The organism is Streptomyces endocoffeicus (assembly GCF_016741935.1).
GTDB lineage: Bacteria > Actinomycetota > Actinomycetes > Streptomycetales > Streptomycetaceae > Streptomyces > Streptomyces endocoffeicus.
The window spans coordinates 1-47,953 of record NZ_JAERRG010000050.1 but is presented as its reverse complement, the minus strand read 5'-3'; the positions used below and the strand labels follow the sequence as shown (position 1 = coordinate 47,953).

The following is a 47,953-nucleotide window of genomic DNA, read 5'->3' as shown; positions in this document are numbered from 1 at the left end:
GTTGGACCCGATCAGACCGATCGACTCACCCTTGTACGCCACGAAGGTGACCCCGCGCACCGCGTGCACCTCACGCATACCCGGGGCGCCCTTCCGCCCCAGCAGACGGCTGAGGGCCGCGGTGGCGCTGCCCTTCCCCTTGGGGCCGCCGTTGACCCGGTAGACGATGTGGACGTCGTCGGCGATGACGGTGGGCACCTGCCCCGGACCGGAAACCGCCTGCCCGGTCTGCTCGGCCCGCTCCGCCTGGGTGCTTTTGTCGAGGGTTTGCTCAGCCACGGCCGTACTGCTCCTCTGCCTTCCAGAAGTACACGAATCCCCCGACACCGAAGAGGGCCGCCCAGCCCACGGCCAGCGCCCATACATGCGGCGGCAGATTCGACGAGGGGTAATTGTCGATCAGGGCGTACCGCATCAGGTCCATGTAGACCGCCGCCGGATTCCCCAGCATGGCGTCCGAGATCCACTTGCTCGCCCCCGCGTGTTCGAGGGTGCGGGCCAGCGGAAACATCACGCCCGAGGCATACATCCACGTACGCAGAATGAACGGCAGCAGCTGAGCGAGGTCGGGTGTTTTGGCCCCGAGTCGCGCCACGATCAGCGAAAGCCCGGTGTTGAAGACGAATTGCAGGGCCAGCGTGGGGACAATCAGCAGCCAGGCCAGAGCCGGGAAGTGACCAAAGCTCACCAGCACAACGGCCAGCACGATCATCGAGAACAGCAACTGCTGGAGCTGCTGGAGCGCGAACGAGATGGGGAGTGAAGCGCGCGGGAAGTGCAGGGCCCGCACCAGGCCCAGGTTCCCGGAGATCGCCCGTACGCCCGCCATGGCGGAGTTCTGGCTGAAGGTGAAGACGAACACACCCGTCACCAGGAATGGAATGTATGTGTCGTTCGGCAGGCCCCGGTTGCTCTTCAACAGCAGACCGAAGATGAAGAAGTACACCGCCGCGTTGAGCAGCGGGGTCGCCACCTGCCACACCTGACCCAGCTTGGCCTGGCTGTACTGGGCGGTGAGCTTTGCCTGCGAAAAGGCCAGGATGAAGTGGCGCCGGCCCCACAGCTGCCGGATGTATTCACGCAGCCCCACCCGGGCGCCGCTGACCGTGAGGCCATGGGCGGCCGCCAGGGCCGCGGGATTCTCGGGAGGGCGGATCCGTTCGCTGTCTTGAACGAGGAGCTGGCTCACGGAGACACCTTTCGGCACTGCGACTGGCCTGAGCACTTACGACGGAACGGGTGCGTTCCGTCGTTGCGTAACCTAGAGCAGACGACGACGGAACGCAACCGTTCCGCCGTCGAGTAGGCTCAGGGCATGGAGAAGGAGCCAACCAAGCCTCGGCGTATCCCCGCAGGCGCCGCAGTGCTCCAGGAGAACGTCACGGACGCCATCCGCGCGGCGGTCTTCGAGGAGCTGGCAACCGTCGGCTATGGGCGCATGTCGATTGAACGAGTTGCGCGCCGGGCCGGGGTGGGGAAGGCGGCCATCTACCGTCGCTGGCGTTCGAAACTTCCCATCGTTCTCGAGGTCGTCTCCGCCTTGGCGAAGCAAGGTCTGCCGACGCCGGACACCGGTTCTCTGCAAGGCGATATAAAGGTTCTGCTGGAGGCGACGGCTCGGGTTCTCTGGCATCCGATGGCCGCGCAAATCATCCCTGACCTTTTCGCGGAATCCGCGCGTAACCCGGATATGGCTCAGGCTTTGCAAGCGGCGGTTCGGGACTCTCAGCGCGGGGTCGCCGAAGTGGTCATCCGCAACGCGGTCAACCGGGGAGAGCTATCCGCCGATACAGATGTCGACCTCGCTCTCGACCTGGCCAGCGGGCCTCTTTACTGGCGCCTGACCACCATGCGATCGCCCCTCCCCGAGGGATACCTGGACGGCCTGGCCGCGGCGACCACCGCCGCTTTGGCCGCCGCTCGCATTTCTCGCTGAGCGGCGGCGCGTCTCACAACTCCACGGTGAAGGCCCAGAGGGTGAGGTCCGTCTCCGGCAGGGGCGCCCAGTCGCGCTCCGGGGCGCGGGTGAAGCCCAGGCGTTCGTACAGGCGGTGGGCGGCGGTCATCGAGTGCTGGCTGCTGATCACTATTCGCCGCAGGCCCAGGGTGCGGGCCCGGTCCAGGCAGGCTCGTACGAGCGCTTCGGCGGCGCCGCGTCGGCGCGACTCGGGGCGGACGGCCAGCATCCGGAACTCGCCCTCGCCGGGGCGGGCCAGCTCCGCGTACGCCTCGCCGTGCACGGCGAACGCCACGGCGCCCAGGACCTCGTCGCTCGCCGCGTCCGCCGCGACCAGCAGCTCGGCCTCGGCGGCCCGGCGGCGGGCGTCGCGCAGGGTGGCGAGATAAGGATCACTGTCCCCGAAGTCCAGGAGCCCGTCTCCCAGATACACCTGCGCGGTGAGCTCTCCTATTTCGTCCAGTTCCTCGTCCCGCGCGCGCCTGATCGTGATGTCCATGCCCGCAGTCTGCCGCAGGCCGCTGACAGCCGGGAAGCCGTGGGCCGGGGGTGGGTTCTCGGCGTCACCGGGTGACGGCGGTGATCACTCCGGTGGAACCCGCGCGCTTGTTGGCGGCGTCGGCCTCCTGGTGGGTGACATAGCGCCGGACCGTGCCGTCCGGCAGCGTCAGCTCATAGACGACAACGGGCTGAGGCGGCCATTGGGCCGCCGTTCCGCCGCAGTTGCAGGCCATGGTTGCCCTTCCTTTCCCTTGGGTCGGCTCGGGTCGGTGTGGGGGTCGGTGTGGGGGCGGTGGGTCAGTCCAGCCATCGCGAGGCGACACCGGCCAGGTACGAGAGCGTCAGAGCGGTGGCCGGGAGGTGGAACCACGCGGTGGTGTGCAGCAAGGAGGCGTAGACGGCGATGGCGGCGGCCACCCATGTGCTGGTGCACCAGCCGCAGTTGACCAGGTAGGACGGGCGGGAGTCGTCGCCGAAGCGGTCGGCCACCCAGGTCCTGAACCCCGCCGCCAGGGTGTCCTTGGTGATGAAGCGGGTGATCCGGCAGGTGGTGCCGAGGGCGAGAAGGAACGCGGCGAGGCTCATCGGATCGTTTCCTCCCCGGGTGGTCATACGGGGGCCGGCAACGCCGATGTCACTGCTGGGTCGGCACTGCCGATATCACTCATTAGAGGCATGACGGGCGATGGCAGGCCATACCCCTTGGCACGCATTCGCCCGAATAGCCGAGCGCTTGTCGTACCAGCCCGGCGCCACACGCGCCCTGATGCGCCAAACGAGCCCCATGGCTCGTCGACCACCCCAGGAGCCGGGCGTCCGCAACAGGTCTCCGCCCCGGTCACCTTTCCTCGTCCTCGACCGTCAAGGTCGACATGGATGTCTACGAGGCGGTCATGAGCCGACGGGCGGTGCGCGGGTTCACGGACGAACCGGTCCCGGGGGAGGTGCTGGAGCGGGTGCTCTCCGCCGCCGCCCGCGCACCGTCCGGCGGGAACCTCCAGCCGTGGCGGACGTATGTGGTCACCGGCGACCCGCTCGCCGAGCTCAAGAAGCGCACCGCCGAGCGGGTGGCCGCGGATGATCGCGGGGACGAGCGGGAGTACCCGATGTATCCGCCCGAGCTGGGCAGCCCGTACCGCGAGCGCCGTGCCGAGGCCGCCGAGCGGCGGTACGCCGCGCTCGGCATCCCACGGGACGATCAGCGGGCCCGCCACGGGGCCGTCGCCGCCAACTGGGACTGCTTCGGCGCGCCCGCCGCCCTGTTCTGCTACCTCGACCGCCGCATGGGACCGGCCCAGTGGGCCGACGCCGGAATGTATCTGCAGACGGTCATGGTGCTGCTCCGCGCCGAGGGGCTGCACAGCTGTACCCAGATGGCGTGGTCGGTGTACCGCCGGACCGTCGCGGAGGTCGTGTCGCCCCCGGAGGGGCTGATCCTCTTCTGCGGCATGTCGATCGGCTACGAGGATCCGACCGTGCCGCACGCCCGCACGGAACGGGCCCCGGTCGCCGAGACGGTTACTTTCCTCGGCGACCGGGGCCCTGGGCCTCCTCTATCCGGCTAGCTGTCCTCGGTGGTCCTGCGGCGCCGCATCCACCACACCAGCGTTCCGCCGGCTGCGGTGAGGGCCGCGGCGATGCCCGCGATCAGACCCACGGGGATGTTGGAACCGGTGTCGGCGAGGTCCCCGTCCGGGTCCTTGGTCGCCGGCGGCTGACTGGCGTCCCCGCCGCCCGGAGTGGACGGGTCGGGTGCCGGAGTGGTCGGCTGGTCGGTCGGTTTGTCCGTGGGCTTGTCGGTGGGCTTGTCCGTCGGAGTCGGGGTCGGCGTCGGCGTCGGGTTGGGTTCGCCGCCGCCGGGGAGCTCACCGGAGGTCCCTCCGAGGTACGCCGTTTCGGTGTCCTGGTACGTCGTCTCGGCGCCGGTGGAGGTCTTGGTGGTCTTGTCCAGGCCACGGTGTTCGACGTTGAACTGGGCGCGGTTGATGTTCCGCCTGGGCGCCTTGGAGAAGTCCACGCCACCGACGGTGATCACCCAGACCTCTTGGCCCTTGGTGAGCTCGTATTTGAACTCACCCTCGGTGAAAATCTTCCGGTACTTGTCGAAGACCTGCTGCTTGTCCCAGTCCTGGTTCGGGGCGCGCAGCGGCCACCGCTTGACGTCGTTGCTGTTGATGATGTTGTGGAAGTCGGTCGGCGAGGCCGCGTCCTTGCGGCGGATGTACTCGGCCGCCACGCGGGCGTTGTAGACCCGGCGCAGGTCGGCGTACTGGGGCTCGGTGTTGATCCATTTCTCGACGAGCGGCACCACGGTGTTGTCGAGGACGCGTTCGTTCTGCTCGATCTCGGCCTTGGTGAGGTCCCTGGCGCAGGAGTTGCCGCCGCCGGGGCCGGGGGTGTTGACCTCCGCGTACTCCGACTGGAGCTTCAGCGGGGCGTCGAGGATGTAGACGCCGCCGTCCTGCTCACGGACCTTGGCCGTCTTGGGCTCGATCCAGTTGCGGCCGGAGTTCAGGCAGGGCCAGCCGTTGCGCTTGACCAGGCCGTCCCACGCGGCCTTGCCGGTGGTGGTCTTGGGGTCCATGGCCTTGAAGAAGTCGTGCTTGAGCCGGAGGTCGGCCTCCAGCAGCACCCGGCCCGCGTCGGTGGACGCGAACTTCTTGTCCATGATCGTCTCGGGCTGGTCCGGGTTGAGGTTGACCCAGAACTTGTCCGGTGTGAGCGCGAGCCAGGTGAACATGGCGTCCGAGGACATCGACAGCTTGGCGTCCCCGCCGTACCCCGGGTTGGTGTCGGGGTTCTTGGCGTAGTCGGCCTTCATTAGGTTCCTCCGTGGATACTGCGCGGTTCACGGCGGAGAGGAAGTGGACTCCTGCGGAGCAGGGTGAGGAGCGGGGTTACGCCGCCAGAGCGAAAGACTGGGCCCTGACCCGCAGATTTGGCCTTCACCTGCAATCCCGCTAGCTTGTGAGAGTGGTCACGGCATGTGTGAAGCGGGCCTTCAAGTACCGCTTCTATCCAACCGATGCGCAGGCAGCCGAGCTGTCGCGCACGTTCGGGTGTGTCCGGAAGGTCTACAACCTGGCGCTCGCGGCCCGGACCGAGGCGTGGGCCCGGCAGGAGCGCGTCAACTACAACGCCACGTCGGCGATGCTGACGGCGTGGAAGAGGACCGAAGAACTGGCCTATCTCAACGAGGTCTCTTCGGTCCCGCTCCAGCAGACGCTGCGGCACCTTCAGGCGGCGTTCACCAACTTCTTCTCCAAGCGGGCGAAGTACCCGCGCTTCAAGTCGCGGAAGACGTCCCGGCAGTCCGCCGAGTACACCACCAGCGGCTTTCGCTTCCGTGACGGGAAGCTGACGCTGGCGAAGATGGTCGAACCACTGGACATCGTGTGGTCCCGCCCCCTGCCCTTGGGAGCGAAGCCGTCCACGGTGACCGTGTCCCAGGACGCGGCGGGCCGCTGGTTCGTCTCGATGCTGTGCGAGGACCCTGGCGTCAGGCACCTGGCCGCCACAAGTGCGGCGGTCGGTATCGACGTCGGCCTGGACCACTTGCTGACCCTCTCGACCGGGGAGAAGATCGCCAACCCCCGGCACGAGCGCCGTGACCGTGCCCGGCTTGCCCTGGCCCAGCGGCGCCTTGCGAAGAAGTCCAAGGGGTCCGCGAACCGGGCGAAGGCCCGGCGCAAGGTCGCCAGGGTCCACGCCCGGACCGCCGACCGTCGGCGTGACGGGCTACACAAGCTGACCACTCGTCTCGTGCGTGAAAACCAAACGCTCGTGATCGAGGACCTGACCGTACGGAACATGGTCAAGAACCGGAGCCTGGCCCGCGCCATCAGCGATGCTGCATGGTCGGACTTCCGGAGCATGCTGGAGTACGAAGCTGCCTGGTACGGGCGTGAAGTGATCGCGGTCGACCGCTTCTTCCCCTCCTCCAGACTGTGCTCCGCCTGCGGCGCCCTCGCCGAGGCGATGCCGCTGCACGTCCGCACTTGGACGTGCGGCTGTGGCGCTACCCACGACCGTGACGTGAACGCCGCGAAGAACCTTCTGGCTGCCGGACGGGCAGTATCGGCCTGTGGAGCCGGTGTAAGACCTCAACGGAGAACTCCGGGCGGGCAGTCGGCGGCGAAGCAGGAAATCCACGGGGCGACCCGTGGAATCTCCCGCCTTTAGGCGGGAGAGCGTCAACGAGTAGTTGAAGCCCTGGCCCTCCACCGGGGCGCCCATGTAGCTCAGTTCGAAGCTGGAGAAGTCGCTGCCGCTGCGGCCGCGCATGCCGTTCTTGGGCGGATCGGGGTTGAACCGCAGGCCGTAGCACGTGTAGTTGTTCGGGTTCTGGGTGCGCTCGATCGCGTTCGAGCGGTGCTCATTAGTCCCGGCCACCGTGCGGGTGGTGTTGTGGCCATGCTAGATGTCGTTGTTGAGCTGGGAGATCCGGTCCTTGGTGCCCTGACCGGTGCGCGCACCGGTCAGGTACCGGTTGGTGACCTTCTCGTTCTGCTTGGCGATCTGCCGATCGGTGTCGACCTACCGCCTGTACCTCATCGTGGGCCTCCAGCACGCCACCTGGACCGCGGAACGGCGGGCGTACGACGGTCAGGGTGAACTCGCCGTGCCCCTCCACTGGTTCATCGGAGGGGAAGTCTCACAGGGTCTCGTCAGACATGGAGGACATGGTAGTGGGCCGTCGCCCGCCTTACGCGGTGCTGAGGTGGTCCAGCTGCCCTGCTTTGGCGCTGCGTATGAGGGCGTGGAGGGTGGTGGGGGTGGTGGTGAGGATGGTGTCCGGCTGGTCGCTCTCGCGGAGCCGGATGGTGGCATCGTCGGGTGTGGAGACGTAGAGGCAGGCGTTGGCTTCTGCGCTGTACGAGGACTTTTGCCAGAGGTGAGTGGGCATGTGCTCCGTCCTATCCCTCGCCGAGGTGGTCCAGCTGCCCTGCTTTGGCGCTGCGTATGAGCGCGCTGAGGGCGGCAGGGTTGGTAGTGAGGATCGTGTCGGGTTCGTCGCTCTCGCGCAGCCGGATGGCGGCGTTGTCGAGTGCCGAGACGTAGAGGCAGTTGGCCCCTTGGGCGCTGTACGAGGACTTCCGCCAGGGGTGGGTGCGCATGCGTTCCCTCTCAGGTGTCCTGCGCGATGCCATGGATCAGATCGCGCGACTTCGCGGGCTCAAGGGCGCAGCTTTCCATCCGGTCCAGCACCGAGCGGTACATCACCAACTTGGCCTCCGCGTCGATGAACTCGCAACCGTGGTCCGTGTCGAGTTGGACTGTGTCGAGCTGCGGCACCGGGCCGTGAGCATAGACGATGGGCTGACCCGAGCCCGGGAACGTGCCGCCGCCGAAGGGGATCACCAGGATGGTGATGTGCTCGTGTTCGCTCATCTCGATGAGGTGGCCGAGCTGTTCGCGGGTCGTCTCCGGACCACCGAAGCCCATGCGCAGGGCGGCCTCGTGGAGGATGGCCGTCAGTGGTGTCGGCAGGTCCCCGTAGAGGACCGCCTGCCGCTTGATGCGGAACGAGACCCGGTGCTCCACCTCGTATCCCGCCAGGGGCGGAATGGCCTCGTTGAAGATGGCGCGCGCGTGCTGGGTGGTTTGCAGCAGGCCAGGCATGTGGACCACCGATGCGATGCGCAGGGCCGTGGCGTGGTGCTCCAGTTCGGCGAGGTCGAGCAGGCCGGGGACGAGGATCTCGCGGTACTCCTCCCACCAGCCACGGGTGCGGCCTCCGGTCATGGCGGCCAGCGCCTCGACGAGTCGCGCGTCCGCGCAGGTGTAGTTGCACGCCATGGCGCGGACGCGATCGGCGCCCACGGCGTACCGCCCGGCCTCGATGTTGCTGATACGGGACTGGTTGACGCCGAGGAGCGAGGCGGCCGCAGTGGTCGACAGGCCTGCGCGATCGCGTAGCTTGCGCAGTTCAGCGCCGAGCCGTTGCTGACGCAGCGTCGGGGTGGTGCTCGACGGCATGATTCGTCCTCCCGGTCGGCACACAGTGTGCACGTGTCACCCACACAGGGCAACTTGGCCCTTATTTCGTCGATGGAATGGAATATAGGCCATCGCAGGTTCTACGGTGTGTGCCCGGACACCGCACAACTCCTTGCACAGACCGGAGACTTCATGCCCACCCCTGCGCCGGAAACGCCGGAAACCCCCTGGTCGTACTCACTGCGCCTGCCCCATGACCCCCGTGCCGCAGGCATCGCCCGCACTACCCTCCGTGCGGTCCTCGCCCGGTACGGGCTGGGCGAGCTCACCGACCCCGCGACCCTCGTCGCGAGCGAGATGGTCACCAACGCCTACCGTCACACCACCGGCCCGGCCGAAATGCGCATCCGCGCCGTGGAGGAGGGGCGTCTGCGGATCAGCGTGTGGGACACCAACCCGGACATCCCGCCGCCCTTCGGCAAGCCCCCGGCCCTCTTCGACCGCTCGTCCGCCCTCGCCGAGGCCGCCGCGAACACCGAGGCCACCTACGGCCGTGGGCTCCTCATCGTCCGGATCTGCGCCGACAACTGGGGCGGTTACGCCCTCGCCGACGAGCTCTTCGGGCGGAGCGGCAAGCTGCTCTGGTTCGAGCTCGCGCCACAGCAGCCGTGCGACGCCTTCGAGATCGCCGCCTAACGCGGAGTGAGCGCCGGGGGGAAGTTCAGGGTCGGCCCGTCGTAGGAACCGCTGTATCCCTGCTCCCTCTCCTCTTCCCGCTTCTTCTCCGGCCAGCCGGGGTCCATCGCGCATGGCGCGCTGGCGAACCCGGTGAGCCGCTGGAATTCCGGTTCCCAGGTGACGTGGATTTCGTAGCCGCCGTCGCGCTCCGCCCGGACGCTCCATTCCTCGATCTGCTTGTCCTTGCCGTACTCGGTGACGTGCCATCCCTTGGCGTCGAGGCGCTGGCGCACCCCGCGCAGTCCGGGGAGTGCCTCCGCCTTGCGCACCTTGCTCAGGGTCCACTCGTGGTACAGCCGGTATGCGCCCTCCACGGGCGGGTCGGCGATGCTGAACAAGCCGTCCGGGTAGCAGTCGTTGTGCCCGTAGGAGTTGTTGTCGTTGACATCGACGTAGCCGCCTTCGACGGTGCGGTCGATGCCGAGCGCGGCGTAGGCGTCCCGGGAGTACCCGGAGAGCCGGCGTGCCCGCTTCTCGGGGTCGACGTCGGGGTACGTGGAGTCAACGCTCGCGTACGCGAGCCCCGCGATCCCGGCCACGACCAGCGCCAGCACGCTGGTGCACCCGACGCGCCACCCATCGCCGCCCTTTCCGGCGGGCGCCTCAATTTCGGTCATATACCGGACGGTAGGCCCCGGCCCCGGTGGTCCGGATCCGCGCGGCCGCTCAGGGCGGCTTAGGTACCGGTACTCACGTCAGGACGGTCGCGGAGAGGTCGCGCAGATCGTCGAAGGCTCGGAGGAGGTGCGCGTCCAGGCTCTTCGCGGGGTCGTCGATCCAGGCCCCGGCCGCGTGGTGGAAGGTGGCCCAGCCGGTCTGGGCGGCCAGGTCGGCCAGCCGGTCGGCGACACCGCGCTGCCGTAGCGCCTCCGTCACGGCTTCGGTGAGGGACGCGGCCTTGGCCAGTTCGCGTTCGCGGAGTGTGGGCGTCGCCGCGATGATTTCCAGCCGTGATTCGGAGAACGCGCGGTTCTCCTCCAGGAGCCGTCCGGCCTTCCGGAAGGCGTGGAGGAGCACCTCCAGCGGTCGCAGGCCGTCGGGCGCCTCGGCCACCTCGTCCATCAGGGTGGCGCGCAGGTCGGCTTCGCCGTCGAAGAGCACCTCGCGCTTGTCGGGGAAGTGCCGGAAGAACGTGCGCTCGTTGACGCCCGCCCGCGCGGCGATCTCGGCCGTGGTGGTCCGGTCGAATCCGCGCTCCCGGTACAGCTCCAGGGCCGCCTGTTGAAGGCGGCGACGCGCTTCTGCTCCGCTCCGTGGCACGTCCCGAGATTACCGCACACGTCGGCGGCCGACATTCCGTTGCGCCAGTGACTGGCGCTACCGTAAGGTCAGTGACTGGCGCTACTTAGCGCCAGTCACTGGCGTTAAGTGGGAGTCCCATGCATGTCTTCGTTACCGGTGGTTCCGGGCTGACCGGCCCCACCGTCGTCGCCGAGCTCATCGCGGCCGGTCACACCGTCACCGGGCTGGCGCGCTCGGACACCGCCGCCGCCCGGCTGGAGTCGCTGGGCGCCACACCGCACCGCGGCTCCCTGGAGGACCTCGACAGCCTGCGGAGCGGCGCCGAGGCCGCCGACGGCGTTCTGCACATGGCCTTCGGCGGCGACTTCGCCGACCCCGACGACCTGGAGCGGCGCGACCGGACCGCGATCGAGGCGCTCGGCGGGGCGCTGGCCCACTCGGGCAAGCCGTTCGTCTCCACCTCCGGCACGCTGGTCATGCCCGGCGGGCGGGAGAGCACCGAGAAGGACGAGCCCGACGCGGCCGGGATCGCCGGCTTCCGGATCCCGGGCGAGCGGGCCTGCCTGGGCTTCGCCGCCCAGGGAGTGCGCGCGAGCGTGGTCCGGCTCGCTCCGACGGCCCACGGGCCCGGGGATTACGGGTTCATCGGCATGCTCGTGGCCACCGCGCGGAAGGCGGGGGTCTCTGCCTACGTCGGTGACGGTGGCAACCGGTGGCCCGCGGTGCATCGGCGCGATGCGGCTGTTCTGTTCCGCCTGGCGTTGGAGAAGGCTCCGGGGGGTGGGGTGCTGCACGGGGTGGCTGAGAGCGGGGTCCGCTTCAAGGGCATCGCGGAGACGATCGGCCGGGGCCTGGGCCTGCCAGCGGTCTCCCTGACCCCCGAGGAGGCCGCCACGCACTTCCACAGTCCGGCCATGGCCACCTTCTACGGCTTCGACGGGCCCGTCTCCAGTGCCCATACCCAGGAGCTGCTTGGCTGGACGCCCGCTCATCCGACCCTGCTCGAGGACATGGAGCACGGCGACTACCTCGCCGCACCGGCTGCCTGACGCCTGCGGCGGGCTGTTCCCCTCCCCGCCCCTTCCCGAAACTGGGGCTCCGCCCCAGCCCCCGCTCCTCAAGCGCCGGAGGGGCTGGAAGGCGGAGCCGCGTATCGATGTCGTGGGTGGCGCCGTCACGGGAAGGTTCTGTGGATGGAGATCAGCAAGCGCCAGACCTGACGCGAGAGCGCGTCGGGCTCCGCGTCGATCAGGCCGTGGAGCCAGTCCGCGAACAAGCCTGTGAACGTGGCGGCCACGGCCGAGTCCGCCGCTTGCGAGTGGCGGAGTCCGGCGCGGTCCCGTTCGAGGCGGGAGCGCGTGCGGAGTTCGCGGTGCAGTAGCTCTGCCAAGGGGCCGCTGCCGCCCGCCTGGAGCAGGCCCCGGTACAGCTCGGCGTGGGCCGTCACCGAGGTGAAGAACTGCGCCAGCGCGGACGGGGGTGCTTCGGGGTCGGGGATGCCTTCGTAGGCGTGGACCGCTTCCACGGCGTCCCGGACCACCTCCGCGCACGCGTCGACGGCCAGCGCCTGGAGGTCCTCGTAGTGCAGATAGAACGTGGCACGGCCCACCCCCGCACGGCGGACCACCGCGGAGACGCTCACCTTCTCCAGTGGCTGGGCGGCGCATTCGGCGAGCAGCGCGTCGCGCAGCCGTCCACGGGTCCGTACGGTGCGCGGGTCCTGGCCCGCCGTCAGATCATCGCTCACCCGGCGATGATGACAGCCGCCAGAGCGAGCGCGCCCGGGGCGAGCTGGGAGAACAGGATCTTTCGGTTGGACGTGCTGGCCGCCCCATAGGCACCGGCGACCACGACGCAGATGAGGAAGAAGACCCGCGCCTGGAAGCCCACCGGGTCGGCCGCGACCAGGCCCCATATCAGTCCGGCCGCCAGGAAGCCGTTGTACAGACCCTGGTTGGCGGCGAGCGGCGCGGTGGTGCGGGCCGTCTCCTCGTCCATGCCGAAGACCGCCCGGCCGCGCGGCCGCTGCCAGAGGACCATCTCCAGCACCATGATGTACGCGTGCAGCACCGCGACCGCACCGACCAGAACTTCCGCTACAACCTGCACCGCGAGTCCACCCTTAGCCTCGACACTTCCTGGACAACTGTACAGGAAGTATCGAGGTGAGTGTTGACGCGAACGGCGACGGGCCGTCGGCTTCCCGAAAGGGGAGCCGACGGCCCGTCGTTCAGCCGTCATCATTCGGCGCGGCCCGCCGCCAGGCGTCAGTGGCCGCCCGGGGCGCCCGCCGTGGCGGGCGGGAGGTCGGTCTGGACGCCCGGGTCGCCCGCGTCCGCCTTGTAGTCGGCGGAGGACGTCTCGTCCACGCCGTCCGGGGCCTTGACCGCCCGCAGGATCAGCGTCAGGACGACCGTGACCACCACGTTGAGCACGAAGGCGGTGAGGCCGATGTAGCCGATCTCGCCGATACCGGGCACATCGGCGGTGTTGCCGAAGTGCTTCTGGGTGCCGCTCGGGGTGTCGTACGCCTTCCACGTGCCGTAGACCATGCCGACCGCCCAGCCCGCCAGCAGCGCCCAGCGGTGGAACCAGCGGGTGAACAGGCCGCCCACCAGGGCCGGGAAGGTCTGGAGGATCCAGATACCGCCCAGCAGCTGGAAGTTGATCGCGACGGTCTTGTCCATGCCCAGCACGAAGATCAGCGCGCCGACCTTCACCAGCAGCGAGACCAGCTTGGAGACCTTGGTCTCCTCCTCGGGCGTGGCGTTCGGCCGCAGGAAGTCCTTGTAGATGTTGCGGGTGAAGAGGTTGGCCGCGGCGATCGACATGATGGCCGCCGGGACGAGCGCGCCGATGCCGATCGCGGCGAAGGCGACGCCCGCGAACCAGTCGGGGAACATGTCCTCGAAGAGCTGGGGGATGGCCAGCTGGCCGTTCTCGACCGTCACCCCGGCGGCGATGGCCATGAAGCCCAGCAGCGCCAGCAGTCCCAGCATCAGCGAGTACAGCGGCAGGATCGTGGTGTTGCGGCGGATCACCTCACGGCTGCGGCTGGAGAGCGTCGCCGTGATCGAGTGCGGATACATGAACAGCGCGAGCGCCGAGCCCAGGGCCAGGGTGCCGTACGCCCATTGCCCCTCCGCCGCGGGTGCGAGTCCGCCCGCGCCGGCCTTGGTGAACTTGTCGTTCGCCGCGCTGAAGATGTCGTCGAAGCCGCCCAGCTTGATCGGGATGTAGATGATCGCCACCGCGATGACGATGTAGATCAGGGTGTCCTTGACGAACGCGATCAGCGCGGGGGCGCGCAGACCCGAGGAGTAGGTGTACGCCGCGAGCACACCGAAGGCGATCAGCAGCGGCAGGTCCTTGATGAACCAGTTGGTGTTCTCCCCGCCGCCGACGCCCATCACGTCCAGCACCGCCTGGATGCCCACCAGCTGGAGGGCGATATACGGCATGGTGGCGAGGATGCCGGTGATCGCGACGGCCAGCGAAAGACCCTTGGAGCCGAAGCGGCCGCGGACGAAGTCCGAGGTGGTGACGTACCCGTGCTTATGGGACACCGACCAGAGCCGCGGCAGGAAGGTGAAGATCAGCGGGTAGACCAGGATGGTGTACGGGACCGCGAAGAACCCGGCCGCGCCGGTCGCGTAGATGGCGGCCGGGACGGCGACGAAGGTGTACGCGGTGTACAGGTCGCCGCCGAGCAGGAACCAGGTGATCCAGGTGCCGAAGCTGCGGCCGCCCAGACCCCACTCGTCGAGGTTGTTGGCGTTCTCGGCGGCGCGCCAGCGCGCGGCCAGGAAGCCCATGACCGTGACGGCCACGAAGAAGAAGATGAAGACGGCGAGCGCGACGCCGTTCACTCCGCCGTTCATGCGGAGTCACCCCCCTTGCGCTCCCGCCGCTCGCGGCGGACCAGGACGTAGGCGACCGAGGTCAGCACGGCCGAGATCGGCACCCAGAGCATCTGGTACCAGTAGAAGAACGGGATCCCGATGAAGGTCGGCTCGACCTTGCCGTACGAACCGACCCAGAGCATCCCGACAAACGGGGCGATCAGGCACAGAGCGGCCACGACGCGCGTGGGCGTCACGACCGGTCTCCTGCCGGGTGAAGCGGACGTCTCTGACATGTGGCGGGCTCCAGTCCCCTCGGCTCATCACCTGCGGCACAGTCGATCACCTGGATCACAGCTGATCATTTGTGTAATGCGCAGGAAATCTAAGCCCGGGGCCCGGCGGCAGTCACTACCCGTCCGTATATCGGTATGAGAAAGATAGCCGGTCAGCCGTATCACGCCCGCGTATCACGCCCGGCCGGTGGCGCTCCTCGGTCGTTCGGGGCTTCTCAGTCGTTCGGCCGCTGGAGCCGCGCCACGAACTTGTAGCGGTCCCCGCGGTAGACCGATCGCACCCATTCCACCGGCTCCCCGGACGCGTCCCGCGAATGCCGCGAGAGCATCAGCATCGGCAGCCCCACGTCCGTGCCCAGCAGCCCCGCCTCGCGCGGCGTGGCCAGCGAGGTCTCGATGGTCTCCTCGGCCTCGGCCAGCCGGACGTCGTACACCTCGGCCAGTGCCGTGTAGAGCGAGGTGTACTTCACCAGGCTGCGGCGCAGCGCGGGGAAGCGCTTGGCCGACAGGTGGGTGGTCTCGATCGCCATCGGCTCACCGCTGGCCAGCCGGAGCCGCTCGATGCGCAGCACCCGCCCGCCGGCGGCGATGTCCAGCAGCCCGGAGAGCCGGTCGTCGGCGGTGACATAGCCGATGTCCAGCAGCTGGGAGGTGGGCTCCAGGCCCTGGGCCTTCATGTCCTCGGTGTACGAGGTGAGTTGCAGCGCCTGGGAGACCTTGGGCTTGGCCACGAACGTGCCCTTGCCCTGGATCCGCTCCAGGCGCCCCTCGACGACCAGCTCCTGGAGCGCCTGGCGCACGGTGGTGCGCGAGGTGTCGAACTCCGCGGCCAGGGTGCGCTCCGGTGGGACCGGGGTGCCCGGTGGCAGGGTCTCGGTCATCTCCAGCAAGTGGCGCTTGAGGCGGTAGTACTTCGGGACGCGCGCGGTGCGTGCCCCATTGGAGCCGTTGCCGTCGCTCTCGGCCGTCGTGGTGGCCGCCGCTGCCGCCGTTGCCCCCTCGGTGTCCATCGCGCGCCCTTCCGACTCCTGGTCCGCTGCCGTCACCGGCGTCCGTCTCCGTCACCGGTCTCCTGAAGAATCCAGCGCCTCACATCGTGGCACGGTCCCGGCTCCGGGCGGTCTGCCGGTCCGGATGTCGGGAAGTGTCGGTCCGGTAACGGAGCCTCCGGTGACTCTTATACACCCTTGACACCCCAAAAGGTCTAGGCCAAGCTGCGGGCACTGGTCTGGACCATTAAACCCCTGATCCGGCCTTCTGAGGAGAGTGCTCTGTGAAGCGTGGGCTCATAGCGGCGACGGGTGTCGCGGCAATGCTGGTATCCGTCGCGGCCTGTGGGTCCGACGGCGACGACGACAAGGCCGGAGCGGACGGATTCAAGGGGCAGACGCTCACCGTCTGGGCGATGGACGGCTCCACGCCGGACGGCTGGACGAAGGATGTCAAGGCCGCTTTCGAGAAGAAGACGGGCGCCAAGCTGAAGCTGGAGACCCAGCAGTGGAACGGCATTCAGCAGAAGGTGACCACGGCGCTCTCGGAGTCCGACCCGCCGGATGTGCTGGAGATCGGCAACACCCAGACCCCCGCCTACGCGCAGACCGGCGGGCTGGCCGAACTCGATGACCTGAAGAAGTCGATCGGCGCCGACTGGCCGAAGACGATGAACGAGTCCGCGGTCTACGACGGCAAGCAGTACGCGGCGCCGTGGTTCGTGGTCAACCGGGTCGTCCTCTACAACAAGAAGATCTGGGCCGAGGCGGGGATCAAGGACACCCCCAAGACCCGTACCGAGTTCTTCAAGGACCTCGACACCATCCAGAAGAAGACCGACGCCGAGCCCATCTATCTCCCGGGCCAGAACTGGTACTTCTTCGACGGGCTGACCATCGGCACCGGCGCCGACCTGGTCAAGAAGGACGGCGACAAGTGGGTCTCCAACCTCGCCGACCCCAAGGTCGGCAAGGCCATGGACATCTACAAGCAGTACCAGTCCTTCAGCAAGGCCCCCAAGGACAAGGACGAGGCCACCCCGCAGCAGGCCGAGGTCTTCGCCAAGGGCAAGACCGGCGCCTTCATCGGCATGGGCTGGGAGGCCGCTCTCGCGATCAAGGCCAACCCCAAGATCGAGAAGGACATCGGCTACTTCACCATCCCGGGTGAGACCGCGGGCAAGCCCGAGGGTGTCTTCCTCGGCGGCTCCAACCTCGCGATCGCCGCGGGCAGCGAGAAGCAGGAACTGGCCAAGGAGTTCCTGAAGATCGCGCTCAATGACACCCACGAGGGACAGCTCGCCAAGGAAGGCGGCGTCATCCCCAACAAGGAGTCGCTCCAGGCGCGGCTCAAGGGCAACGCCGCCGCGCAGGCGGCCGCCCCGGCCGCCGCGACCGGCGGCACCACCCCGCTGATCCCCGAATGGGCCGCGGTGGAGAACGCCCCGAACCCCGTCAAGACCTATATGACCGCCGTGCTCAGCGGTAAGTCGCCCGCCGAGGCGGCCAAGTCCGTCGAGGGCGAACTGAACAAGCGCCTCAGCCAGGAGCGTTGAGCCCGATGGCCGTAGCGACCGAACGCCAGGACCCCGGCCCGGCGGTGGCCGGGGTCCGCCGGGACGGGGCGCCGCCGGGCCCCCGCCGCCCGGCCCCGGGCGCCGCCGGGCGCGCACGGCTGACCGGCGCCGCCCCGTACCTCCTGCTGCTGCCCGCGCTGGCGGCGACCGCGCTGCTGCTGGGCTGGCCGCTGGTCAAGGACGGCCTGCTGTCGTTCCAGAACCTCAATATGCGGCAGCTGATCCAGCACCTCACCGAGTGGAACGGGGTCGACAACTACCGCGAGGCGCTGACCAGCGAGGACTTCTGGCGGGTCACCCTGCGGTCGGTGATCTTCACCGCCGTCAACGTGGTGCTGATCATGCTGCTCGGCACCCTGGTCGGACTGCTGCTGGCCCGCCTCGGCAGCAAGATGCGGCTGCTGCTCTCGGTCGGTCTTGTGCTGGCCTGGGCCATGCCGACCATCGCCGCCACCACCGTCTTCCAGTGGCTCTTCGCCACCCGCTTCGGGGTGGTCAACTGGGTCCTGGACGCGCTCGGCTGGCACTCCATGGCGCACTACAACTGGACCGGCGGCCAGTTCTCCACCTTCTTCGTCATCACCGTGCTGATCGTCTGGGGGTCGATCCCCTTCGTGGCGATCAACCTCTACGCCGCGACCACCACCATCCCCGGCGAGCTCTACGAGGCGGCCGCGCTCGACGGCGCCGGCGGCTGGAAGAGCTTCACCTCGGTGACCTTCCCCTTCCTCAAGCCGTTCCTGCTGGCCACGACGTTCCTCGAAGTCATCTGGGTCTTCAAGGCGTTCGCCCAGGTCTTCGCGATCAACGAAGGCGGCCCCGACCGGCTCACCGAGACCCTCCCCGTCTACGCCTTCGTCGAGGGCGTGGGCAACCAGCACTACGGCATGGGCGCCGCGATCTCGGTGCTGACCATCGTGGTCCTGCTGGCGCTGACCTCCTACTACCTCCGGATCGTGCTCAGGCAAGAGGAGGACGAGCTGTGAAGCGCTCGCCGCTCGCCCGGCTGTGGCCCAACGCGACCGCCGTCGTGCTCTTCATCGGCTTCGCGTTCCCCGTCTACTGGATGTTCACCACGGCCCTCAAGCCGACCTCGGACATCATCTCCGAGGACCCGGTGTGGTTCCCGACCGGAGCCACCCTCGAACACTTCCAGAAGGCCGTGGACGCGGAGAACTTCTGGACCCTGGTGGGCAACTCGCTCACCGTCACCCTCTCGGCGGTCGGCCTCTCCCTGCTGATCGCGCTGCTCGCGTCGTTCGCCCTCGCCCGGATGCGGTTCAAGGGGCGGCGCGGCTTCCTGCTGACCTTCATGATCGCGCAGATGGCGCCCTGGGAGGTCCTGGTCATCGCCATCTACATGCTGGTGCGCGACGGCGACATGCTGAACAGCCTGCTTCCGCTCACCCTGTTCTACATGGTCATGGTGCTGCCCTTCACCATCCTCACGCTCCGCGCCTACGTGGCCGCGATCCCCAAGGAGCTGGAGGAGTCGGCGATGGTCGACGGCTGCACCCGTCCGCAGGCGTTCATCCGGGTGATCTTCCCGCTGCTCGCCCCCGGCCTGATGGCCACCTCGCTCTTCGGCTTCATCACGGCCTGGAACGAATTCCCGCTCGTGCTCATCCTGAACAAGGATCCGGGCGCCCAGACGCTTCCGCTGTGGCTGTCCAGCTTCCAGACCGCCTTCGGCGACGACTGGGGTGCCACCATGGCGGCAGCGTCGCTGTTCGCCATCCCGATCCTGGTCCTGTTCCTGTTTCTGCAACGCAAGGCGGTCGGTGGGCTCACTTCCGGCGCTGTGAAGGGATGATCCCGGTTTATGACGACCCTCGCACACGACTCGGCCACCCTGACCCGTGACGCTCTGACCGTTCTCCAGCCCGGCTTCACCGGAACCACCGCCCCCGACTGGGTGCTGCGGCGGCTCGGTGAGGGGCTCGCCTCCGTCGGCCTGTTCGGCCGGAACATCGCCACCCCCGAGCAGCTGGCCGCCCTCACCGCCCAGCTGCGCGCCGAGCGTGCCGATGTCCTGGTGGCGATCGACGAGGAGGGCGGCGACGTCACCCGGCTGGAGGTGCGCACCGGCTCCTCCTTCCCCGGCAACCTGGCGCTCGGCGCCGTCGACGACCCGGAGCTGACCCGCGCCGTCGCCCGCGAGCTGGGCCGCCGCCTCGCCGAATGCGGCGTCAACCTCAACTGGGCGCCCTCGGCCGACGTCAACTCCAACCCCGACAACCCGGTCATCGGCGTGCGCTCCTTCGGCGCCGAACCGGGGCTCGTCGCACGGCACACCGCCGCGTACATCGAGGGCCTCCAGGGCGCCGGGGTGGCCGCCTGCACCAAGCACTTCCCGGGCCACGGCGACACCGCCGTCGACTCCCACCACGCGCTGCCGCGCATCGACGCCGGTCTGGACACCCTGACCGCCCGCGAGCTGGTGCCCTTCCGCGCCGCCGTCGCCGCCGGGACCAAGGCCGTGATGAGCGCGCACATCCTGCTGCCCGTGCTCGACCCCGACCTGCCCGCCACCCTCAGCCCCGCCGCGCTGCACGGTCTGCTGCGCCGGCCGGTGGCCGACGGCGGACTCGGCTTCGACGGGATGATCGTCACCGACGGCATGGAGATGCGGGCCATCGCCGACGCGTACGGCATCGAGCACGGCAGCGTCCTGGCGATCGCCGCGGGCGCCGACGCCATCTGCGTGGGCGGCGGACTCGCCGACGAGGACACCGTGCTGCGGCTGCGCGACGCGCTGGTCACCGCCGTCATCGAGGGGCGGCTGGCGGAGGAGCGGCTGGCCGAGGCCGCGGCGCGGGTGCGCGCCCTGGGGGAGTGGACCCGGCGCTCCGGAGGACCGCGCGCGGCGCACGGCATCGAGCCCGCCGCGGGGGTGGGGCTCGCCGCCGCGCGCCGGGCGCTCAGAATCACCCCGGCCGGGACCTCGTCCTCGTACGAGCCCGTCACCGGACCCGCCTACGTGGCCGCCTTCACCCCGGCGGCCAACATCGCCGTCGGCGACGAGACCCCCTGGGGCGTCGGCGCCGAACTGGCCCGGCTGCGCCCCGGCACCGGGGCCGCCACCTACGGGCGGCAGGACGCCGACGCCCTGGGCGTCCACGGCCTGATCGAAAATATGCTCGACACCGCGGGGGACCGTAGGATCGTCGCTGTGGTCCGCGATGTCCACCGCCACCCCTGGATGGCCGACGCGCTGGACGCCCTGCTCACCGCCCGGCCGGAGACGGTCGTCGTGGAGATGGGGGTGCCCCAGGCGCCGCCCGCCGGGGCGCTGCACATCGCGACCCACGGCGCCGCCCGGGTGTGTGGACGGGCGGCCGCGGAAGTGATCGTCGGCAACGGCGCCGGTGACCACCTCGGGGACTGACACTTCTCAGCCCCCTCGGCCCAGCCCGGCACATCAGCCACCTGGAGGCACCCAGCATGTCCGCCACGACGACGGCCCAGCGCAGCGACCAGCCGGGCCGGATCATGTCCGGCGAGATGGCCGAGCAGCCCGCCGTGCTGCGCCGCATCCTCGACCAGGGCGCCCCGAGGATCCGCGAGGTCGCGGAGCGGATCGCCGCCCGCAACCCGCGCTTCGTCCTCCTCACCGCCCGGGGCACCTCGGACAACGCGGCGCTGTACGCCAAGTACCTGCTCGAGGTACTGCTCGGCAAGCCGTGCGGGCTGACCTCCATGTCCACCACCACCGCGTACGGCGCCCAGCCGGACCTCACCGACGTCCTGGTGATCACCGTCAGCCAGTCCGGCGGTTCGCCGGACCTGGTGGCCTCCACCGAGGCCGCCCGCGCGGCCGGTGCGATCACCCTCGCGGTGACCAACAACGCCGACTCGCCGCTCGCGGCCGTCTCCGAATTCCACATCGACGTCCTGGCCGGGCCGGAGAAGGCGCTGCCCGCCACCAAGACCTACACCGCGGAACTGCTCGCCCTCTACCTCTTCGTGGAGGGGCTGCGCGGCGGCGACGGCGCGGCCGCCAAGGTGCTGCCCGACCTCGCCCAGCAGATCCTCGACCGCCAGGACGAGGTCCGGCAGCTCGCGGCGCGCTACCGCTTCGCCGAGCGGATGGTCCTCACCTCCCGGGGCTACGGCTACCCGACCGCCAAGGAAGCCGCCCTGAAGCTGATGGAGACCAGCTACATCCCGGCGCTCTCCTACTCCGGCGCCGATCTGCTGCACGGCCCGCTGGCCATGGTCGACAACATCTCGCCGGTGATCGCCATCGTCACCGAGGGCAAGGGCGGCCAGGCGCTGCAGCCGGTCCTGGAGCGGCTGCGCGGCCGGGGCGCGGACCTCGTGGTCATCGGCGGCGCGCCGGAGGTGGAGCGGGCCTCGGCGGGGTTCGCCCTGCCGACGGACGGCGTCGCCGAGGAGGTCCAGCCGATCCTGGAGATCCTGCCGCTGCAGATGCTGGCGTACGAGGTGACGATCGCGCGCGGCCAGGACCCGGACGCGCCGCGGGCGCTGGCGAAGGTGACGGAGACCCGCTGACACCCGCGGGCCGCGGCGCCAGGGCGGGACCCTCAACCCGCCCGGCACCGCAGCCCGGAGTTGCGTCGGCCGAGCGGCCGACCTGAGGACTCCCGGGCGGTCAGGGCAGAGCGCTCCGGGTTCCTCGATCCGCCCTCCTGTGCGGGGAGAACGGAAGATCGCAGTGCTCGATATTCTGGACTAGACCACTGCTGTCTGTCCATGCTTATGCGCGAATAGGCTAATCCACCGGTGAGGGTAGGCTCACAACGTGCCCTCCATGAACGACCTCGTACGCCAGCACACCGCACTCGACGATTCCGATCTCGAGTGGCTCCACCTGCTGGTCTCCGAGTGGCAACTGCTCTCCGACCTCTCGTTCGCCGATCTCGTGCTGTGGGTCCCCACCAGCGACGGCACCCGGTACGTCTCCGTGGCCCAGATGCGGCCGAACACCGGGCCCACCTCCTACCAGGACGACATGGTCGGCCATCTCGTCCCCCGCGGCCGCCGCCCCATGCTGGACGCCGCCCTGGACGAGGGCCGGATCGTCCGGGAGGGGGACCCCGAGTGGCGCGAGGAGGTGCCGGTCCGGGTGGAGTCCATCCCGGTCCGGCGGGAGAGCCGGGTCCTCGGCGTGATCGCGCGGAACACCAATCTGCTGACCGTACGGACCCCCAGCCGGCTGGAGCTCACCTACCTCCAGAGCGCGTCCGACCTCGCCCAGATGATCGCCGCGGGATCGTTTCCGTTCCCCAACCAGCAGGTCGACATGGACGCCTCACCGCGCGCGGGCGACGGGCTGATCCGGCTCGACGCGGACGGGGTGGTCCAGTACGCGAGCCCCAACGCGCTCTCCGCCTACCACCGGCTGGGCCTCGCCGCCGATCTCGTCGGCCACCACCTGGGCAAGACCACCGCCGAACTCGCCCCGGTGCGCGGCCCGGTGGACGAGGCGCTGGTCAAACTGGCCAGCGGCTGGGCGCCCCGGGAGTTCGAGGTCGAGGGCGGCGACGGGGTCATCCAGCTGCGGGCCATTCCGCTCAAGCCCAAGGGGCTGCACATCGGCTCGCTGGTGCTGCTGCGGGACGTCACGGAACTGCGCCGCCGCGAGCGCGAGTTGATCACCAAGGACGCCACCATCCGGGAGATCCACCACCGGGTGAAGAACAACCTCCAGACGGTGGCGGCCCTGTTGCGGCTCCAGGCCCGCCGCATGGACTCGGAGCAGGGGCGGGAGGCGCTCAACGAGGCGGTGCGCAGGGTCGGCTCGATCGCGATCGTCCACGAGACGCTCTCGCAGAACCTCGACGAGCAGGTCCAGTTCGACGACATAGCCGACCGGGTGCTGGCGATGGTGGCCGAGATATCGCCCGGCAAGGTGACCGGCCGCCGCACCGGGCGGTTCGGCATCCTGGACGCCGAAGTGGCCACCCCCCTGTCCATGGTCCTCACCGAGGTGTTGCAGAACGCGCTGGAGCACGGCTTCGGACCGGGGGAGCAGGGCACGGTCGAGGTCTCGGCGGTGCGCGAGGGCAGCGGTGACGAGAGCCGGCTGGTGGTGGTCGTCCAGGACGACGGGCGCGGGCTGCCGGAGGGGTTCGACCCCCAGCGGGCCGGAAACCTGGGGCTTCAGATCGTCCGCACCCTGGTGGAGGGCGAGCTGGGCGGGACGTTCGACATGGTGCCCGCCCCGGAGCGCGGCACCCGGGTGATGCTGGACTTCCCGGTGGGTGCGGAGAAGCACTGAGCGCGTTGCGAGTCCGAGAGCAATCTGTTACCGGATCCGAGAGCAACCTGTTACCGGAAAGCCCCTGTTACCGGGAAGCACCTGTTATCGGAAAGCACTGAGCCCCGGACCCATCTGGTCCGGGGCTCAAAGCTCATGATGCTGTGCGCATGGGGGTTACTACGCGCTGCGGCTCGGGGGCCACGGGGTGCCGGGCTTCAGGCGCTGGCGTTGCGTGCCCGGTTGCGAGCGGCACGGCGCTTCATGGCGCGGCGCTCGTCTTCGCTCATTCCACCCCAGACGCCGGAGTCCTGGCCGGACTCAAGCGCCCACTGCAGGCACTGCTCCATGACGGGGCAGCGGCGGCAGACGGCCTTGGCTTCCTCGATCTGCAGCAGCGCAGGACCGGTGTTGCCGATGGGGAAGAACAGCTCGGGGTCTTCCTCGCGGCAAACGGCGTTGTGACGCCAGTCCATGGCTGCTCCATCTCCTCGTATTGCGGGCTCGTTGCTTGTGAATGTGAACGCTTTCACGAATCCCCCCGCAAACGTAGGGCAGCCAAACCAGTTGGGGCTGGTGCGGTCCTGTGGAATGAGGAGGGGGTTCGGGCTCTCAAGGGGGCCTTTCAGAAGGCCGTCCCGATCGCCAAGAAGAGACTCGCAAACCTCGGCGACGGATACAACCCCTTCCGGAAAGTTTTTTTTGATTCCTTGGTGTCGGCTCGGTCACAGCCGTACTTCCGGTGGGTGGAGTCCAGGGTAAACGTTCGACTAGAAGGACTTTTTGCGGTCTCACTCACACAATCACACGCAGTGCACGGCGTACGCCTGTGAACGTCACGCTCGTACGCAGTCCCAGATGGTCACCGTCCATCTGGAACGGCAGTGGCGCCTGGGATTGCAAGGTGAAGTCCGTCAGATCGTGAAGCGCTACCACATGCTTGCCGCGAGGCCCGCGCTCGGGTGTCGACATCAGCAGCTGGGTCGCGTAGCGGGTCACCGCCGGCGCCGATAGCTTGGCGAGTCCCAGCACGTCGAGGGCGGTGTCGAAGGACGCCTGGGGCGCCGCGTAGACCGGGCGGTTGCCCAGAAAGGTCCACGGGGAGGTGTTGCAGACTATCGACAGCGCCAGCTCCTCGATCGGGTCCTCACCCGGCCGCCCGATGGTGATGGTGCCCTGCCGCCGGTGCGGCTCCCCCATGAACTGCCGCACCATCTGCCGTATGTAGAGCGCGTGGGTGGACCGCTTGCCGCGCTCGCGCTGCTGCTCGACCCGGCCGATGACGCTCGCGTCGAAGCCGAGCCCGGCGCAGAAGGTGAACCAGCGGGCCGGGACCGATTCGTCCCGGGTGCCCGGAGTGCCGCCCGCGAGCCCGAGGCCCACGGTGCGCTCGGTGCCGTCCCGCAACGCGTCCAGCAGGGCGCCGGTCGCCTCGACGGCGTCATTGGGCAGCCCGAGCGCGCGGGCGAAGACATTGGTGGAGCCGCCGGGCACGACCGCGAGCCGGGGCAACTCCTGCGGGGCGGGGCCATGGTGCAGCAGTCCGTTGACGACCTCGTTGACGGTGCCGTCGCCGCCGAACGCCACGACCAGTTCATGAGTGCCGCCGTCGACCGCCCGCCGGGCCAGGTCGCGGGCGTGCCCCCGGTACTCCGTGGTCGCCACGTCCAGCTTCAGATCGCTGGCGAGCGCGTGGAACAGAACATCCCGGGTGCGGGCACTGGTGGTGGTTGCTGCCGGGTTGACCACGAGGAGTGCGCGCATGCGCGCCAGCCTACCCATCCGGGACGACCGGCCCCAGGGGGGTAGGGTCCGGGCGCCTCGAGGACGGCTAGGCTGCGAGGGTGAGCAGTAAGAAGTCCGCTACCGCGAAGTCCGCTACCGCGAAAAGGGCGCAGAGGGCCACGGGGCAGAAAGCGACGGCACGGCCGGGCGTCGAGGGCGGGGCCGCCGCCAAGGCGGGCGCCGGTGCCGGTGCCGCCGGTGCTGGCACCGCGCCCACCGGGCCCCGCCCCGCCCGGCTGACCGCCGCCGCGGTGCTGGCCGCCGCGGAGGGCGTGGTGTTGCTGGGCTTCGGCGTCTACGTACTGATCATGGGGCTGACCGGGGATCCGGAGAGCCCCCAGCAGGCGGAGATGCTCGGGGTGACCGTACTGGCGCTGGCCCTGCTGCCGCTGCTGGCGGCCCGTGGGTTGTGGCTGCGGCGCCGCTGGAGCCGTGGCCCCGCGACGATCACTCAGCTGATGGCGCTGCCGGTGGCCTGGACGCTGGTGCAGAACGGCGGCGGGCTGCTCGCCGCTGGAGTGGCCACCGCGGTTGCGGCCCTCGCCGTGCTGGCGCTGCTGATCAATCCGACGGCGACCGAGGCTCTCGGTATCGGCCCTCGCGACGCGTAGCCGGTTTCCGCCTGCGGCGGGCTGTTCCCCTCCCCGCCCCTTCCCGAAACTGGGGCTCCGCCCCAGACCCCGCTCCTCAAACGCCGGAGGGGCTGGAAGGTCAAGCGCTGGAGGGGATGGAAGGCGGGGCTTCGCCCCGGACCTCGGGGTCCAGGGGCGGAGCCCTTGCCACGCGGCGGAGCCGCATATCGGTGCTGCGGGAAGGGGCGGGGAGGGGAAAGAAGCACGGGCACCCCACCGCGCGCTCGCTACTCCTCGACCAGCAGCTTGTCGCGCAACTGCGCGAGCGTGCGGGCCAGCAGCCGGGAGACATGCATCTGGGAGATGCCGACCTCCTGCGCGATCTGCGACTGCGTCATATTGCCGAAGAAGCGCAGCAGCAGGATCTTCTTCTCGCGCGGTGGCAGATCCTCCAGCAGGGGTTTGAGGGACTCGCGGTACTCGACGCCCTCGAGCGCCTCGTCCTCCGCGCCGAGGGTGTCGGCGACCGCCGGGGACTCGTCGTCCGTGTCCGGGACGTCCAGGGACAGGGTGCTGTAGGCATTGGCGGACTCCAGCCCCTCCAGCACCTCCTCCTCGGAGATGGACAGATGCTGGGCCAGCTCATGGACGGTCGGGGCGCGGCCATGGCGCTGGGAGAGCTCCGCGGTGGCCGTGGTCAGCGACAGCCGCAGCTCCTGAAGCCGGCGCGGCACCCGTACCGCCCAGCCCTTGTCGCGGAAGTGGCGCTTGATCTCGCCCACGACCGTGGGTGTCGCATAGGTGGAGAACTCCACACCGCGGTCCGGATCGAACCGGTCCACGGACTTGATCAGCCCGATGGTGGCGACCTGGGTGAGGTCGTCCAGCGGCTCACCGCGGTTGCGGAAGCGCCGGGCCAGGTGTTCCACCAGCGGCAGATGCATACGCACGAGGTTGTTGCGCAGCTCGGCCCGCTCGGCGGAGCCCTCCGGCAGCCCTCGCAGCTCGGCGAACATCGCCCGCGCGCCACTCCGGTCCTGCGGATCGTGCTGCTGATGCACCTGCTCGTGCTGATCCATGTGGTCCGCCCGCTCTGGTCGGTCTCCTGCCGCCTCCGAGTCCGCGGGATGCGGCCGGGCCGGCGGGTGCGGGATGGCCGGGGTACCTACTCCCCGCGATGATGCAGTGCTCACGGAGCCCCCTTGTTCCGTCACGGCTGTCCGGGGCCGGCGCCGCGCTCCTTGTACAGACTGATGCTGACCGTCCGGTCCTCGGCCACCGTCGAGTCCACCTTGCCCGCCAGTGCGGAGAGCACCGTCCAGGCGAAGGTGTCGCGCTCGGGGGCGCGACCGTCGGTGGTGGGAGCCGATACGGTCACCTGGAGTGCGTCGTCGATCAAGCGGAAGACGCAGCTCAGCACGGAGCCGGACACGGCTTGCTGCAGCAGGATCGCGCATGCCTCATCTACGGCGATACGCAGATCCTCGATTTCGTCGAGGGTGAAGTCCAAGCGGGCTGCGAGGCCGGCGGTGGCCGTCCGCAGCACCGACAGATAGGCACCCGCAGCGGGCAGCCGGACTTCCACGAAGTCCTGGGTCCCGGGCTCGCCTGCGATCTGGGACACCCTCACCTCCAAGGTGACACAAGCTGATTGAGCTGAGCTGATTGGAGCGTCGGCCCCGAACCCTTATGGTGGAGGGTGAATACGGGTCGGCGCTGTATGTACTTTGGCTGCGACGCTATCGCGATCTGCGGTTCGGTGTCGCCCGGACGAAGCACGGCCCCCATCACGGGTGAACCCCGGCCCACAAGGCCGCGATATCACTCATAGTAAGCACATGAGTACGCAGCGTGGCTAGAGGGTTTGCGGTCTCAATTCGAAAGAGATGTCGCCTCACTCAGGAAATCGCTGGTCACGGCGGTGCCCATGGCCTGAGCGGCCAGCGCTCGCAGTGGCTCTCCCGAGAGCCTGCGCACCGTCCATTCCTCCATCGCCTCCGCACCGATCGCGGCGTACAAGCCGATCGCGGGCTCGTTCCAGTCGAGCACCGACCATTCGAAACGGGCATATCCCCGCTCCACGCAGATCCGCGCCAGCTCGGCGAGCAGCGCCTTGCCATGGCCGCCCCCGCGGGCCCGCGGGGTGACGTACAGGTCCTCCAGATACACACCATGGGTGCCTGTCCAGGTGGAGAAGTTACGGAACCACAGCGCGAACCCCACCGGACCGGCGGGCTCTCCGGCGCCGCCGGCCTCCTCGGCGATCAGCGCGAACACCGCGGGATGCGCCCCGAAGAGCGCCTCGCGCAGCTGCTCCTCGGTGGCCTTCGCCTCCTGCGGAGCCCGCTCGTAGTCCGCCAGCTCGCGGATCATCGCATGGATCGCCGGAACGTCGGACGGCTTCGCTGATCGGATCATGTGGTGAAGGCTAGCGGGCCACACCGACAAACGCGGCAGTCGATCTACGACATTGCGCGGAAAACGCCAAGACCTGGGCGTCCGCGGAGGCGGGGGGCTCACCACACCCCGGCATCCCACGCCACGACGAGCTGATCCACTCACGGCACGCTGAGCTGATCCGCTCACGGCACGATGAGCCGATCCGCTCACGCCACGATGAGCTGATCCACAAAGCACCAGCGCCAGTCCTCGCCCTCCTCGAAGCTGCGCATCACCGGATGGCCGGTCTCCTCGAAGTGCCGGGTGCCGTGCTGATACGGCGAGGAGTCGCAGCAGCCCACATGGCCGCACACCAGACACTTCCGCAGCTGGACGGGGTGGCTGCCGACCGCCAGGCATTCGGGACAGGTGTCGGACCGCGGCTCCGGCTCGGGACGCGGCAGTGCGGGAACATGCGGGCACTCGTTCATGATTGCCAGACTAAAACGCCGCGTGAGCGGAGCACATGGACGACCGTCGGGACGGCCGACGGAGACAGGGCCGGACGATGGACGTATTGCCGTTGTTGATGCTGGTCGCGGGCAGCGCGGTGGTCGCGGGCGCGGCGCGCCGGACCCCGGTGCCCGCGCCGCTGCTGCTGGTCGCGGTCGGGCTCGTCGTCTCGTACCTGCCCGGGGTGCCGGACTACACGCTGGACCCGCATATCGTGCTGCCCCTGGTGCTGCCGCCGCTGCTGCACAGCGCCGCGCTGGACAGCTCGTACCTGGATCTGCGGGCCAATCTGCGGCCGATCGCGCTGCTCTCCGTCGGGTATGTGCTCTTCGCGACGGTCGCGGTCGGCGTGGTCGCCCATCTGCTGATCCCGCAGCTGCCGCTGACCGCCGCCCTCGTACTGGGCGCGGTGGTCGCGCCGCCGGACGCCGTGGCCGCCACCGCCATCGCCCGCCGGATCGGGCTGCCCTCCCGGCTCACCACGCTCCTCCAGGGCGAGTCCCTGTTCAACGACGCGACCGCGATCACCGCCTACCGGGTGGCGGTGGCCGCTGCCGTGGGGGAGGGCGTCAGCTGGACCGAGGGGCTGCGGGAGTTCGCCTTCGCGGCCATCGGCGGCGTCGTGGTCGGTCTGATCCTGATGGTGCCGCTGCACTGGCTGCGCACCCGGCTGCGGGACCCCCTGCTGCAGAACACCCTCTCGCTGCTCATCCCCTTCGTCGCCTACGCCGTCGCCGAGCAGTTCGGGGCGTCGGGTGTGCTGGCCGTCGTGGTGGTCGGGCTCTACCTCGGCCACCACTCCTGGCAGGTCGACTTCGCCACCCGGCTCCAGGAGGCGGCGGTCTGGCGCATGATCGACTTCGTTCTGGAGTCGGCGGTGTTCGCGCTGATCGGGCTGCAACTGCGGGTCGTGGTGGGCGGCCTGGGGGAGTACAGCGCGGGTGAGGCCGCCTGGTACGCGGCCGTCGTCTTCCTGGCCGTGGTGGTCGCCCGCTACGTCTGGGTCTTCCCGTCGACCTTCGTGCCGCGCATGCTCTTCCCCGGGATCCGCGAGCGCGAGCCCGGCACCAACTGGACCGCGCCGGTCATCGTCGGCTGGGCCGGGATGCGCGGCGTGGTCTCGCTGGCCATCGCCTTCTCGATCCCGGAGACCGTGCACGGCGGCGGCCCCTTCCCGGCCCGCAACCTGATCCTCTTCCTCACCTTCACCACCGTCATCGGCACCCTGGTGATCCATGGGCTCACCCTGCCGTCCCTGATCCGGCTGCTCGGGCTGCCCGGCCGCGACCCCCACGCCGAGACCCTCGCCGAGGCCCAGGCGCAGAACACCGCGTCGCTGGCCGCCGAGCGCCGTCTGGGGGAACTGCTCGCCGATGAGCGCAACGCCCTGCCGTCGCCGCTCGCCGACCGGCTGCGCACGGTGCTGGAGCAGCGCCGTAACGCCGTGTGGGAGCGGCTGGGCGCGGTCAACGAGGTGACCGGTGAATCGGCGGACGACACCTATCGGCGGCTGGCCCGGGAGATGATCGAGGCCGAGCGGGCGGTGTTCGTGGATCTGCGGGACGCCCGGCGGATCGACGAGGAGATGCTGCGGTCGCTGCTGCGGCGGCTGGACCTGGAGGAGGCGGCGCTCTACCGGGAGGGGGCCGCGGAGGACGGAGCCTGAGCCCCGGCCCCTCCGCGGCCGCCCTTACGCGCTATGCGCTTCCCCAAGGGTGTTCTGTGCTTCCTCTGTGCTTCCTCTGTGCTTGCTCTGTACTTCCCTCAGGGGCCTACTTGAGCTGTTCGCGGATCCGGTCGCGCATCGAGGCCATGGTGAAGCCGCGCGGATCCACCTTGCCCGGCTGCCATTCGAGGTGGCCGATCACCGAGCGCTCGGTCCAGCCGTGATGGCGGCACACGGCCGCCGCGGCCCGCGCGATCGCGTCCAGCTGGGCCTCGGGCCACGGGTCCTCGCCGTCGCCCAGGTTCTCGCATTCGAAGCCGTAGAAGGCGCGGTTCCCGTCGGTGTTCGCCTCGTTGTCCGACGGAAGCGCCTTCTCGGCGATCACCGCCCGCAGGACGTCGTCGTCGCCCAGCCCGGCGTGGTTGGCGCGGCCGTAGCCGACCAGATGGACTCCGCCGTCCTTGGCGATCACGCCGTGGCACAGCGGGCCGGGCAGCCCCTCGAAGCCGTCCCGGCAGATCTCCACGGTCTCCTCGGTGCCGGAGGTGACGGTGTGGTGGATCATCACCCCGTGCACCGGGCCCCACGGCCCCTTGTGGTTGCGGTTGTGGTGCCGCCAGTCACCGACCTGCGTCACCGTTAAGCCCTCGTTCGTCAGCGCCGCCAGGAAGTCCCCCGCGGACATGGGTGAGGCCATGCCCCGCCTCCGTTCTGGTCCTGTGGCGGGCCCCGGTCGCGGCCCGCCTCGTTCACTCGCTTGCTTACCCGACGCACACTCATAAACACATGGGGTGATGAATGATGGGGGGCGCGTTATCGTGCGGACCGGTTCATCCGTACGACCTCGCAACAGGAGACGCACCGCACCATGGACTACCAGGCAGTGCTGGAGGAGGTCGCGGCCCATGTGAGGCCGCAGATCGGCCGGGGGCGGGTCGCCCAGTACATCCCGGCGCTCGCCTCGGTGGACGAGGACCGCTTCGGGATCGCCCTCGCCGACGTCGACGGCCGGGTCACCGGGGTCGGCGACTGGGAGCGGCCCTTCTCGATGCAGTCCATCTCCAAGGCGTTCAGCCTCGCGCTCGTCCTCGCCGAGGACGGCGAGAAGCTGTGGCGGCGGGTCGGCCGGGAGCCCTCGGGCAACCCCTTCAACTCCCTGGTGCAGCTGGAGTACGAGCACGGCATCCCGCGCAATCCGTTCATCAACGCCGGGGCGCTCGTCGTGACCGACCGGCTGCACACCCTTACCGGCGACGCCAGCACCACCATGCTGGACTTCCTGCGCGCCGAGAGCGGCAATCCGGACCTCGCCTTCGACCAGGAGGTCGCCGTCTCCGAGACCGCCCATGGCGACCGTAATGCGGCCCTCGCCCACTTCATGGCCGGCTACGGCAACCTCGACAACCCCGTGCCGACCGTCCTGGAGCACTACTTCTGGCAGTGCTCGATCGAGATGAGCTGCCGCGATCTCGCCCTGGCCGGCGGCTTCCTCGCCCGCCACGGGCTGCGCGCGGACGGCTCCCGGCTCCTGTCGCGCAGCGAGGCCAAGCGGGTCAACGCGGTCATGCTCACCTGCGGTACGTACGACGCGGCGGGCGACTTCGCCTACCGCGTCGGGCTGCCCGGCAAGAGCGGGGTCGGCGGCGGCATCGTCGCGGTGGTGCCCGGCCGCTGCACGCTGTGCGTCTGGAGTCCTGGCCTGGACGCCCGCGGCAACTCGGTGGCGGGGGTGGCGGCCCTGGACCACTTCACCACGCTGACCGACTGGTCCGTCTTCTAGGGGTGTCGGGGGTATCGGGGTGCTCGATGGATCGCGCCGCCTGCGGCGGGCTGTTCCCCTCCCCGCCCCTTCCCGAAACCGGGGCTCCGCCCCGGACCCCGAGCCGGGGCTCCGCCCCAGGCCCTGAGGCCGGGGTTGCGTCCCGGGCTCCGAGGCCCGGGGTTGCGCCCCAGGTCCCGGAACCGGGGCTGTGCCCCCAGAGTCCGAGACCGGGGCTGCGACCCAGCCCCCTGAGACCGGGGCTCCGCCCCGCACCCCGCCCGCACCCCGAGACCCGGGCTGCGCCCCGCACCCCGGAACCGGGGCCGCGCCCCACACCCCGGAACCGGGGCTGCGCCCCGCACCCCGAGACCCCGGGCTCCGCTCCGCACCCCGGACCCGGGCTCCGCTCCGCACTCCGGAACCCGGGCTGCGCCCCGCACCCCGGACCCGGGCTCCGCTCCGCACTCCGGAACCCGGGCTGCGCCCCGCACCCCGAGACCCGGGCTCCGCTCCGCACTCCGGAACCCGGGCTGCGCCCCGCACCCCGAGACCCGGGCTGCGCCCCGCACTCCGGAACCCGGGCTGCGCCCCGCACCCCGAGACCCGGGCTCCGCCCCGCACTCCGGAACCCGGGCTGCACCCCGCACCCCGAGGCCGGGGCTCCGCCCCTTCCCGAGGCATCGAGATGCGGTTTCGCCGCGTGGCGAGGCTTCGCCCCAGGACTCGGGGTCCAGGGGCGGAGCCCCTGGTAGCGGGAAGGGGCGGGGAGGGGAAAGCCTTGGTATGCGGCCGCCGCGTGATCCGCCGGACACCCCGTAGCGCGGGCGCATGGCTCCGGTGCGGGCGCGTGGGAGCCATGGCGGCGCGGCGGTGGAGGGAGATGGCGCACGCGGCGGGAGGTGGCGCGAGGCCTGGCGTGGCGGGAGCATGGAGGGTAGTGGTGGTGAGCAGGAGGTGTACCGCCATGCAGCACGAGATGCGCGCCGAATACGAGGAGGGCAGCTCCGGGCGGGTCGCGGGCGCGCCGGTCAAGATCTGGCACATGGTCCGCGGGAACGGAACGACCGCGATGTGCGGGCGGGAGCTGGCCCCGGACGCCGAGACCCAGGCCGCCGACCTGTGGGCCACGGGTGACGCGGGGCCCTTCTGCCACTCCTGCGGCGCGATGTATCTGCGCGAGGTCCCTTGAGCGCCTCGAGCGAGTACCGGGAGCGGAGTGCGCTGATCGGCCACGGCGCCGTGGTGTGGACCCGTACGGCCGGCACCGGGCCGCAGCGGGTGCTTCCCGACGGCTGCACGGATCTGATCTGGAGCGAGGCGGGGCCGGGGCCGGACGGCGAGCTGCTGGTCGCCGGGCCGGACACCCGTGCGCACCTGGCCCCCGGCCCGCCGGGCACCCGCGCGGTGGGGCTGCGGTTCGCGCCCGGCACGGGCCCCGCCGTACTGGGCGTACCGGCGCATGAGCTCCGCGATCTGCGGGTGCCCCTGGCCGCCCTCTGGCCGGGCGCGGAGGCCCGGCGGCTGGCCGAGCGGATCGCCACCGGGCAGACGGCCGCGGGCCGCCTTCTGGAGGAGGCGGCCTTCGGGCGGCTGCGGACGGCGGAACCACCCGATCCGGTGCTCGCCGCGATCGTCGCGGGGGTCTCGAACGGGACGGGAGTGGCCGGGATCGCCGCCGCCGTGGGCCTGGGGGAGCGGCAGCTGCACCGCCGCTCCCTCGCCGCGTTCGGCTACGGCCCCAAGACGCTGGGCCGGGTGCTCCGGCTGAACCGGGCCCTGGACCTGGCGCGCGGCGGTCTCCCCTTCGCGGAGGTCGCGGCCACAGCGGGCTATGCCGACCAGGCCCATCTCGCCCGCGACGTCAGGGCGCTGGCGGGGGTGCCCCTGGGGCGTCTGCTGCGGGGATCAGGAGGGTAGCGGGGCGAACAGGTCGATGCCGTTGCCGTCGGGGTCGAGGACCGTGGCGTAGCGCTGGCCCCAGGGCGCGTCCCACGGCTCGAGTTTGCCGCGTACCCCCGCCTCCACGAGGTCCTGGTAGGTCTTGTCCACGTCGGCGGGGCTGTCGCAGGTGAAGGCGAGCCCCACCTGGTGGGAGCCGCTCGGTGGCGTCCACTCCGGTTCGAAGGAGCGCACCGTCGCGACGGTGTCCCACATCAGCCGTGTGCCGCCGGGCAGGGCGGCCTCGACGTGGGGCTGGGTGTCGGCGTCGGCGGGGATGTCGAGGCCGAGACGGCGGTAGAAGGTGAGGGAGGCGGCCATGTCGGCGACGACCAGGCCGATGGCGTCGAATCGTGCTGTCATACGGGCAGCGTAGGGAGCGCCCGGGCGGACGGTCTTGAACGAATCGGACGTCCCCGTCGAGAGCGGCCCGGGACGGCCCGGGACGGCCAGGGACGGCCAGGGGCACCCTCACGGGCAGTGGATGACCTGGCCCGCGTACGACAGGTTGCCGCCGAAGCCGAAGAGCAGCACCGGGGCCCCGGAGGGCACCTCCCCGCGCTCGACCAGCTTGGAGAGGGCGAGCGGAATGCTGGCCGCCGAGGTGTTGCCGGACTCCACCACATCGCGGGCGATCACCGCGTTGACGGCGCCCAGCTTGCGCGCGACCGGTTCGACGATCCGCAGATTGGCCTGGTGCAGTACGACACCGGCCAGGTCCTCCGGGGAGAGCCCGGCCCGTTCGCACACCTTCCGCGCGATCGGCGGCAGATGGGTGGTCGCCCAGCGGTAGACGGTCTGGCCCTCCTGCGCGAACCGGGGCGGTGTGCCCTCGATACGGACCGCGCCGCCCATCTCCGGGACCGAGCCCCACACCACCGGGCCGACACCCGGCCGCTCGGCGGCCACCACCACGGCCGCGCCCGCGCCGTCGCCGGTCAGCACGCAGGTGGAGCGGTCGGTCCAGTCGGTGGCCTCGCTGAACTTCTCCGCGCCGATCACCAGGGCCGCGGTGGCCGCCCCGGCCCGGATGGTGTGGTCGGCGGTGGCGAGGGCGTGAGTGAAGCCCGCGCACACCACATTGAGGTCCATGGTGGCGGGGCAGGTCAGCCCGAGCCGGGCGGCGACCCGGGCCGCCATATTGGGGCTGCGGTCGATCGCCGTGCAGGTGGCGACGAGCACGAGGTCGATGTCGGAGAGGGCGAGCCCGCTGTTGGCCAGCGCCTTGGCGGCGGCCGCCGCGGCCATCTCGTCGACCGTCTCGTCGGGGCGGGCGAGATGCCGGGTGCGGATGCCCACCCGGCTGCGGATCCACTCGTCGCTGGTGTCGACCATGGCCGCGAGGTCATCGTTGCCGAGCACCTTCGCGGGCTGGTAGTGGCCGAGCGCCAGTACGTGCGAGCCGGTCAAGGTCATCCCCTTCGCGCCAGTGTCGACGTGTCCGCGCAATTTTGCGGAGATCTCGACGGACAGTCTGCGGTGTGTCCAGTCTTGAGCGGAGCAGACGTGCCGTGCGCTCGGGTTACTCACCAATCTTGGGCGCCAAGATCTGGAGTTCTCGGCCTTTCCCCGGAGGGGGTCGGGGGTTGCCAGTTGCTGACCGAGGAGTGAGCGCAAGTCGCTTTAGCTCGATCGTGTGATGGTCGGTTTCCGGGGTTGCGGTGTTCCCCGCGTGGTTGGGTAGCGTGAAGTCGCGATCTGGGACGCCGGGTTCGGTGCCAGCGTGCGGGGCCCCTGCTCCACCGGAGTGATGGTTCAGGACCTCCCCGTCGCCTCTGGCCGAGCCCACAGGCCAGGTCACACAGGGAACTGGCCTCCTGGGACCGGACCACGGACAGGATCCGTGTCGCTGCCCCGGGGTCGAGTACGCCGGGGACCAGTACGCCCAAAACCGTTCGGGGCGTGCCGGTGCGGGGGATCCTCCCGCTCACTGCTCAGGGACGGTAGCTGAAGCCGAAGTCCGTCTCCAGCGAGGTGTTGTCGATGTCCAGGACGATGGCCCGCTTCTCGCCCGAGGGGTGGGCGGTGCGCTCCTCGACGTAGGGGCGGGCCTGCTCGTCGATGATGGCGCGAACGTCACGCTGCCAGGTCTCGTAGTCGACCTCCTCGGCGGCGGTGGCGCTCGTCGGCGCGGCCGTGGCCGCCGTGGTGCCGGTGGTGCCGCGCGTGGCGGTGGTCGCCGTGGTGGCGGGCGTGGTGGCGGTCGCTGTGGTGGCCGTTCCGCCGACGCCGATGGCGAGGGCGACGATCACCGTCGTCATGCCGAGCCGCCGTGATCGCACGCGTCCTGCTGTCATCGGTCACTTCCTTCGCGTCGAGGCGATTGCCGGGTGGCATGCTCACGGCTGCCGGTGGACATGAGAAGACCTCTGCTTTACCGGCGAGTAACGGTTGGTGGCCGAGGGGTCTTAATAGGCCAACGACACGTGCCGGGCCGTTCGTTGACTGGTCAGCCGGTAGATGGGTATGTCATCTACTGAAGGGCCGGCCTGGACCCCGGCGATGACCGGCGTGGCTGCGGGCTCCGGTGTCGCGCGCCTCCACCAGGTCAAGGAGGCTTGCATGTTCGATGATCGGCCCGCCTTCGGCGTCCGAGTCCACTCGCTCGGCGGCGTCACCGTCGCCGAGATCGCGGGAGAGCTGGACATCTTCGCCGCGGGGCGGATCGTGGCTCGGCTCGATTCCCTCGTTCAGGTGCGCTGCCCGGATCTGATCCTGGACCTACGACCGGTCACGTTCCTGGACTGCGCCGGATTGTCGTTACTGTGCCGGTTGCGCAATCGCGTGCTGGAGCGGGACGGGCGGCTGCGGCTCGTCATCGGCGATCCGCGCTTTCTGCGGCTGCTGCGCATGGTCCGGCTGGACGACGCCTTCGAGGTCCTGGAAGATCTGACTCCGGCGATCGCGGGCGCGGCGGGTCCGGTGGTCGGAGGAGGCGGTGACTCCTTCGCGTAGGCCGTATCTGACCAAGTGTCAATAGTAAGAACCGAAATTCACTCGGACGAGCGGTCTTTACCGGCGGAATGCTGCGTCCCTCCCTCTGTAACCGGGGGTCACCCCCTTACGCTCGCGGGACGTCGCCTGAGGACCCGGCGGATTTCGCACCCGATGCCCGACCCTGCCCGCTTCCGGGACCTGACGAAGGTGAGAGGGGGCAGTGTGCCGTTCCGAGGGGATATCGCGATGACGCAGCAAGGCGCTCCCCGTGATGCGCCGGTGCCGCCGGACCGCGGTGCCCAGAACGCCGCGCGGGAGCCCGCGAGCGAGGATCCGGCCGACGACGTCGTCGCTCGGGCCCGTACGCACCGGGTCGGTGGGTACACCGTCGTGGAGCTCCACGGTGAGATCGACATCGCCGGGGTGGGAAGCGTGGGACCGGCACTGGACGCGGCCACGGCCGGGGACCGGCCCGCGGTGATCGTGGACTTACGCCCGACCGCCTTCTTCGACTGCTCGGGCCTGGGGCTGCTGTGCCGGGCCCATCGGCGTGTCCGGGAGCGGGGCGGGCGGCTGCGGCTGGTCTGCGACGACGCCTTGATCCTGCGGACTTTGCGGGCGGGGCGGATGCTGGATGTGCTTGGGCCGGTGGCCACGTTGGACGAGGTGCTGAGTGAGGCGTTGGGCGAGGTGTTGGGCGACGAGGAGGGTCAGGTGTCCGGCGGAGCTTGACGCCTGCGGCGGGCTGTTCCCCTCCCCGCCCCTTCCCGAAACTGGGGCTCCGCCCCAGACCCCGCTCCTCAAGCGCCGGAGGGGCTGGGAGGCGGGGCTCCGTCCCAGGCCCCGTTCCTCGAACGTCGGGGGGTGGAAGGCGGGGCTTCGCCCCGGACCCCGCTCCTCAAGCGTCGGAGGGGCTGGAGGGCTGGGCTCAGGGGCGGCGGTCCTGGGGTGGGGGAGGGGGTGCCCGGTGGCCCCGGTGCTGCCGCCCGCGGCCCCAGGCGCGGTGGCGGGGCCGGCCGCCGCCGCCCGGGAGGGTCTCGTGGCTCTCGGGGGACATGCGGTTGCCGTTCTGGACATTGGTCCGGTGGATCAGCAGGGCGCCCACGGCGATCAGCGCGAGGATGACGACCACGGTGATCAGGGTCTCCACGGTGCTCACTCCCTGGGACCGGGGCCCACAGCTGGAGGGAATCCGGCCGGTTTGCGCGAAATGCTCCTGGTGTCTATACGGTACCTCCGGCCGGAGGCGGCGTCGCTTCCCGTGACGACCGGGGCCGCACGGGCCCAGGAGGTGTCCGCCGGACACCCCGTAAGCGTCCGCACACGCCGAGCGCCCGCACCCGGCGTCGGGAACCGGGTGCGGGCGGTCAGGCCCTGATCCAGCGGATCAGTGGGTTCGGCGGGCTCAGTGGGCTCAGTGGGTCTTGGCCAGCTGCTTCTCGAGCTTGGCCAGGCCATTGGCCCAGAGCTGGTTGACGCGGCTGATCTCGGCCTGGTTCGGCTGCGAGTTGGTGCAGGACGTGCCGGGGCCGCCACCGGACATCAGCTCGCTGCACGGACCCGAGTAGTGGTCCGGCAGACCCAGCACATGGCCGGTCTCGTGCGCGGTGACCCGGGTCGAGTCGTACTGCTGGTTCTGGGCGTAGTCCAGGAAGACATAGCCGCGGCCGTGCCCGTCGGTGCTCGCGTACGAGCCCCGGGGGTCATTGCCCTCGCGGTAGGTGAAGTCCGCGTTGCCGCCCTCCTGGAGCTTCACGTTGCTCACCGCGGAGTTCCAGATCTGGGTGGAGCGGGATATCACCGACTTGAAGGTCGGGGCCTGGCTCGCGTTGTAGGTCACGGTGACGGCCGCCGTCGCGCTGCGCGCCTTCGCCCGCTTCTCCAGCGCCGACTTCATGACGGCCTTGATGAAGGCGTCGGTGTCGGCCCGCTCCTCACCGCTCGCCGTGTAAGTGGCGGCCGCGGCACCGCGCTGGGCGGTGGAGTGGTCGGGCGTGGCCGCGGACGCGGGCATGGCGGACAGGGACACCGCCAGGCCGAGGCCGATGGTCGCGGACAGCGCCAGCTTGGGGAGTGACATGTGGGGGACTCCTCATCGTCCTCGGGCCCCGGTCGCCGTGTGGGGTGGCGGCCGGGGCCGTGGGATGAACTCTTGGCTGACGCAGAGTCTTGAGGAGAACCGGCCGTACGCGGAGATATCAACCGGTGATAGGACGAGGGAATATCCCCAGCCGGGCGTTCAGGGCCCGGCCGGTAACCGGCGTTTGACACCCCGTTGACCCGTGTTTGACCACCGATTGATCGATTCCGGTATGGGTTGGCGGGATTTCAGAGTCTGGTGTGACGGACAAGTGCGCAGTTATGCTCCCGCCGTGGAGCTCGAGGTGAGGCACCTCCGTGCACTGTGCGCCATAGCCGACACCGGCAGCCTACGGAAGGCGGCGCGTCAACTGGGCATGACCCAGCCGTCCTTGACGACCCAGCTCCGGCGGATCGAGAACACCGTCGGCGGCCGGCTGTTCTCGCGGGAGGTCACCGGCAGTCGGCCGACCCCGCTGGGGCGGTCCGTGCTGTGCCGCGCCCGGCCCATCGTGGCCGAGATGAACGCCCTGGTCAGCGAGGTCCGGCTGGAGGCGGGGCAGACCGCCGACGCCCGGCTGCGCATCGGCAGCACGGGCAGCCGGGCCGTGGTCGGCTGGCTGCGCAGGCTCCGCGCCCGCTACCCCGACGCGGACACCACCATCCACATCGACGTCTCCGCCAACGCGCTGCTGCAGATGGTCGCCGCCAACCAGCTGGACGTCGCCTTCGTCCACGAGGTCGAGGGCGCGCCGCTGCGGGTGCCCGAGGGCGTGGAGCGCCGGGTGCTCGTGGAGCGGGAGCCACAGTTCGTGGCGCTGGCCGAAACCCATCCGGCCGCCGCGCGGCCCGTGGTGCGGCTCACCGAGCTCGCCGCCGACCAGTGGATGGTGGACCCCAGCGTGGACGGCGAGGGGCCCGGCCTGCGCCGGGTGCTGGCCGCCGCGGGGCTCAATCCGAGGGTGGTGTACGGGGACTATCTGACCGCCGCCGACCTGGTCGCCTCGGGCGAGGTGGTCACCCCCTGCCAGCCCACCGCGCGGTCCCGCCAGGGCGTGGCGGTCCGTCCGCTGCACGGGGATCCGCTGACGGTCCGGCTGTTCCTGGCCTCACGGGCGGTCCCGGCGGCCCGTACCGGCGCCGACGGATCCGCCCCGGACCCGGTGTCCGGTGTGCCTGTCGACGTCGACATGGACGTGGACGTGGATGTGGATGTAGACGCCACGGCGTCCGGTGCGCCCCTCGACGTCGACGCCCTCTTCGGCGACCTGGCGGACGCGTACTTCGAGATCGCCTGGGCGAGCGTCGCGTACCGCCAGTGGCTGGTCCGCAACGAGAGCCCGCTGCTGCGCCTCCAGGTGCCCCCGACCCGCGACGAGCTCGACATCCTGGGGCTCGCCGGGCCCGCCGAGGTCTCGTAGCTCCGCAGGGCGGCGTAGCTCCGCAGGGCGGCGTAGCTCCGAAGTTCGGCGAGGCTCCGAAGGCGGGCGAGCGATGACTTTCGCTCCGCCGGGCGGTCCAAGCACACGGGACCGCACCGGACCGCCACGCCATGCGAGGAGCGAGAAGATGATCGCCGAGCACGAACCGCAAACCGCGCTGGACACCCGTTTCAGCAGCCCGGACGCCACCGCCACGGCCTGGCCGGAGGGGCGTGAGGGGCTGGCGGCCGCGGAGCTCTACTGGCTGTCCACCGTCCGCCGGGACGGCCGTCCCCACGTCACCCCGCTCATCGCCGTCTGGCTCGACGGCGCGCTCTGCTTCTGCACCGGCCCCGCCGAGCAGAAAGCCCGGAACCTCGCGCACAATCCGCGCTGCGCCCTCACCACGGGCGCGGGGGTGCTGCGCGAGGGGCTTGACCTGGTGGTCGAGGGCGCGGCCGAGCCGGTGCGGGACGACGCCACGCTGCGGCGGATCGCCGCGGCGTACGTGGAGAAGTACGGCGAGGAGTGGACCTTCCAGGTGCGCGACGGCGCCTTCCACCACGAGGGCCATGAGGCCCTGGTCTACCGGGTCGCCCCGGCCACCGCGTTCGGCTTCCGCAAGGGCGAGTACGGCCAGACGCGCTGGCGCTTCTGACGCCCGCGGAGACCCACGGAAGCCCCGGGCCGTTCGCTCCAGCCGGGCCGTTCGCTCCAGCCGCTCCAGCCGCTCCAGCCGCTCCAGCCGCTCCAGCCGCTCCAGCCGCTCCAGCCGCTCCAGCCGGTCCAGCCGGTCCAGCCGGTCCAGCCGGTCCAGCCAGTCCAGTCAGTCCAGGTCGAGCAGTTCGCCGGGCAGCCCCACCGGCAGCGTCTGCTCCGACCAGATCGTCTTGCCCTCGGCCGTCTGGCGGCTTCCCCAGCGCTGGCTGAGCCGCGCGACCAGCAGCAGCCCGCGGCCGCCCTCGTCGAAGGTGCGGGCGCGGCGCATATGCGGGGCGGTGCTGGAGGAGTCGGTGACCTCGCAGATCAGCGAGTGGTCATGGATCAGCCGCAGCTGGATGGGCGGGACGGCGTGCCGGATGGCGTTGGTGACCAGCTCGCTGACGACCAGTTCGGTGGTGAAGACGGCCTCGTCGAGCCCCCATTGGGTCAGCCGCTCCGTCACGTTCCGGCGGGACCGCGCCACCCATGCCGGGTCGGCGGGCACGTCCCAGGTGGCCACGTGCGCCGCGTCCAGGGCGCGGGTGCGGGCGAGCAGCAGCGCGACGTCGTCCAGCACGCCCTCGCCGGGGAGGAGTGTCCGCAGTACGGCGTCGCAGGTGCCGCTCAGGGAGCCGCGGGGGTGGGCGAGCGCGTTGGCCAGCAGCAGACGCCCCTCGTCCACATCGCGGTCCCATTCGCCCATCAGCCCGTTGGTGTAGAGGGCGAGCACGGCGTCCTCGGGCAGCTCGGTCTCCATCGTCTCGAAGGGCAGCCCGCCGACCCCCAGCGGCGGTCCGGGCGGCACCGGCAGGAACTCCACGGAGCCGTCCGGCCTGGCCAGCGCCGGGGCCGGGTGCCCGGCCGCGGCCAGTGAGCAGTGGTGCGAGACCGGGTCGTAGACCGCGTACAGACAGGTGGCCCCCACATCTCCGGTGGCCTCCTCGGCCCCGGTCTCCGCGGCCAGGTGGATCACCAGGTCGTCGAGGTGGGTGAGCAGCTCGTCCGGCGGCAGATCGACGTCGGCGAGGGTACGGACCGCCGTCCGCAGCCGGCCCATGGTGGCCGACGCCTGGATGCCGTGGCCGACCACATCGCCCACCACCAGCGCGACCCGCGCCCCGGAGAGCGGGATGACGTCGAACCAGTCCCCGCCCGCCCCCGCGTACGGGCCCGCGGGCAGGTAGCGGGAGGCCACCTCGACGGCCGGCGGCTGGGGCAGGGTCTGCGGCAGCAGACTGCGCTGCAGGGCCAGGGCGGTGTCGCGCTCCCGGGTGAAGCGGCGGGCGTTGTCCACGCAGACGGCGGCCCGGGTGGTGATCTCCTCGGCCAGCACCACATCGTCCTGGGTGAACGCCTCGGGGGTGCGGTGGCGGGCGAACACGGCCACCCCGAGCGTCGTCCCCCGCGCCCGGATCGGCACCGACATGATCGAGTGGACGCCGAACCGCTGGATCGTCCGGGCGCGGTCGGGCTTCAGCGCGCCCCACTTGGCGATCGAGGGGTCGCTGGACGTATGGATGATGGGACGCCCCGCCACCAGGCATTCGGCCATCGGCGAGACCTTCGGGTAGGTGTCCACCTTCCCCACCGGCACCACGGCCTCGGGGCAGCCCTCGTAAATGGACTGCCGGGCGGCGCGGCGCAGCACGACCGGGTCGGTGAGCGGCCCGGCCGGCAGCTCCTCCTCCTGGGTCAGCCGGTCCAGCAGGTCGATGCTGGTGTAGTCGGCCAGCCGCGGTACGCAGACGTCGGCGAGCTCCTGCGCGGTGTGGTCGATGTCGAGGGTGGAGCCGATCCGTTCGCTGGCCGTGCTCAGCAGCAGCAGCCGCTGGCGGGCCAGATACTGATCGGTGATGTCGTGCGCCGCCATGCAGACCGCGTACACCCGCCCGTCCCTCGCCCGCAGCGGGGCGAACCGGGCCGACCAGGCCTGCTCCTTGATCTCACCGCTTCCGGTGCGCAGATACGTCTCCACCTCGCGCGGCTCACCGGTGGCCAGCACTTGGCGCATGGCCGCTTCGAGCTGTTCGCTCTGGAGCTTGCCCTTGATCTCCGACAGCCGCAGACCGCGGATCTCCGCCTCGGGGAGGCCGGTGACGCGGGCCATCTCCGCGTTCACCTTGCGCAGCCGCATATCGGCGTCGTAGATCGCCATCGGGCAGGGCGACTGGGCGTAGGCCCATCGCATCAGCGCGTCGTTCCACGACTCGGGGGGCTGCTCCGCGCTGGGTGCCGCGGTCACCAGCAGCCAGTCGCCCTCCCGCCGTCTGCGGTGCGCCAGCAGCGGTACGGGCACCTCGCGGCCGTCCCGGTGGCGCAGCGCCACGATCCCGTGCCACCGGGTCAGCCGGGTGCGGGCATGGCGGGCCTCGGCGCCCGCCGCGCGGCCCGGATCGGCCAGCAGCTCGGCGGCGGGCCGCCCCACGACATCGGGGGACGGATGCCCGAGCAGTCGACGGGCGCCCTCGTTCCAGCTGGTCAGCGTCCCATCATCGCTGACGGTGGCCCGTGCCGTATCCGCTTCGTCGGAGCCGCCCCACTCCCGCGCGGAGCCGCTGTCGTGGCGCTTCATCCTCGCCATCCCTCCGGGACGGCACCGGGTCCGTCCACCAGGGCTCCCTTCCAGCCTCGTCCACTCCGGTCCGGGCATCAACCACAGCCCGGAGCGCGGAGCGGACGCCTTGGGGAGCGCGCGGGTCAGACCACCGGCGCGGGCCGCGCGGGCCGCAGATGGCGCCCGGCCCACTCCGCGAAGCCGGTGAGCGGGAGGCCGAGGGCGCGGGCGAACTCGGGACGGGCGGGCTGGCCGACCTCGTTCAGCCGCGCGTGCCCGAGGCCCCACTGCGGCATCCCGGCGGCGAGCGCCTCGTCCGCGGTCATCGACGGGGCGGTCACTTCGGCGCCCGTGACCTCGGAGAGGACCTCGGCGACCCGGGTCATGGTCATGTAGTCGCCCGCCAGTTCCAGCTCGACCTCATGGAACCGCTCGGGCTCGGCGATGGCCGCGGCGGCCGCCGTGCCGATGTCGGCGACGGCGATGAGGGAGAGTTCGGCGCCGGGCTGGAGGATGGTGGCCAGGCCGCCCTCGGGGCCGTTCGGGAGCAGGGACAGGAAGTTCTCCATGAAGAAGGCGGGCTTGAGGAGCGTCCAGTGGCGGAAACCCGCCTCCCGGACCCGGTCCTGGAGGCCGCTCTTGGTCGCCCAGTAGTGCTCCATCGCCGCCCAGCGGCCCTCCGCCCAGCCGGGGTCGGTGCGGTGCTGCCCGGCGCCGGAGACGGAGGTGTGCACGAACTGCACCACCCCCGCGTCCCGCGCGGCCTGGATCAGGTTGCGCCCCTGGATCCACTCGGAGTCGCCCTGGAGATCGTTCATATCGGGCATCTGGATCGAGAACACGGCACGCGCCCCCTCGGCGGCCCGCCGCACCGAGTCGAGGTCGAGCAGATCGCCGGTGACCAGCTCGGCACCGAGCGCCGCCACGGCCCTGGCCCGCTCGCCGGCCGGGTCGCGGACCAGGGCCCGTACGGGAACGCCCGCCGAGAGCAGGGCGCGGGCGGTGGCGCCGCCCTGCTGTCCGGTGGCACCGGTGACGAGGACGGGGGCGGACGTCGGGGATTGCGAAGGCATGCTGCTCCTCGGGCAGAGGTGAATCGACCCATCGACAAGTCGACCGGAAAGGCTAAACGGCGGGCCCCGCCACTTATGACTCGGTACGATACGGAGGCCCCCGCCACTTAGCAACCCGGAGGTGACGCCATGCCCGCCCAGCGCGCGGACGCCCGGCGCAACTACGCGCGCATCCTCGCCGTCGCCGAGGAGGAGGTCGCCACGCACGGCGCCGACGCCTCCCTGGAGCAGATCGCCCGCACCGCCGGAGTCGGCTCGGCCACCGTGCGCCGCCACTTCCCCACCCGGCGCGCCCTGCTGGAAGCCGTCTTCCGCGAACGCATCGAAACCCTGGCCACCCGCGCCCGCGAACTCGCGGAGGCGGACGACATACGGGCCGCCCTGCTGGACTGGCTGGGCGCGCTCACCGTCTACTCCGCCACGGTGCAGGGCCTGGCCGCCGCGCTCCTACGGGACGGGGAACTCGACCCGGAGCACGCGAACCCCTGCGTGGACACCCTCGCCGAGGCGGGCGAACCCCTGCTGCGACGAGCCGAACGGGCCGGTGCGGTGGCTCCCGGCGTGACCCCGGTCGACCTGGTCACCCTGATCGCCGGCATCGCCCTGGCCACCCAGCACCACCCCGACCCCGCCACCGAGGCGACCCGACTGCTGCACCTGACCGTGGCGGGCATCAGCCCGCGGGGGTGAGGGGCCGGGCGTCAACCCCGGCGCCCGCCAAGAACGTTCAAGATAAACCGGCAAGGTTCACGACAAAGAAGACCGCACCCGGGCCACTCGGGGCGGCTCGGGTGGGGTCTAGTGGTGCTGATGAAAGGCGGGGTCAGCCCTTCTTGGTCTCCTGGTAATGGGCCAGGTCGGTGACCTGCGGGAATCCTCCTTGCGGGGCGCTGACCGGGCCTTTTGGTGATTGGTGGAGATGGGGGCCGACGGTCCTGACCGGATGTCTTGCGGACTGTGTGCGGACTGCCTGGGGCACTGGCTGCTTCACCCTGGTTGCGAGCAGGGAGGACTGGCGTGCGTCTCGCGCTGGAGCGGAGGCTCCAGACCGCCGGACCGCTCGCCGGACGCGGGGGTGGGGCCGCTTTAAGTCCCTCGGCTTGTGTCCCAACTATGTTCGGTAGCTGCGAACACAGATGTGAGTGCTCCGGAGAGAGTGGGACGGCGTTAAGCCCCTGGGGCGCCCGAGGACTTCACCACTCCTCCCCACGTAAGCTGTCGGGTCGTACAGTTCGGGGTCACCAAGGTACGAGACGCACACGGGGGCGGGGGAAGCGATGCACGACACGAGGAACGTTGAAACGTCGAAGGTCCTGATCAGGATCGATTCGGCGGACACAGTCGATGAGCAGGTGGCGCTCGTTGCGTGGCTCCGGGCCGAACGGGGCCTTCACGGGCGCGTCCACGTCACCCATACCGCACCCACCGAGAACGAACTCGGCACCGCTTTCGACCTGCTGGTCGTCTCTCTCGGTTCCGGCGGAGTCGCAACAGTCCTAGCTGGTTCTCTCTCCGCATGGCTGCAAAATCGCCGCGCCCAGACCACGATTCGCATCACCGTCACTCGGGCAGACCGCACCTTGGAACTCGAGACTGGTGACGCAGCCGAGGCCGAGGCCCTGATCCGACGCTTCTTGGGCGACGATATCAATGGCGCCTGAGGGAGACGACATTGCCATCCTCATTGGTGTCTCGCAGTACCAAGATCCGTCCCTTCCGAACGTGCCCGCAGTGCTCAACAGCCTGCACACGATGCGCCGACTGCTCACTGACCCCGATCTGTGCGGCTGGGCTGAAAGCCAGGTGCATGTGTTGGAGGATCCCGTCGGATCCTCAGAGCTGGCCCTGCGCCTCCACCGTCTGGCGGAGAAGACCACAGGAACCCTGCTGGTCTACTTCGTCGGGCATGGTGTCCTCACCAAAACTGGCGCGCTTTGCCTGGCCACCAGTGACACTCAGCTCCGCTACCCAGACCTGACCGGTCTGGAGTATGACAAGGTTCGCAGTGCGCTGTTGGGCTCGCCAGCACAGGTGAAGCTGGTAATCCTCGACTGCTGCTACTCAGGACGCGCTATCAACGGGCTAGCAGGCAGTGATCAGAGCCACTTCGCGGCGGCCGCCGAGATCAGTGGTGTCTACACGCTGACGGCGGCCGATCAGGTCGCTCACGTGCCATCACCGGAGGCGCAGAAGATCGCCTGTACCTCCTTTACCGGCGCGCTGAATGACGTTGTTCGCTCCGGAATTCCCAACGCCCCGGCGCTGCTCTCCTTGAGTGACATCTACCCCAAGCTTAAGCACGTGCTTAGGGTGCGCAACCTTCCTGAGCCCAACCAGCGGGCGACGGACACTGCCACGTTCTATCCTTTCAGTCGCAACGTCGCTTACGCTGGCGGAACGGGATTCCGACTAATTCCACGGGAACGAGAAGACCTCTTCGTTAAGATCCTTGCCGCCCAGCCGCACCACAACCTAACGATTCCAAATATTGAGCGGCTAGACGACTGGCCTGGGGTCTATCTTCTGCATCAAGCGGCGGGTACCAGAATCCCCGAGATCGTCTACGTCGGTAAGGGCGATCGCTCAATCCCTCATCGACTCAAGAGGCATCTGCAGAAAATCGACGGACGCTGCAATATTGATTCCGGGGACTTCACATTCAGCTATCTCAAGCTGGACGATGACCTTAGCTATGTTGCGCCTGAGCATCTTGTGCTCCGCCAATTGCACGGACGGGGGGCTGCGGCCTGGAATAATAACGGATTTGGTAACCAGGACCCTGGGCGGATGAGGGATCGCACTCGTCTTCGCAGTCATCATTTCGACGCGCTCTACCCGATCGACCTGTCGTGGAAGCTTCGCACCGAAGGGTCGGCTCTCGATCTGACTGCATATGAGTTGGCTGTCCAGCTGCAGCAAAAGCTCCCATATAATTTCCGCTTTGAGCATCGCGGCGGAGCTTTTAATGACGAGACCCTGGTCTCCGTTCCAGAGGGCCCATTGTCCGCCGATCAGGCCTTCCGTCTGCTTTCTGCTGCTATGGGCGACAAGTGGCAGATCAGTGCTCTCATGGGCTACGTCCTGATGTACCGCGAGCAGGCTATTACCTACCCGAGCGCCATACGCTATTACGTGAGTGGGCAGGCGATGGGTGCCATACCGGACGTCTATGAGGAAGACATTGTCGATTATGGCCCCTAAAGCGTGTTGCAGAAGGCTGTGATTTTGCAGGTCAGGGCCCGGCCACGGCTGTTCTGGTCACACGGC

General features: G+C 69.9%; 51 protein-coding genes and 3 pseudogenes. 23 read left to right on the top strand and 31 right to left on the bottom strand.

Annotated elements, in window-relative coordinates; genetic code table 11:
- Nucleotides 1-279, bottom strand: a pseudogene (locus tag JK364_RS50325) (ABC transporter ATP-binding protein); the annotation flags it as partial.
- Nucleotides 272-1,189: an ABC transporter permease gene (locus JK364_RS50320; RefSeq protein ID WP_201858192.1), complete on the bottom strand. Its 918-nt coding sequence runs from the start codon at nucleotides 1,187-1,189 to the stop codon at nucleotides 272-274. The gene JK364_RS50320 and the pseudogene JK364_RS50325, both read right to left, overlap by 8 nt.
- A 126-nt stretch (nucleotides 1,190-1,315) precedes the next feature.
- Here JK364_RS50320 and JK364_RS50315 point away from each other — a divergent pair, with 126 nt between their 5' ends.
- Nucleotides 1,316-1,936, top strand: coding sequence for a TetR/AcrR family transcriptional regulator (locus tag JK364_RS50315; RefSeq protein WP_201858191.1), 621 nt, complete (start codon nucleotides 1,316-1,318; stop codon nucleotides 1,934-1,936).
- A 13-nt stretch (nucleotides 1,937-1,949) separates the two neighbouring features.
- On the opposite strand, the gene JK364_RS50310 is transcribed toward JK364_RS50315, so the two are convergent.
- The 3 genes from JK364_RS50310 to JK364_RS50300 all read right to left on the bottom strand — a co-directional run bounded on the left by JK364_RS50310 (nucleotide 1,950) and on the right by JK364_RS50300 (nucleotide 3,043).
- Entirely contained in the window at nucleotides 1,950-2,456 is a 507-nt protein-coding gene (locus JK364_RS50310; RefSeq protein WP_201858190.1) for a GNAT family N-acetyltransferase, read from the bottom strand.
- 64 nt (nucleotides 2,457-2,520) lie between these two features.
- Nucleotides 2,521-2,691 carry a DUF7196 family protein gene (locus JK364_RS50305; RefSeq protein ID WP_201858189.1) on the bottom strand — a complete coding sequence of 57 codons (171 nt, stop codon included), beginning with the start codon at nucleotides 2,689-2,691 and terminating at the stop codon, nucleotides 2,521-2,523.
- Nucleotides 2,692-2,755: 64 nt separating this feature from the next.
- Nucleotides 2,756-3,043 (bottom strand): hypothetical protein, encoded by a 288-nt coding sequence (locus JK364_RS50300; RefSeq protein ID WP_014054797.1) that lies wholly within the window; start codon nucleotides 3,041-3,043, stop codon nucleotides 2,756-2,758.
- Nucleotides 3,044-3,330: 287 nt separating this feature from the next.
- Between JK364_RS50300 and JK364_RS50295 the strand changes: the two genes are divergently transcribed.
- The gene (locus tag JK364_RS50295) at nucleotides 3,331-4,023 is read left to right on the top strand and encodes a nitroreductase (protein WP_201858188.1); all 693 of its coding nucleotides are present in this window, start codon (nucleotides 3,331-3,333) and stop codon (nucleotides 4,021-4,023) included.
- Here JK364_RS50295 and JK364_RS50290 read toward each other — a convergent pair.
- On the bottom strand, nucleotides 4,020-5,279 hold the full coding sequence (locus JK364_RS50290) for a hypothetical protein (RefSeq protein ID WP_201858187.1): 1,260 nt from the start codon (nucleotides 5,277-5,279) through the stop codon (nucleotides 4,020-4,022). The two genes, JK364_RS50295 and JK364_RS50290, sit on opposite strands and share 4 nt — an antisense overlap.
- Nucleotides 5,280-5,425: 146 nt before the next feature.
- On the opposite strand from JK364_RS50290, the pseudogene JK364_RS50285 reads away from it, so the two are divergent.
- A pseudogene (locus JK364_RS50285) lies at nucleotides 5,426-6,666 on the top strand (RNA-guided endonuclease InsQ/TnpB family protein).
- A gap of 170 nt (nucleotides 6,667-6,836) precedes the next feature.
- Here JK364_RS50285 and JK364_RS58610 read toward each other — a convergent pair.
- The 4 genes and pseudogenes from JK364_RS58610 to JK364_RS50270 all read right to left on the bottom strand — a co-directional run.
- Nucleotides 6,837-7,097: pseudogene (locus JK364_RS58610) on the bottom strand (hypothetical protein); the annotation flags it as partial.
- A gap of 66 nt (nucleotides 7,098-7,163) precedes the next feature.
- Nucleotides 7,164-7,364, bottom strand: a complete 201-nt coding sequence (locus tag JK364_RS50280) for a DUF397 domain-containing protein (RefSeq protein ID WP_201858185.1) — start codon at nucleotides 7,362-7,364, stop codon at nucleotides 7,164-7,166.
- 10 nt (nucleotides 7,365-7,374) lie between these two features.
- Nucleotides 7,375-7,575: a DUF397 domain-containing protein gene (locus tag JK364_RS50275; RefSeq protein WP_201858184.1), complete on the bottom strand. Its 201-nt coding sequence runs from the start codon at nucleotides 7,573-7,575 to the stop codon at nucleotides 7,375-7,377.
- A 10-nt stretch (nucleotides 7,576-7,585) separates the two neighbouring features.
- Complete coding sequence (locus JK364_RS50270; protein WP_201858183.1) at nucleotides 7,586-8,437, bottom strand: helix-turn-helix domain-containing protein; 852 nt, start codon at nucleotides 8,435-8,437, stop codon at nucleotides 7,586-7,588.
- Between the two features lie 153 nt (nucleotides 8,438-8,590).
- Between JK364_RS50270 and JK364_RS50265 the strand changes: the two genes are divergently transcribed.
- Nucleotides 8,591-9,094: an ATP-binding protein gene (locus JK364_RS50265; protein ID WP_201858182.1), complete on the top strand. Its 504-nt coding sequence runs from the start codon at nucleotides 8,591-8,593 to the stop codon at nucleotides 9,092-9,094.
- Here JK364_RS50265 and JK364_RS50260 read toward each other — a convergent pair.
- Both JK364_RS50260 and JK364_RS50255 read right to left on the bottom strand, forming a co-directional pair.
- A complete protein-coding gene (locus JK364_RS50260; protein WP_201858181.1) occupies nucleotides 9,091-9,753 on the bottom strand; it encodes a hypothetical protein in 663 nt (220 codons plus the stop codon). The genes JK364_RS50265 and JK364_RS50260 overlap by 4 nt on opposite strands.
- A gap of 73 nt (nucleotides 9,754-9,826) precedes the next feature.
- Nucleotides 9,827-10,396 (bottom strand): TetR family transcriptional regulator, encoded by a 570-nt coding sequence (locus JK364_RS50255; protein WP_201858180.1) that lies wholly within the window; start codon nucleotides 10,394-10,396, stop codon nucleotides 9,827-9,829.
- 119 nt (nucleotides 10,397-10,515) lie between these two features.
- Between JK364_RS50255 and JK364_RS50250 the strand changes: the two genes are divergently transcribed.
- The gene (locus JK364_RS50250; RefSeq protein WP_201858179.1) at nucleotides 10,516-11,427 is read left to right on the top strand and encodes an SDR family oxidoreductase; all 912 of its coding nucleotides are present in this window, start codon (nucleotides 10,516-10,518) and stop codon (nucleotides 11,425-11,427) included.
- Nucleotides 11,428-11,552: 125 nt separating this feature from the next.
- Here the strand turns inward: JK364_RS50250 and JK364_RS50245 are convergent, their stop codons facing one another.
- From JK364_RS50245 to JK364_RS50225, 5 genes are all read right to left on the bottom strand, one after another.
- Complete coding sequence (locus JK364_RS50245; RefSeq protein WP_307841660.1) at nucleotides 11,553-12,125, bottom strand: TetR/AcrR family transcriptional regulator; 573 nt, start codon at nucleotides 12,123-12,125, stop codon at nucleotides 11,553-11,555.
- Nucleotides 12,122-12,487, bottom strand: coding sequence for a DUF1304 domain-containing protein (locus tag JK364_RS50240; protein ID WP_201858178.1), 366 nt, complete (start codon nucleotides 12,485-12,487; stop codon nucleotides 12,122-12,124). Before JK364_RS50240 ends, JK364_RS50245 begins: the two co-directional genes overlap by 4 nt.
- 158 nt (nucleotides 12,488-12,645) lie before the next feature.
- The gene (gene mctP / locus JK364_RS50235; protein ID WP_201858177.1) at nucleotides 12,646-14,259 is read right to left on the bottom strand and encodes a monocarboxylate uptake permease MctP; all 1,614 of its coding nucleotides are present in this window, start codon (nucleotides 14,257-14,259) and stop codon (nucleotides 12,646-12,648) included.
- On the bottom strand, nucleotides 14,256-14,516 hold the full coding sequence (locus JK364_RS50230; protein ID WP_201858176.1) for a DUF3311 domain-containing protein: 261 nt from the start codon (nucleotides 14,514-14,516) through the stop codon (nucleotides 14,256-14,258). Before JK364_RS50230 ends, mctP begins: the two co-directional genes overlap by 4 nt.
- Nucleotides 14,517-14,731: 215 nt before the next feature.
- Nucleotides 14,732-15,526: a GntR family transcriptional regulator gene (locus tag JK364_RS50225; protein ID WP_044570136.1), complete on the bottom strand. Its 795-nt coding sequence runs from the start codon at nucleotides 15,524-15,526 to the stop codon at nucleotides 14,732-14,734.
- Nucleotides 15,527-15,789: 263 nt separating this feature from the next.
- On the opposite strand from JK364_RS50225, the gene JK364_RS50220 reads away from it, so the two are divergent.
- The 6 genes from JK364_RS50220 (at nucleotide 15,790) to JK364_RS50195 (ending at nucleotide 23,326) form a co-directional block, all read left to right on the top strand.
- A complete protein-coding gene (locus JK364_RS50220; protein ID WP_201858175.1) occupies nucleotides 15,790-17,061 on the top strand; it encodes an extracellular solute-binding protein in 1,272 nt (423 codons plus the stop codon).
- A gap of 5 nt (nucleotides 17,062-17,066) precedes the next feature.
- Nucleotides 17,067-18,068, top strand: a complete 1,002-nt coding sequence (locus JK364_RS50215) for a carbohydrate ABC transporter permease (RefSeq protein WP_201858174.1) — start codon at nucleotides 17,067-17,069, stop codon at nucleotides 18,066-18,068.
- Nucleotides 18,065-18,895, top strand: a complete 831-nt coding sequence (locus tag JK364_RS50210; RefSeq protein WP_201858173.1) for a carbohydrate ABC transporter permease — start codon at nucleotides 18,065-18,067, stop codon at nucleotides 18,893-18,895. The genes JK364_RS50215 and JK364_RS50210 overlap by 4 nt, the downstream gene beginning before the upstream one ends.
- 9 nt (nucleotides 18,896-18,904) lie before the next feature.
- Nucleotides 18,905-20,470: a glycoside hydrolase family 3 protein gene (locus tag JK364_RS50205; protein WP_201858172.1), complete on the top strand. Its 1,566-nt coding sequence runs from the start codon at nucleotides 18,905-18,907 to the stop codon at nucleotides 20,468-20,470.
- 56 nt (nucleotides 20,471-20,526) lie between these two features.
- Nucleotides 20,527-21,597 (top strand): SIS domain-containing protein, encoded by a 1,071-nt coding sequence (locus JK364_RS50200; RefSeq protein ID WP_201858171.1) that lies wholly within the window; start codon nucleotides 20,527-20,529, stop codon nucleotides 21,595-21,597.
- 259 nt (nucleotides 21,598-21,856) lie between these two features.
- On the top strand, nucleotides 21,857-23,326 hold the full coding sequence (locus JK364_RS50195) for a sensor histidine kinase (protein WP_201858170.1): 1,470 nt from the start codon (nucleotides 21,857-21,859) through the stop codon (nucleotides 23,324-23,326).
- A 197-nt stretch (nucleotides 23,327-23,523) separates the two neighbouring features.
- Here JK364_RS50195 and JK364_RS50190 read toward each other — a convergent pair whose 3' ends face one another.
- Both JK364_RS50190 and JK364_RS50185 read right to left on the bottom strand, forming a co-directional pair.
- Nucleotides 23,524-23,781 carry a WhiB family transcriptional regulator gene (locus tag JK364_RS50190; protein ID WP_014054815.1) on the bottom strand — a complete coding sequence of 86 codons (258 nt, stop codon included), beginning with the start codon at nucleotides 23,779-23,781 and terminating at the stop codon, nucleotides 23,524-23,526.
- Between the two features lie 319 nt (nucleotides 23,782-24,100).
- Complete coding sequence (locus JK364_RS50185) at nucleotides 24,101-25,069, bottom strand: diacylglycerol/lipid kinase family protein (protein ID WP_086879181.1); 969 nt, start codon at nucleotides 25,067-25,069, stop codon at nucleotides 24,101-24,103.
- Nucleotides 25,070-25,149: 80 nt separating this feature from the next.
- Between JK364_RS50185 and JK364_RS50180 the strand changes: the two genes are divergently transcribed.
- Nucleotides 25,150-25,701, top strand: coding sequence for a hypothetical protein (locus JK364_RS50180; RefSeq protein WP_201858169.1), 552 nt, complete (start codon nucleotides 25,150-25,152; stop codon nucleotides 25,699-25,701).
- A gap of 248 nt (nucleotides 25,702-25,949) precedes the next feature.
- Here the strand turns inward: JK364_RS50180 and JK364_RS50175 are convergent, their stop codons facing one another.
- The 4 genes from JK364_RS50175 to JK364_RS50160 form a co-directional block, all read right to left on the bottom strand.
- A complete protein-coding gene (locus JK364_RS50175; RefSeq protein WP_201858194.1) occupies nucleotides 25,950-26,984 on the bottom strand; it encodes an RNA polymerase sigma factor SigF in 1,035 nt (344 codons plus the stop codon).
- Nucleotides 26,873-27,286 (bottom strand): ATP-binding protein, encoded by a 414-nt coding sequence (locus JK364_RS50170; RefSeq protein ID WP_014054819.1) that lies wholly within the window; start codon nucleotides 27,284-27,286, stop codon nucleotides 26,873-26,875. Before JK364_RS50170 ends, JK364_RS50175 begins: the two co-directional genes overlap by 112 nt.
- 248 nt (nucleotides 27,287-27,534) lie before the next feature.
- Nucleotides 27,535-28,080 carry a GNAT family N-acetyltransferase gene (locus JK364_RS50165; RefSeq protein ID WP_201858168.1) on the bottom strand — a complete coding sequence of 182 codons (546 nt, stop codon included), beginning with the start codon at nucleotides 28,078-28,080 and terminating at the stop codon, nucleotides 27,535-27,537.
- 188 nt (nucleotides 28,081-28,268) lie between these two features.
- Nucleotides 28,269-28,532, bottom strand: coding sequence for a UBP-type zinc finger domain-containing protein (locus JK364_RS50160; protein ID WP_201858167.1), 264 nt, complete (start codon nucleotides 28,530-28,532; stop codon nucleotides 28,269-28,271).
- A gap of 77 nt (nucleotides 28,533-28,609) precedes the next feature.
- On the opposite strand from JK364_RS50160, the gene JK364_RS50155 reads away from it, so the two are divergent.
- Entirely contained in the window at nucleotides 28,610-30,220 is a 1,611-nt protein-coding gene (locus JK364_RS50155) for a Na+/H+ antiporter (protein ID WP_201858166.1), read from the top strand.
- Nucleotides 30,221-30,326: 106 nt separating this feature from the next.
- Here the strand turns inward: JK364_RS50155 and JK364_RS50150 are convergent, their stop codons facing one another.
- On the bottom strand, nucleotides 30,327-30,917 hold the full coding sequence (locus JK364_RS50150) for an N-acetylmuramoyl-L-alanine amidase (protein ID WP_201858165.1): 591 nt from the start codon (nucleotides 30,915-30,917) through the stop codon (nucleotides 30,327-30,329).
- 171 nt (nucleotides 30,918-31,088) lie between these two features.
- Here JK364_RS50150 and JK364_RS50145 point away from each other — a divergent pair, with 171 nt between their 5' ends.
- From JK364_RS50145 to JK364_RS50135, 3 genes are all read left to right on the top strand, one after another.
- Complete coding sequence (locus JK364_RS50145; protein ID WP_201858164.1) at nucleotides 31,089-32,000, top strand: glutaminase; 912 nt, start codon at nucleotides 31,089-31,091, stop codon at nucleotides 31,998-32,000.
- A 946-nt stretch (nucleotides 32,001-32,946) separates the two neighbouring features.
- Nucleotides 32,947-33,171, top strand: coding sequence for a hypothetical protein (locus JK364_RS50140; protein WP_138913880.1), 225 nt, complete (start codon nucleotides 32,947-32,949; stop codon nucleotides 33,169-33,171).
- A complete protein-coding gene (locus JK364_RS50135; protein ID WP_201858163.1) occupies nucleotides 33,168-33,899 on the top strand; it encodes a helix-turn-helix transcriptional regulator in 732 nt (243 codons plus the stop codon). Before JK364_RS50140 ends, JK364_RS50135 begins: the two co-directional genes overlap by 4 nt.
- Here JK364_RS50135 and JK364_RS50130 read toward each other — a convergent pair.
- The 3 genes from JK364_RS50130 to JK364_RS50120 all read right to left on the bottom strand — a co-directional run bounded on the left by JK364_RS50130 (nucleotide 33,888) and on the right by JK364_RS50120 (nucleotide 36,217).
- Nucleotides 33,888-34,283 carry a VOC family protein gene (locus JK364_RS50130; protein ID WP_201858162.1) on the bottom strand — a complete coding sequence of 132 codons (396 nt, stop codon included), beginning with the start codon at nucleotides 34,281-34,283 and terminating at the stop codon, nucleotides 33,888-33,890. The genes JK364_RS50135 and JK364_RS50130 overlap by 12 nt on opposite strands.
- 108 nt (nucleotides 34,284-34,391) lie before the next feature.
- Complete coding sequence (locus JK364_RS50125) at nucleotides 34,392-35,330, bottom strand: beta-ketoacyl-ACP synthase III (protein WP_201858161.1); 939 nt, start codon at nucleotides 35,328-35,330, stop codon at nucleotides 34,392-34,394.
- 524 nt (nucleotides 35,331-35,854) lie between these two features.
- Nucleotides 35,855-36,217, bottom strand: coding sequence for an HAD family acid phosphatase (locus JK364_RS50120; protein WP_307841659.1), 363 nt, complete (start codon nucleotides 36,215-36,217; stop codon nucleotides 35,855-35,857).
- A 265-nt stretch (nucleotides 36,218-36,482) separates the two neighbouring features.
- Here JK364_RS50120 and JK364_RS50115 point away from each other — a divergent pair, with 265 nt between their 5' ends.
- On the top strand, nucleotides 36,483-36,875 hold the full coding sequence (locus JK364_RS50115; RefSeq protein ID WP_201858160.1) for an STAS domain-containing protein: 393 nt from the start codon (nucleotides 36,483-36,485) through the stop codon (nucleotides 36,873-36,875).
- A gap of 228 nt (nucleotides 36,876-37,103) precedes the next feature.
- A complete protein-coding gene (locus JK364_RS50110; protein ID WP_201858159.1) occupies nucleotides 37,104-37,589 on the top strand; it encodes an STAS domain-containing protein in 486 nt (161 codons plus the stop codon).
- A gap of 196 nt (nucleotides 37,590-37,785) precedes the next feature.
- Here the strand turns inward: JK364_RS50110 and JK364_RS50105 are convergent, their stop codons facing one another.
- Both JK364_RS50105 and snpA read right to left on the bottom strand, forming a co-directional pair.
- Nucleotides 37,786-38,007: a hypothetical protein gene (locus tag JK364_RS50105; protein ID WP_201858158.1), complete on the bottom strand. Its 222-nt coding sequence runs from the start codon at nucleotides 38,005-38,007 to the stop codon at nucleotides 37,786-37,788.
- Nucleotides 38,008-38,271: 264 nt separating this feature from the next.
- Nucleotides 38,272-38,937, bottom strand: coding sequence for a snapalysin (gene snpA, locus JK364_RS50100; RefSeq protein WP_201858157.1), 666 nt, complete (start codon nucleotides 38,935-38,937; stop codon nucleotides 38,272-38,274).
- 304 nt (nucleotides 38,938-39,241) lie between these two features.
- On the opposite strand from snpA, the gene JK364_RS50095 reads away from it, so the two are divergent.
- Nucleotides 39,242-40,357 (top strand): LysR family transcriptional regulator, encoded by a 1,116-nt coding sequence (locus JK364_RS50095; protein WP_201858193.1) that lies wholly within the window; start codon nucleotides 39,242-39,244, stop codon nucleotides 40,355-40,357.
- A 148-nt stretch (nucleotides 40,358-40,505) separates the two neighbouring features.
- A complete protein-coding gene (locus JK364_RS50090; RefSeq protein ID WP_201858156.1) occupies nucleotides 40,506-41,015 on the top strand; it encodes a pyridoxamine 5'-phosphate oxidase family protein in 510 nt (169 codons plus the stop codon).
- A 168-nt stretch (nucleotides 41,016-41,183) separates the two neighbouring features.
- Here the strand turns inward: JK364_RS50090 and JK364_RS50080 are convergent, their stop codons facing one another.
- Both JK364_RS50080 and JK364_RS50075 read right to left on the bottom strand, forming a co-directional pair.
- Nucleotides 41,184-43,631, bottom strand: coding sequence for a SpoIIE family protein phosphatase (locus JK364_RS50080; RefSeq protein WP_201858155.1), 2,448 nt, complete (start codon nucleotides 43,629-43,631; stop codon nucleotides 41,184-41,186).
- Between the two features lie 125 nt (nucleotides 43,632-43,756).
- Nucleotides 43,757-44,686, bottom strand: a complete 930-nt coding sequence (locus tag JK364_RS50075) for an NmrA family NAD(P)-binding protein (protein WP_201858154.1) — start codon at nucleotides 44,684-44,686, stop codon at nucleotides 43,757-43,759.
- Nucleotides 44,687-44,815: 129 nt separating this feature from the next.
- Between JK364_RS50075 and JK364_RS50070 the strand changes: the two genes are divergently transcribed.
- The 3 genes from JK364_RS50070 to JK364_RS50060 all read left to right on the top strand — a co-directional run bounded on the left by JK364_RS50070 (nucleotide 44,816) and on the right by JK364_RS50060 (nucleotide 47,887).
- Nucleotides 44,816-45,376: a TetR/AcrR family transcriptional regulator gene (locus tag JK364_RS50070; protein ID WP_201858153.1), complete on the top strand. Its 561-nt coding sequence runs from the start codon at nucleotides 44,816-44,818 to the stop codon at nucleotides 45,374-45,376.
- 587 nt (nucleotides 45,377-45,963) lie between these two features.
- Nucleotides 45,964-46,347, top strand: coding sequence for an effector-associated constant component EACC1 (locus JK364_RS50065; protein WP_201858152.1), 384 nt, complete (start codon nucleotides 45,964-45,966; stop codon nucleotides 46,345-46,347).
- Nucleotides 46,337-47,887 (top strand): caspase, EACC1-associated type, encoded by a 1,551-nt coding sequence (locus JK364_RS50060; protein WP_201858151.1) that lies wholly within the window; start codon nucleotides 46,337-46,339, stop codon nucleotides 47,885-47,887. Before JK364_RS50065 ends, JK364_RS50060 begins: the two co-directional genes overlap by 11 nt.
- The last annotated feature ends 66 nt before the right edge of the window (nucleotides 47,888-47,953 follow it).

Bases quoted from the DNA above. Each gene is read 5' to 3' on its own strand.
- JK364_RS50315 (WP_201858191.1), top strand. From the start codon at position 1,316: ATGGAGAAGGAGCCAACCAAGCCTCGGCGTATCCCCGCAGGCGCCGCA.
- JK364_RS50310 (WP_201858190.1), bottom strand. From the start codon at position 2,456: ATGGACATCACGATCAGGCGCGCGCGGGACGAGGAACTGGACGAAATA.
- JK364_RS50305 (WP_201858189.1), bottom strand. From the start codon at position 2,691: ATGGCCTGCAACTGCGGCGGAACGGCGGCCCAATGGCCGCCTCAGCCC.
- JK364_RS50300 (WP_014054797.1), bottom strand. From the start codon at position 3,043: ATGAGCCTCGCCGCGTTCCTTCTCGCCCTCGGCACCACCTGCCGGATC.
- JK364_RS50295 (WP_201858188.1), top strand. From the start codon at position 3,331: ATGGATGTCTACGAGGCGGTCATGAGCCGACGGGCGGTGCGCGGGTTC.
- JK364_RS50290 (WP_201858187.1), bottom strand. From the start codon at position 5,279: ATGAAGGCCGACTACGCCAAGAACCCCGACACCAACCCGGGGTACGGC.
- JK364_RS50280 (WP_201858185.1), bottom strand. From the start codon at position 7,364: ATGCCCACTCACCTCTGGCAAAAGTCCTCGTACAGCGCAGAAGCCAAC.
- JK364_RS50275 (WP_201858184.1), bottom strand. From the start codon at position 7,575: ATGCGCACCCACCCCTGGCGGAAGTCCTCGTACAGCGCCCAAGGGGCC.
- JK364_RS50270 (WP_201858183.1), bottom strand. From the start codon at position 8,437: ATGCCGTCGAGCACCACCCCGACGCTGCGTCAGCAACGGCTCGGCGCT.
- JK364_RS50265 (WP_201858182.1), top strand. From the start codon at position 8,591: ATGCCCACCCCTGCGCCGGAAACGCCGGAAACCCCCTGGTCGTACTCA.
- JK364_RS50260 (WP_201858181.1), bottom strand. From the start codon at position 9,753: ATGACCGAAATTGAGGCGCCCGCCGGAAAGGGCGGCGATGGGTGGCGC.
- JK364_RS50250 (WP_201858179.1), top strand. From the start codon at position 10,516: ATGCATGTCTTCGTTACCGGTGGTTCCGGGCTGACCGGCCCCACCGTC.
- mctP (WP_201858177.1), bottom strand. From the start codon at position 14,259: ATGAACGGCGGAGTGAACGGCGTCGCGCTCGCCGTCTTCATCTTCTTC.
- JK364_RS50230 (WP_201858176.1), bottom strand. From the start codon at position 14,516: ATGTCAGAGACGTCCGCTTCACCCGGCAGGAGACCGGTCGTGACGCCC.
- JK364_RS50225 (WP_044570136.1), bottom strand. From the start codon at position 15,526: ATGGACACCGAGGGGGCAACGGCGGCAGCGGCGGCCACCACGACGGCC.
- JK364_RS50215 (WP_201858174.1), top strand. From the start codon at position 17,067: ATGGCCGTAGCGACCGAACGCCAGGACCCCGGCCCGGCGGTGGCCGGG.
- JK364_RS50205 (WP_201858172.1), top strand. From the start codon at position 18,905: ATGACGACCCTCGCACACGACTCGGCCACCCTGACCCGTGACGCTCTG.
- JK364_RS50200 (WP_201858171.1), top strand. From the start codon at position 20,527: ATGTCCGCCACGACGACGGCCCAGCGCAGCGACCAGCCGGGCCGGATC.
- JK364_RS50195 (WP_201858170.1), top strand. From the start codon at position 21,857: ATGAACGACCTCGTACGCCAGCACACCGCACTCGACGATTCCGATCTC.
- JK364_RS50190 (WP_014054815.1), bottom strand. From the start codon at position 23,781: ATGGACTGGCGTCACAACGCCGTTTGCCGCGAGGAAGACCCCGAGCTG.
- JK364_RS50185 (WP_086879181.1), bottom strand. From the start codon at position 25,069: ATGCGCGCACTCCTCGTGGTCAACCCGGCAGCAACCACCACCAGTGCC.
- JK364_RS50165 (WP_201858168.1), bottom strand. From the start codon at position 28,080: ATGATCCGATCAGCGAAGCCGTCCGACGTTCCGGCGATCCATGCGATG.
- JK364_RS50160 (WP_201858167.1), bottom strand. From the start codon at position 28,532: ATGAACGAGTGCCCGCATGTTCCCGCACTGCCGCGTCCCGAGCCGGAG.
- JK364_RS50155 (WP_201858166.1), top strand. From the start codon at position 28,610: ATGGACGTATTGCCGTTGTTGATGCTGGTCGCGGGCAGCGCGGTGGTC.
- JK364_RS50150 (WP_201858165.1), bottom strand. From the start codon at position 30,917: ATGGCCTCACCCATGTCCGCGGGGGACTTCCTGGCGGCGCTGACGAAC.
- JK364_RS50145 (WP_201858164.1), top strand. From the start codon at position 31,089: ATGGACTACCAGGCAGTGCTGGAGGAGGTCGCGGCCCATGTGAGGCCG.
- JK364_RS50140 (WP_138913880.1), top strand. From the start codon at position 32,947: ATGCAGCACGAGATGCGCGCCGAATACGAGGAGGGCAGCTCCGGGCGG.
- JK364_RS50130 (WP_201858162.1), bottom strand. From the start codon at position 34,283: ATGACAGCACGATTCGACGCCATCGGCCTGGTCGTCGCCGACATGGCC.
- JK364_RS50120 (WP_307841659.1), bottom strand. From the start codon at position 36,217: ATGACAGCAGGACGCGTGCGATCACGGCGGCTCGGCATGACGACGGTG.
- JK364_RS50115 (WP_201858160.1), top strand. From the start codon at position 36,483: ATGTTCGATGATCGGCCCGCCTTCGGCGTCCGAGTCCACTCGCTCGGC.
- JK364_RS50110 (WP_201858159.1), top strand. From the start codon at position 37,104: ATGACGCAGCAAGGCGCTCCCCGTGATGCGCCGGTGCCGCCGGACCGC.
- snpA (WP_201858157.1), bottom strand. From the start codon at position 38,937: ATGTCACTCCCCAAGCTGGCGCTGTCCGCGACCATCGGCCTCGGCCTG.
- JK364_RS50090 (WP_201858156.1), top strand. From the start codon at position 40,506: ATGATCGCCGAGCACGAACCGCAAACCGCGCTGGACACCCGTTTCAGC.
- JK364_RS50080 (WP_201858155.1), bottom strand. From the start codon at position 43,631: ATGAAGCGCCACGACAGCGGCTCCGCGCGGGAGTGGGGCGGCTCCGAC.
- JK364_RS50075 (WP_201858154.1), bottom strand. From the start codon at position 44,686: ATGCCTTCGCAATCCCCGACGTCCGCCCCCGTCCTCGTCACCGGTGCC.
- JK364_RS50070 (WP_201858153.1), top strand. From the start codon at position 44,816: ATGCCCGCCCAGCGCGCGGACGCCCGGCGCAACTACGCGCGCATCCTC.
- JK364_RS50065 (WP_201858152.1), top strand. From the start codon at position 45,964: ATGCACGACACGAGGAACGTTGAAACGTCGAAGGTCCTGATCAGGATC.
- JK364_RS50060 (WP_201858151.1), top strand. From the start codon at position 46,337: ATGGCGCCTGAGGGAGACGACATTGCCATCCTCATTGGTGTCTCGCAG.